A 55074-nucleotide genomic window follows, 5' to 3' on the forward strand; every position below is an offset into this window, starting at 1 on the left:
CGAGGCCGCCCAGGGCATCAAAATCAGCGACCGCATCGCGGCCCGCGAGGCAGCTCTATCCGCACAATCGCAAAGGAGCGCAGTGTGATGACAACGGTTTGTCGTAGGCGTCGCCGACCGAGCCGATCGAGGCCGCGATGCCGGCCGTGTCCAGGTGCTCGGCCAGCTTGAAACTGGTGTACTGGCTGCCCGCATCGCTGTGATGTATCAACTCACCTCGGACGTGGGGGTGTTCATCACGGTCGCGCTGCCACAGCGCCATCTCCAAAGCGTCCAGGACGAGCCGGGTCTCCTTTGATGTGGCGGCGGACCAGCCGACGATCCGGCGGGAGAAGGTGTCCACGACGAAGGCGACGTAGACCACTGCGGACCAGGTCGCCACGTGCGTGAAATCCGCAACCCAGCAGCGGTTCGGCGCGCTGGCGACGAAATCGCGCTCGACGCGGTCGGGCGCCCGCTCGGCTTGCTGGTCGGGGATCGTGGTGATGACCTTCTTGCCACGGACGGCGCCGGCGATGCCCAGCTCGCGCATCAGCCGTTCGACCGTGCAGCGGGCCACCGTGTGGCCCCGCCGGTTCAGCTCCCGCCAGATCTTCCGGGCCCCGTAGACACGGTAGTTGTCGGTGTGGACCTGCCGGATCAGCTCCTTGAGTTCCGTGTCCCGCACGGTACGGGCGGACGGAGCGGCCAGTCGTTTCTTGTGGGCGTAGTAGGTGGAAGGGGCGATCTTGCAGTCGTGCTCGGTGAGTGTCCTGCAGATCGGCTCGACCCCGCCGAAGCGGTCCCGGTGCTCGTCGATGAACGCTACGAGCGCGTGTGTGGCCGGTCGAGCTCGGCCGCGAAGAAACTCGCTGCGGCCTTGAGGATTTCGTTGGCCCGCTTCAGCTCGGCGTTCTCCTTCTTCAGCGCCTTGAGCTGGGCGGACTCCTCCGTCGTCGTCCCCGGACGCGTCCCCGCGTCGATCTCGTGCTGCTTCACCCAGTTCCGCAGCGTCTCCCGCGAGCCGATGCCGAGCTTGTCGGACACCGCCTGCAAGGCGGCCGTCTCGTTCGGGTAATCGTCGCGGACCTCAGCGACCATGCGCACCGCACGGCGGCGCAGCTCAAGCGGGTAACGGGAGGGTCGTGCCATGACTCAATCCTTTCACGGAATCGAGTCTCTACCTGACACGGGGCGGTTCAGCGACGAGCGCGTACCGCTCGGCAGCCTGCTTGTTCGTCATCGGCCGCCCATCGTCAGAGCGATGGTCCCGGTGGGTGGGTGTGGAGAGGGTGGTCAAGCGGGGTTCTCCTGGGGTGGTGGCGTGGTCCGTCTTGGCCGTCTTGGCCGTTGCAAGCGCAGGTCAGGGCCGGTAGGGCAAGGGGATCGGTGTTCCGTCCTGGCGGCGCGTCTTGGGGCACGCACGGGCGGTGGGGCTGCGGTTCGATGGCAGTGGACGGATCGCATCCGTCTTGCCGTCCCGGCCGCATGCACTGTGACCTGCGGCGATACGGCGAGGACGCCCGGGACGGCACAAGACGGATCAGGGCAGCGTTCTGCCGGTGGCAGCGCGATCGTCATGATCGCGTTGCCGTCTTGCCCCCGGTTTCCGTCCCGGCCGCATGCCGTTTGACCTGCGAGATCACGGCAGGGACGGCAGGGACGGTCACCGGGGGATGCGGGGCTCAGCCCGACGCAGGGGCGGCGGGATCGGCGTTCACTGAGTGAACGGTGGGGCAGTAGCGCCGCCACGCGTCGAGGGGGGCTTCCCCCAAGGCCGGGAAGTTAGCGTTCTCGCAGGTCCTGCAAGCACATTGAGGGTTCGAAGCGATAGCACAACGGAGCTCGTTTGTACAGGCAGTCGATCGAGACAGCTTGTACGTGAGGAGCTCCGTTGCAGGTTCATTTTGCCCTGCCGTCCACGCTGACTGCCATCACCCGTAAGGTGACCGTGGCCGCGGGCCGGTTCGCCCCGGGCCACCTGGGAGAGCTGACCGCCGTGGTGCCGTTCGAGCTCGTGGACGCGGTGCTGGCGGAGACGCGGACGGTGCAGCGGCGGCTGCGTGATCTGCCGTCTCGGGTCGGAATGTACTTCCTGCTCGCAATGTGCCTGTTCCCTGAGGTCGGCTACCGGCTGGTCTGGGACAAGCTCACCAGCGGTCTGGCCGGCATACCGGTGGCCTCACCGAGCACGAAGGCCCTGCGGGACCTTCGCCGACGGCTGGGGGCCGCGCCGATGCGGTCACCGTTCGAGGTGCTCGCCGGGCCGCTGGCACGCCCGACCACGCCGGGGGTGCGCTTCGGTGCCTACCGGACCGTGTCCTTCGATGGCTGCAGCTCGCTTCGGGTGCCCGATTCACCCCGCAACCGGGCCTGGCTCGGGCGGACAGCCCATCACGGCTATCCCACGCTGGAGTTGATGACGCTGGTCGAGACCGGGACGAGGGCGTTGATCGGCGCAGTGTTCGGCCCCACCGACGATGGCGAGACCGCCTATGCCCGCCGACTGCTGCATCTGCTGAGGCCGGACATGCTGGTGCTGTGGGACAAGGGCTTCGACGCCAACGACTTCCTCGCCCAGGCGAGCGCGACCGGCGCGAAGGTGCTGGGCCGGCTCCGCAGCAACCGGCGCACCCCGCTCCTGGCCCGTCTCGACGACGGCTCCTACCTGTCGGTGATCGGCACCGTGGGCGTCCGGGTCATCGACGCCGAGATCACGGTGACCTGCGCTGACGGCACCGTCTTCACCGGCTTCTACCGGCTGATCACCACCTTGACGGACGCCCGCCGGCACCCCGCGGCGGCACTGATCAAGCTCTACCACGAGCGCTGGGAACACGAGAGCGCGTACTACGCACTCCGCCACACGATCATGGCCGGACGGAAGCTCCGCTCGAACGACCGGGCCGGCCTCGAGCAGGAGATGTGGGCCCTGCTCACGCTCTACCAGGCCCTACGGACCGTGATGGTCGAGGCCGCCGAGTCCGTCCCCGGCACCGACCCCGACCGCTGCTGCTTCACCGTGGCACTCCAGACCGCCCGTGACCAGGTCGTCCAGGCCGCCGGGATCGTTCCCGACGAGCAAGGCTCCCTCGGACTGATCGGCCGCCGGGTGCTGTCCCGCCTCCTTGCGCCCCGCCGCCACCGGACCAGCACCCGCAAGGTCAAGTCGCCGATGTCCCGCTACAGCGAACGACGCGACGACGGCCGCCCAGATCACAGCCGCATCATGACCGACCTCGCCGTCACCGTCCTCGAACCCGGCCCCGAACAGCCGCCTCTGCCCACCGTCTCCCGAGACGACCGCTACACCGCCCCGGCCCAGCGCCGACGGCATCGCATCCTCGCCCTGCTGCAGAACGACCCGAACCGGCTGTGGAGACCCGCGGAGATCGCCGCCCACTTCGGCGACGTCACCCTGCACACCATGTATCGGCAACTGTCCCGATGGGCCAACACCGGGCTCATCCACAAGCTCGGACCCGGCCTCTACGCAGCCACAACCTGGACCTCAACCCCCTTGCCACCAGCACAAACAGGCTAACTTCCCGGCCTTGGGGGAAGCCCCGCCCGCTCATGCTCGCCGCTGGCATCGACGTCAAGATCGTGTCGGACACACTCGGGCACAGCGACACCCGCATTACGCGGGACATTTACCAGAGCGTCCTGCCGCAGGTCGGCAAGAACGCGGCCGAGGCCTCCGCCAAGCTGGTCCCGCTTCAGCGGAAGACCGAGGCGGAGGAGGCCGCCCGTAAGGCCGCCAAGAAGGCCAAGGACAAGGCGAAAGCCGAGGCCAGGACCAAGAGGAAGGGCAAGCGGAAGAAGCCCAAGAAGTAGGGCACCGGACCGCTCCGCTCACGCATCGCTCACGCAAGCCATCTCGCGGCACCCCGACCGCGTGACGCGCCATGCCCCGAGCAACACAAAAGGCCAGGTCACGGGCTATGTGACCTGGCCTTTGCCGGAGCCGCCTTCGGGATTCGAACCCGAGACCTACGCATTACGAGTGCGTTGCTCTGGCCAACTGAGCTAAGGCGGCAGGCCGCGGATAGACCTGGTCCGGCGGGAGCCGGCTGGCATCAGCAGCGGCGCCAAGTCTACAGGGTTGTTCGGGATGCCCCTGACCAGCCCGGCGATCAGGCGGCCCGGGCCGGTCATACGGGACGTGAGCCCCCTGCCGTCAGTGGCAGCGGGTGCCGTCCGCCGGGGGCGTTCCGGTCAGCAGGTACGTGTTGACCGCTGTGTCGACGCAGTCGCTGCCGCGGCCGTATGCGGTGTGTCCGTCACCGTCGTACGTCAGCAGTGTCCCCGAGTCGAGCTGGCGGGCCAGGGCCTGCGCCCATTTGTAGGGGGTGGCCGGGTCGCGGGTGGTGCCCACGACCAGGATCGGGGCGGTGCCCTCGGCCTCGATGCGGTGGGGGGAGCCGGTGGCGGGCGTGGGCCAGTAGGCGCAGCTCAGGGACGCCCAGGCGAAGGTCCTGCCGAAGACGGGGGACGCCTTCTCGAAGTCGGCCGCGGCGGCGGTCACCTCGTCCGGGGCGGCGAAGGCGGGCGGCAGGTCGAGACAGCTGACCGCGGAGTAGGCGGACATCAGATTGGAGTAGGAGCCGTCGCTCTCGCGCTCGTAGTAGCTGTCGGAGAGGGCCAGCAGCCCCGCGCCGTCGCCGTTCACCGCCTCGGTGAGCCCGCTGCGCAGCCGCGGCCAGGCGCCCTCGTCGTACATCGCGGCGATCACTCCGGTGGTGGCGAGCGACTCGGTGAGGTCGCGGCTCTCCCCGGTGGGCAGCGGCTGGGCGTCCAGCTTGGCGAAGAAGGCCTTCATCCGGGCCGCCGCATCCGCGGTGGACTTGGTGCCGAGCGGACAGCCCGGGCGCTGCGTGCAGTCGGCGGCGAACGACATGAAGGCCGTCTCGAAGCCCTCGGTCTGGTCGCGGTTCATCTGGCGGGCCGAGAGGGAGGGGTCCATCGCCCCGTCGAGCACCAGCCGGCCGACCCGGTCCGGGAAGAGCTCGGCGTAGGTCGCGCCGAGGAAGGTGCCGTAGGAGGCCCCGACGTACGTCAGCTTCTCGTCACCCAGCGCGGACCGGAAGATGTCCATGTCCCGCGCCGCCTCGACCGTGGAGACATGCGGAAGGACCGTGGACGACCGCTTCTCGCAGCCCGCCGCGAAGCCCTTGAACGCCGTGCTCAGCTCGTCGATCTCGGCCGGGTCGTCGGGGGTCTGGTCGCTCTGGGTGAACGCGTCCATCTCCTTGCCGTCGAGGCAGGTGACGGGCTCGCTGCGGGCCACTCCGCGCGGGTCGATGGCCACCATGTCGTACCTGGCCCGCACCGGGGCGGGATAGCCGACACCCGCATAGGCCTGGAGGTACCCGACGGCCGATCCTCCCGGGCCTCCCGGGTTCACCTGGAGTGATCCGATCCGCTTGCCCGGACCGGTGGCCTTCACCCGGGCGACGGCCAGCTCGACCGAAGGGCCGTCGGGCTGAGAGTAGTCGAGCGGCGCCTTGAGCGTGGCGCACTGGAAGCCGGGTGCTCCGCAGTTGCGCCAGTCCGGTTTCTGGCCGTAGTACGGCTTGAGGGCGGCGGCCGACACCTGGGAGGGTGCTGCCGCTCCCGGCACCGAACCCGAGGGTTCGGGCGCCTGTGGGCCCGAGCCGCCGCTGCAGCCAGAGACCAGCAGCCCCAGGGCTGTGGTGAACGCGATGCCGGAGGTCCTGAGGAACTGCCTGGTGTCCATCCTGGGAGCCTATCGACACAAAGAGGAATCACACCCCTTTCCCTTCGGATGGGTGATTCACCCGGAAACTCCCATGTGCTCACGGGTCATGGGCGCCCGCACAGGACCCATACTCCGGTGAAGACCCACGGCGCCGCCGCCCGGCCGACGCCGGAGGGGGCGCTCGACAGGCCGCGGTTCCCCCGCCGGACACCTCCGCACCGGTGGCCCCGAAACCTCCGGGAAGATCACCGGCGGCGTGTCCGGCAGCGGTCCGCGCGCCCCCTGGGCCGGGAACCTCCGGGAAGTTCACCCCGCACGCAGGGACACCGTCATCGCCTCCACCGCCAGCAACGGCGCTGCATTGGTGTCCAGGGCCTCACGACAGGCGAGCACCGCCTCCATCCGGCGCAGGGTCCCCTCCGGGCTGGAGCCGCGCGCCACCCGGTCGAGCGCCTCCCGCACGTCCTCGTTGGCGAGGGCGACCCTCGAACCGAGCTGGAGCGCGAGAACATCCCGGTAGAAGCCCGTGAGGTCGGTGAGGGCGAGATCGAGGCTGTCCCGCTGAGTGCGGGTGCGACGGCGCTTCTGCCTGTCCTCCAGCTCCTTCATGGCCCCCGCGGTGCCCCGCGGCATCCGGCCGCCCGCCGCCGCGCCCAGGGCCGCCCTCAGATCCTCGGTCTCCCTGGCGTCGATCTCCTCCGAGACCTGCCGCGCGTCCTCCGCCGCCGCGTCGATCAGCTCCTGTGCCGCCCTCAGGCAGCCGCCGATGTCCGACACCCTCAGCGGGAGTTCCAGCACGGTCGCCCGGCGGGCGCGCGAAGCCTCGTCGGTGGCCAGCCGGCGGGCCCGGCCGATGTGCCCCTGGGCCGCCCGGGCGGCGGACCTGGCGGCCTGGGGCTCGATACCGTCCCGTGCGACCAGCATGTCCGCCACCGCCCCGACGGACGGGGTACGGAGCGACAGATGACGGCAGCGAGACCGGATCGTGGGCAGCACGTCCTCCAGGGACGGCGCGCACAGCAGCCAGACCGTGCGCGGGGCGGGCTCCTCCACGGCCTTCAGCAGGACATTGCCCGCGCCTTCGGTGAGACGGTCGGCGTCCTCCAGGACGATGACCTGCCAGCGGCCGACCGCGGGCGACAGCTGGGCACGGCGGACGAGGGCACGGGTCTCCTTCACCCCGATGGACAGCAGGTCCGTCCGGACCACCTCCACGTCGGAATGCGTGCCGACCAGGGTGGTGTGGCAGCCGTCGCAGAATCCGCAGCCCGGTGCGCCGCCCAGCGCCCGGTCGGGGCCGGTGCACTGCAGCGCTGCCGCGAAGGCGCGAGCCGCGGTGGAACGGCCCGAACCGGGCGGGCCGGTGAACAGCCAGGCATGCGTCATCCGCGACGCGGCGGGCGACGCCTCCCCAGCCGCCTCCCCCGCCGACTCCGCCGTGACGAGCGCGTCGGCATCCCGCGCCGCGGCGTCGAGTTGCTCCCGTACTCGTTCCTGGCCGACCAGGTCGTCCCACACGGCCATGCCGCCACCGCCTTCCGCCGTCGTATCAGCCACACACCACCGGCCATGGGTCGCGGGCCGCGCGCCACAAGACCCGCACCGGGTTCCCATTGTGGAGCAGGGGTCGGACACTTCCCGCCGCCTGTGGACAACCGGTGCTCCCGCACCCGCCGGGTCGGCGGGCGCACCGCCGCCGACCGGCCCGCTCACGGCCGCCGACCGGCCCGCTCACGGCAGCGCGGTCCCGGCCCGCCCGGCTCCGCCCGGGAGAGCGCCGAAGCTCTCGCCTCGATCACCCGGTTCACGCCGGACCACCGGTCAGCCGGTATGAGCTGATGCGCAGCGGGCGCCGCTTCGAGGTGCTCGGGACAGACCCAGGCGCGCCGCGAGCATGGGGCCGAGCACCCCGGCGCGTGGCCGGCGGCGCCTCCTGCTCGCAGCCAGCGCGGTCGGCGTCCGGTGCGTGCGATCGCACGGCGGAAGGATCGTCCTCGTACCGGACACGCTCCCCCGGAGCCGACGCCTTTGCGCGCCTCATATGTCCGAAGGACCACGGGGGAGTGCGTTCCCGATGCCGCCGCCGGGTGGGACTCTCACTACCGCCCTAACGCCCCCTGGGCCCGTCGTCCTCGTCGCGCGAACCTAGCAGCTCGTCCGCCAGCGTCGGCAGGTCGTCGAGCGGTGTCTCCTCCGCCCAGTCCGAGCGGCGGCGCGTACGCCCCTCGTCGACCCGGGGCAGCTCGCGGGTGCGCTGCTCCTCCGCCCGGGCGGAGGACTCGTCACGGAACAGGCCCGGCGGCACCCGGTCCGCGGGGCTCCGGCCCCGGACCGGGGGCAGCACCGCGGTCTCGTCGGCTCCGGAGGTCCCCGGCCGCTCGCCCCGCACCGGCGGAAGCACCGCCGTCTCGTCGGCCTGTCCCGCGAAGGCCTGCGCGCTCCCCGGTTCCGCTCCGGGGGCGCCCCGCCCGCTTCCGTCGGGAGACCGCGGCACCTGCGGGAGGACCGCCGTCTCCGCGTCGTCCTGCGTCATGCCGATACGCGGGCGCGGCGTCTCGACCGTCCGCGTCGTGTCGTCCGTTCCCGCCGCAGGAGGGGAAACCGCCGTCTTGGCAGCCGAGGGCTCAGCGGCCGCGGCCTCCGCGGCCCGGCGCGCCTCCTCGGCCCGCAGCAGGGCCTCCTCGGCCTTGCGCTGCTTCTCCCGGCGGCGCTCCTCGGCCTCGGCCCTGAGCCGGGCCTCCTCCTCGGCCTGACGGCGGCGGCGCTCCGCCTCCTCCCGGACCGTCCTCTCCTCGGCCTCGCGCCGCCGCCGCTCCTCCTCGGCCAGCCGCCTCGCCTCCTCGGCGCGCTGCCTGGCCTCCTCCGCCTGGCGCTCGGCCTCCCGCCGGCGCGCTTCTTCCAGTTCGCGCCGCTTGCGCTCCTCCTCCTCGGCGCGCAGCTTCGCGAGCTGCGCCTGGCGCTCGCGCTCCAGACGCTCCTCCTCCGCCCTTCGGGCGGCCTCCTCCTCGGCCCTGCGGCGGATCTCCTCCTCGGCGGCCTTGCGCGCCTCCTCACGCGCCCTCACCTCGGCCTCGGAGAGCGGGAGCATCCGGTCGAGCCGGTGCCGCACGACCGCGGTGACGGCCTCGGGTTCCTGGCCCGCGTCGACGACGAGGTAGCGGCCCGGGTCGGCGGCGGCCAGGGTGAGGAACCCGGCGCGTACCCGCCCGTGGAACTCGGCCGGCTCGGACTCCAACCGGTCCGGTGCCTCCGTGAAGCGCTCGCGCGCAGTCTCCGGGGAGACGTCGAGCAGCACGGTCAGATGCGGTACGAGCCCGTCCGTCGCCCAGCGGGAGATCCGGGCGATCTCGGTCGGTGAGAGGTCGCGACCCGCGCCCTGGTACGCCACGGACGAGTCGATGTAGCGGTCCGAGATGACGACGGCACCGCGTTCCAGCGCCGGGCGGACGACGGTGTCGACGTGCTCGGCCCGGTCGGCGGCGTACAGGAGGGCCTCGGCGCGGTGGGACAGCCCGGCCGAGGAGACGTCGAGCAGGATGGACCGCAGCCGCTTCCCCACGGGGGTGGCGCCGGGCTCCCGGGTGACGACCACCTCGTGGCCCTTGGCTCTGATCCACGCCGCGAGCGCCTCGACCTGGGTGGACTTGCCCGCTCCGTCGCCGCCCTCGACGGCGAGGAAGAAACCGGTGGCCGCGGGTGCCTGGGCGGGGTCCGCACCGCGGCGGACCGCGTCTGCCAGGTCGCGGCGCAGCGGCACCCCGGACCGGTCGTCGGTCCTGGCGAGGACGATCACGGACACGGGCAGCAGCAGCGCGCCGACCAGCATCAGGGTGAAGGCGGCACCGCCGTGGGCGAAGACGAAGTCGCCGCTTGCCAGGCGGTGCGGCCCGATGGCGGCGGCGAGCAGCGGGGCGCCGACGGCGGCGAGCCCGATGGCGACCCGGACCACGGCCTGCAGATGCTCGGTGACCCGCGGGCGCCGGAACTCCTCGGTCTCCAGATCGATCAGCGTGTGGCCGGTGTGCGCGGCGACTCCGGCCGACCCCCCCGCGAGAAGCGCGAGGAACAGCACCGTCGCCGTGTCCGGGACGAGCCCCATCGCCAGCAGCGACACGCCGGTGACGGCGACCACCAGCGCGAGCAGCCTGCGGCGGGACAGTGCCGGCAGCACCTTCGGGGCGCCCCGGACACCGAGGGCCGTGCCCCCGGTCAGGGCGAGGACGAGCAGGGCGAAGGCGACCGGGCCGCCGCCCAGGTCCCGCGAGTGCAGGACGGACACGGCCGCGGCGGAGGCGATGGCCCCGGTGATCGCGGCGCAGGCCACGACCAGCAGCGGGACGGCGCCCGTACGGCCCTTGTCCAGAGTGCCGCCGGTGGAAGGCCGGCGCAGGCCCTCCAGCGGGGACCGGGGGCGCGGCGTCCGGGCGTCCGGGAGGGTGGCGGCGGCCAGGACGGACAGCGAAGCGGCGAAGAGACCCGCCGCCACATACGACCCGAGCGCGGCCTGGTGCACTGAGAACCACTCGACACCGGTGCCGAGCAGCTTGGCGATCAGCGTCGCCACCAGCAGAGCGGCGGCGGCGGCCGGGATGACCGCGAAGGAGGTGCGGAGGGACAGCCTCCGAAGGGCGTCCTGGCGGTCGGGCAGCGGGCGGACTGCCGCGCCCTCCGGTGGTGGCGGGGGGAGCAGCGCGGGAGCGGCGCCCTCTCGGGCGACGGTCCAGAAGCGTTCGGCGACACCGGCGGCGAAGGCCGTGGCGAGCACGTAGGCCACCGCGCTGCCCGGGATCCAGCCGATCCACAGCGGGGCGACGACGAGGAGGGCGATGCGGAGGCCGTCGGCGCCGATCATCGTCCAGCGCCGGTCCAGGGGTCCGCTCGGTGCGGTCAGCGCGGTGAGCGGACCGAGGAGCACGGCCCCGAAGAGCAGCGTGGCGAGGAGGCGGACCCCGAAGACGGCGGCGACGGCGAAGGCGGCGCCCCGGTATCCGCCGCCGAAGGCCCCTTGGCCGATCGCCGTCTGGAGCGCGAGGAGGACCAGCACCAGGAGGGCGAGGGCGTCACCGGTTCCGCCGGCGGCCTGCGCACCCCACAGCCGCCGCAGCGCGGGTACCCGGAGGAGCGACCGGACGGCGCGCTCGCGTGAGTCCGCGGCCAGTGCGTCGGCGGCACGGGCTTCGGGTTCAGAGGTGGGGCTCTGGGCCGTTGGCTGCTCGGCTCGCGTCATTCGCCCAGCCTATCCGGAGGAAGTCGCTCCTCGGAGGTGCCGCCCGAACAAACAGGCGGCGGGTACCCGTCCGAGACGACCGAGGGGCCCGCGCCGTCTGCGGGGCCCTCCTCGCCGGGCGCGAGTGCCGCGTGCGCCGCGCTACGTGTCCGAGGGCGCCGCCTTCGCCGCACCCTTCCCGGCCGTCTTCGCCGCGGCCGTGTTCTTCGCCGCCGCCTTCCTCGCCGTGGTCTTCTTGGCGGCCGTCTTCTTGGCGGCCGTCTTCTTCGTCGCGGTCTTCTTGGCCGCGGTCTTCTTCGCGGGGGCCTTCCTGGCGGTCTTCTTCGCCGGACCCTTGGCCCGTTTCTCGGCGAGCAGCTCGTAACCGCGCTCCGGCGTGATGGCCTCGACGCTGTCAGCGGTCCGCAGGGTGGCGTTGGTCTCGCCGTCGGTGACGTACGGGCCGAAGCGGCCGTCCTTCACCACGACGGGACGCTCGCTCACCGGATCCGTGCCGAGTTCCCTCAGCGGCGGCTTGGCGGCCGCACGGCCGCGCTGCTTGGGCTGCGCGTAGATGGCCAGGGCCTGGTCCAGGGTGATGCCGAAGATCTGGTCCTCGGTCTCCAGGGAGCGGGAGTCCGTGCCCTTCTTCAGGTACGGGCCGTAGCGGCCGTTCTGCGCGGTGATCTCGACGCCCTCGGCGTCCGTGCCGACGACGCGCGGCAGCGACATCAGCCTGAGCGCGTCCTCGAGGGTCACCGTGTCGAGGGCCATCGACTTGAAGAGGGACGCGGTCCGCGGCTTCACCGCGTTCTTGCCGGTCTTCGGCGTGCCCTCGGGCAGGATCTCGGTGACGTACGGGCCGTAGCGGCCGTCCTTCGCGACGATCTCGTGGCCGGTCTCGGGGTCCCTGCCCAGCTCGAAGTCGCCGCTCGGCTTGGCCAGCAGCTCCTCCGCGAGCTCGACGGTCAACTCGTCGGGCGTGAGGTCGGCCGGCACATCGGCGCGCTGGTGGCCCTCAGCGTCCTTCTCGCCGCGCTCGACGTAGGGCCCGTACCGGCCGACCCGCAGCACGATGCCGCTGCCGACCGGGAAGGACGAGATCTCCCGGGCGTCGATCGCGCCGAGGTCGGTGACGAGCTCCTTGAGTCCGCCGAGGTGGTCACCGTCGCCGTTGCCCGCCTCGGCGGCACCTCCCTCCGCCCCCGTGGCGAAACCGCCGCCGGGCACGGTCTCGCCGAAGTAGAAGCGCCTCAGCCACGGCACCGCCTGGGCCTCGCCCCGGGCGATGCGGTCGAGGTCGTCCTCCATCCTGGCGGTGAAGTCGTAGTCGACGAGTCGGCCGAAGTGCTTCTCCAGCAGGTTGACCACGGCGAAGGAGAGGAAGGACGGCACGAGTGCCGTGCCCTTCTTGAAGACGTAGCCGCGGTCGAGGATGGTGCCGATGATCGACGCGTAGGTCGACGGCCGGCCGATCTCGCGTTCCTCCAGCTCCTTGACCAGGCTGGCCTCGGTGTAGCGGGCCGGGGGCTTCGTGGCGTGCCCGTCCACCGTGATCTTCTCGGCGGTGAGCCGGTCGCCTTCGGCGACCTGCGGCAGCCGGCGCTCGCGGTCGTCCGGTTCGGCGTTCGGATCGTCGGCGCCCTCGACGTATGCCTTCATAAAGCCGTGGAACGTGATCGTCTTGCCGGAGGCGGAGAACTCGGCGTCCCGGCCGTCGGAACCGGTTGCGCCGATTCTGACGGTGACGGAGTTGCCGACGGCGTCCTTCATCTGGGAGGCGACGGTCCGCTTCCAGATCAGCTCGTAGAGACGGAACTGGTCGCCGCTCAGGCCGGTCTCGGCCGGGGTGCGGAAACGGTCGCCCGAGGGGCGGATCGCCTCGTGCGCCTCCTGGGCGTTCTTGACCTTCCCGGCGTAGGTGCGCGGCCTCTCGGGCAGGTAGTCACCGCCGTACAGCTGGGTGACCTGCGCCCGGGCCGCCGCGACCGCCGTGTCGGAGAGCGTGGTCGAGTCCGTGCGCATATAGGTGATGAAGCCGTTCTCGTACAGCTTCTGCGCGATCTGCATCGTCGCCTTCGCCCCGAAGCCGAGCTTGCGCGAGGCCTCCTGCTGGAGCGTGGTCGTACGGAACGGGGCGTACGGCGAGCGGCGGTACGGCTTGGACTCGACGGAACGGACCGAGAACGCCGCGTTCTCGAGCGCCGCCCTCAGAGCGCGCGCCTGCGCCTCGTCGAGGTGGAGCGCCTGGTCCGACTTGAGCCTCCCGTCCGGGCCGAAGTCGCGGCCCTGGGCGACGCGCCGCCCGTCGACGGCGGCCAGCCGGGCGGTGAAGGCAGCCGGGTCCACGGCCCCGCCGGCCGCCGGCCGGGAGGACCCCCATCCGGCCTGGCCGGCGGAGAACGTGCCGGTCAGGTCCCAGTACTCGGCGGAGCTGAAGGCGATGCGCTCGCGCTCGCGCTCGACGACCAGACGGGTGGCCACGGACTGGACACGGCCCGCCGACAACCGCGGCATGACCTTCTTCCAGAGGACCGGGGAGACCTCGTAGCCGTAGAGGCGGTCGAGGATGCGGCGGGTCTCCTGGGCGTCGACCATGCGCTTGTTGAGGTCGCGCGGGTTGGCGACGGCCTCCTGGATGGCGGCCTTGGTGATCTCGTGGAAGACCATCCGCTTGACAGGGACCTTGGGCTTGAGGACCTCCAGCAGATGCCAGGCGATGGCCTCGCCCTCGCGGTCCTCATCGGTGGCGAGGTAGAGCTCGTCCGAGCCGGCGAGCTGCTCCTTGAGCTTTTTGACCTGTGCCTTCTTGTCCGCGTTGACGACGTAGACGGGCTGGAAGTCGTGCTCGACGTCGACACCGAGGCGCCGCACCTCGCCGGTGTACTTCTCGGGGACCTCGGCGGCACCGTTCGGGAGGTCGCGGATGTGCCCGACGCTTGCCTCGACGACATAGCCGGGGCCCAGGTAGCCCTTGATCGTCTTCGCCTTGGCAGGCGACTCGACGATGACGAGTCGGCGGCCGCCCTGTGCGGTCTCGCTGGTCGGGGACAACTTCGCTCTTCTCTCCGGTCGACGCTCGGTGGGCTCATACGGCGTACAACGTACGGCGTACGGCCGTACTGCACTTTGCTGTCGCTGCGGAGTGTGACGGTACAACCCGCCCCCGTGTCAAACGGCGAAAGCTCGCAACGGCCACTCGAACGGTAACCCGACTCCGGGCATTCCCGCCGCCCGGACTCCCCCGGCGGACAACGGGAGCAGAAGGGCGGGCGGGAGCCGCGAGGCGTTCAGACGCGGCTGAGGCACCAGACGCCGGCGAGCAGGGAAGCGGTGCCGAAGATCGCGGTCAGGGCCGCGGCCGTGGCGGGATTCACGCCGTGCGCGACCGGGGCCCGGTGCCGTGCACGTGTCCCCGTCCATACCAGAAGTGCGGCTCCGAACAGCGCGAACACCGTTCCCGCGAAGATCGCCGGACCGCTCTCCATGCCCGTCTCCCCTTGCTCGGCCTGCACCGGAAAGCCACGTGGCCGAGGCTGGCACCTTCCGGTGTCGGCCTCGTGGATTCCGGGTGAACGCGACCTGGGTTCACGTGGGGCGGCGCCGGTGCAGACAATGCACCGGATGCACCGGATGCACCGGATGCACCGGAGAAGGGGGAGCAGGGAGGGCAAAGGGAGCAAGGGGAGCAAGGGGAGGTACGGGACGATCGTCCCCGCCATGCCCAGCTCGGCGCACATCCGCAGCCACGACCGGCCGGGCACACGTCAGCCAGGTGGAACGGCGGGCTCCAGAAAGCCCTCACGCACCAGCAGTCTGATCGCCTCCGGCGTGCGGTCGCGCAGCAGTACCGGATCCTCGCCGATCAGTTGGGCGATGGCGTCGAGGATCCGCCCCGCGCTCAGCGTGCCGTCGCAGACGCCGGCGAAGCCGGCACCGACCGTGTCCACCTTGGTGGCACGGCGCATTCCGCGACTCTGGCGCAGCACGACATGCTCCGGGTCCTCTGCGCCGGGCGGCCCGACCTGCTCCTGCACCACTCCGTCGACGAGTGCGAAGCGGTCGGCCAGCAGCGCCGCGTCGTCGTGCGTGCGCAGATAGTCCCCCCGGTCGAAGTGGGCCCGTACAGCGTCGCCGAGCGGCTGCTCGACCGGGTGGGGCCACTCCTCGACGAGGATCGACGGTCGATCCGATTCCGTCTTCCGCAGCACGATCCAGCCGAAGCCGACCGCAGTGGTGCCGCGCGCCTCGAACTCGTCGAGCCACGCGTCGTAGCGTGCCGCGTACTCCTCGGGAGCCGCGCGGTGGTCACCGCTGTCCCGGAGCCAGAGCTCGGCGTACTGCGTCACGTCCTGGACCTCGCGCTGAACGATCCAGGCGTCGCAGCCGCGCGGCACCCAGGAGCGCACCCGCTCGTGCCAGTCCTCCCCGGCCTTGTGCTGCCAGTTCGCGAGGAACTGCGCGAACCCCCCTTCGTTGAGCCGTTCCCCGGCCTGCTGAACGAGCGAGCGGCACAGATCGTCCCCGCCCATTCCGCCGTCCCGGTACGTGAGCCGCGCATCCGGCGAGATGACGAACGGCGGGTTCGACACGATCAGGTCGTATGTATCCGATCCGACCGGCGCGTAGAGCGAACCTTCGCGGAGATCCGCCGCGGGCGCGCCCGACAGGGCCAGGGTGAGCCGGGTGAACGCCAGGGCGCGCGGGTTGAGGTCGGTGGCCGTGACCCGGGAGGCGTGCCGGGTCGCATGGAGTGCCTGGATGCCGGAGCCGGTGCCGAGGTCGAGGGCGGAGGCCGCCGGATCGCGGACCGTGATGCCGGCGAGAGTGGTGGAGGCTCCGCCGACTCCCAGGACGACGTGCTCGCCACGGCCCCTCGCACCGCCGGCCCCGCCCACCGAGCAGCCGAGGTCGGAGACGATGTACCAGTCCTGCCCTTCCGGCCCGCCGTACGGGCGGACGTCCACCGTCGCCCGGACGCCGTCGGAGGACCTGGCCACCCAGCCGTCGGCGAGCGCCACGTCAAGGGGCAGGGCGTCCCGGGCGCGTTCGGCCGCCACCGGCCGCTGCAGCAGGAAGAGCCGGACCAGCGTCTCCAGCGGGGAGTCGCCCCGCGTGGCCCGCAGTGCGGGAACCGTCTCGCTGCGGGCGAGAGCGCTGTAGGCGGGCGCACCGAGCAGCTCCAGCAGCCCGTCGGCGGTGAAGTCGGCGGCGATCAGGGCGTCACGGAGCCGGGCGGACCGGTCGGGATCGGGAAGGCCTGCGGCGAGGCTGGTCGTACTCACGAAACCATTCTGACGCGCGGCATTCGGCCCGCACCGCCACCTCCACGACGCTGTATGCACCGCGGCGGGTACATGGCCGGTCCGCCGCAGGGTCCCGATCGGCGGAGTCCGGCATTCCGGTGGAGCCCGGTTTCGGGTCCCGTTTCCGGTACGGGAAGTCCTGTCCGGGGAGTCCGAAGAATCCGGTGCGGAAGAGTTCCGCCTCCAGGGTCCCGTTTCGGGAAGTCCCTTCCGAGTCCGGTCTCGGCGAGCCCGCTTCCGGGAAGCCGATCCCGGCAGGGGAAGGCGGCACGGGAAGGCGGCGGGGCCCGCGGTGCTCCGTCCGCGACCGGTACGCGTGGTGCCTGGGCCGGCCAGTCGCGGACGGCAGGTGGACCCGGGCCCGCCGGGCGGCAACGGGGGCGCGGCCGGGCGCAGCGGCCTGTCCACGGGTGCCGCCAGGCGCCTGTCGCGCCCGTCCGCCCGTCCGCCTGCCGCCCGTCCGTCCTGCCCGTGCGGACGACCGGCTCGCTACTCCGACGCCTCGGGCTCCGACGCCTCGGGCTCCGCCGATCCGGCCGACTTCGACGGGCCGGCAGCATTCGACGGCTTGCTGCTCGGTTCGCTGCTCGGTTCGCTGCTCGGCTCGGCGGAGCCGTCGCTCGCGCCTGCGGAAGCGGTGACCGAGGGCTTGACCCGCTGGCATCCCTTCTGCTGCCCCATCGCCTTGCCCAGATCGCCGGACTGCAGTTCACCGAGGGCGACCTGGTCCGTCTGCTGGATCTTCTTCAGCCCGTTCACGACGTCCTGCAGGCCGTCAGCGAACTTCTGCCGGTCCTTGGTGTCGAGCTCGTCGACCTTCTTCTTCAGATCGAGATACGCGGTGGCGGTGGCGTTGAGCTCCTTGACCGCGTCCTGCCGGAGCTGCTCCTGCCCCTCGCCGGGCGGCGTGCCTGCGGCCTGCACCGCCGAGGCCATCGCCTTGTTGGCGTCGGCGATGTCCTCGAACGCCTTGGAGTCGGCTGCCTGTATGTCGGCGGGATTGCCGTCGGCAGAGGTCGAGACGATGGCCTGCTGGGCGGCGGCACGCTTCTGGATCTGCGACTGCGCCCTTTCGCAGACACTCTTCGCCCAGGCCTCCACCTTTGCACTGTCGTCTTCGCCACCGCAGCCCGTCAGCGCGAGCACCAGCACGGCACCGCCGGACACGGCGGCCCCGGCCTTCTTGTTCACCTTCACCGGATCGGTCCCTTCCAAGGCTCTGGGCCCCGGAAGATACACGGCCTTCGCACAACAATCCCGGGCCGAATGCCGGGATTGTGCACAGAAAAGACTCTTTGCCCTATGAGAGACAAGGGTCACCGCCCGTATCCCTCCCGAACTGCCGGGGGGACCCGCGTACGGGTGGATGGTGCGGTCGACCGCACCCTCCACCCGCACGGTGAGCAGGCGTTTCGTCCGACTGATACGTCTACCGCGAAACGGCCGCCGGGTCCGGAGACTTCGACGACCGGTCGGCGGCGTTGTCTTCGTCACCCACCGCGACCGAACGCCTCTTCGAGAGGTACACCGCGACGACGATGACCAGGATCGCCAGAGTCGCGATCGCCGCGCGGACACCCGCGTTGGCGTCGTCGCCATAGCTGAACTGCACGACCGCGGGCGCGATGAGCAGCGCCACGAGGTTCATCACCTTCAGCAGCGGGTTGATCGCCGGGCCCGCGGTGTCCTTGAACGGGTCGCCGACGGTGTCGCCGATCACCGTCGCCGCATGCGCCTCACTTCCCTTTCCGCCGTGATGCCCGTCCTCGACGAGCTTCTTGGCGTTGTCCCACGCACCACCGGAGTTGGCGAGGAAGACGGCCATGAGGGTGCCCGTGCCGATCGCGCCGGCGAGGTACGAGCCGAGGGCGCCGACACCGAGCGTGAAGCCGACCGCGATCGGAGCCATGACCGCGAGCAGACCCGGTGTGGCCAGTTCGCGCAGGGCGTCCTTGGTGCAGATGTCGACGACGCGTCCGTACTCCGGCTTCTCGCTGTAGTCCATGATCCCGGGGCGCTCCCGGAACTGCCGCCGCACCTCGAAGACCACGGAGCCGGCCGACCGGGAAACGGCGTTGATCGCCAGTCCGGAGAAGAGGAAGACCACAGCGGCGCCCAGGACCAGGCCCACCAGGTTGTTGGGCTGGGAGATGTCCAGACTCAGGTTCATCTCCCCGGCCCTCGCACTCACCTCGGTGACGGCCGTGGCGATCGCGTCACGGTACGAGCCGAAGAGCGCGGCCGCGGCGAGGACGGCCGTCGCGATGGCGATGCCCTTGGTGATCGCCTTCGTGGTGTTGCCGACGGCGTCCAGGTCGGTGAGGACCTGCGCGCCCGCACCCTCGACGTCACCGGACATCTCCGCGATGCCCTGGGCGTTGTCGGACACCGGGCCGAAGGTGTCCATGGCGACGATGACACCGACCGTGGTGAGGAGTCCGGTGCCGGCGAGGGCCACGGCGAACAGTGCGAGCATGATCGACGTGCCGCCGAGCAGAAACGCCCCGTAGACGCCGAGGCCGATCAGCAGCGCGGTGTAGACGGCGGATTCCAGGCCGATGGAGATACCGGCGAGCACGACGGTGGCCGGGCCGGTGAGCGAGGACTTGCCGATGTCGCGGACCGGGCGCCGGTTCGTCTCGGTGAAGTACCCGGTCAGCTGCTGGATCAGGGCAGCCAGCACGATGCCGATCGCCACGGCGACCAGCGCAAGGACCCGCGGATCTCCCTCGTGCCCCCTGATCGCGGGCTCGGTGACGCCGCTCAGCTCGGCGTACGACGACGGCAGGTAGGCGAACACCGCCGCGGCCACCAGGGCCAGTGAGATCACCGCGGAGATGAAGAAGCCCCGGTTGATGGCGGTCATCCCGCTGCGGTCGGCGCGCCGCGGGGAAACCGCGAAGATGCCGATCATCGCGGTGACCACGCCGATCGCCGGGACGATCAGCGGGAAGGCCAGTCCCAGATCGCCGAAGGCGGCCTTGCCCAGGATGAGGGCGGCGACGAGCGTGACGGCGTAGGACTCGAACAGGTCGGCGGCCATACCGGCACAGTCGCCGACGTTGTCGCCCACGTTGTCCGCGATGGTCGCCGCATTGCGCGGGTCGTCCTCGGGGATGCCCTTCTCGACCTTGCCCACGAGGTCGGCCCCGACGTCCGCGGCCTTGGTGAAGATGCCGCCGCCGACCCGCATGAACATGGCGATCAGTGCGGCGCCGAGGCCGAAGCCCTCCAGGACCTTGGGAGCATCCGCGGCGTAGACGAGAACCACACAGGCGGCGCCGAGCAGACCGAGGCCCACCGTGAACATGCCCACCACACCGCCGGTGCGGAAAGCGATCTTCATTGCCTTGTGCGCGACGGTCGTCAGATCCTTCGCGGGCTCCCCTTCCGCCGGGGTCGCCTCACGCGCGGCCGCGGCCACGCGCACATTGGCGCGCACCGCCAGACGCATTCCGATGTATCCGGTGGCGGCCGAGAACAGCGCACCCACCAGGAAGAAGACCGAACGCCCCAGTCTCTGCGACCAGTCGTCCGCCGGCAGCAGCATCAGCAGGAAGAAAACGATCACGGCGAAAGTGCCGAGAGTGCGCAGCTGCCGGGCCAGATAGGCGTTTGCCCCCTCCTGTACGGCTGCCGCGATCTTCTTCATGGATTCGGTGCCCTCACCGGCCGCCAGCACTTGACGCACCAGCAGCTGGGCGACGACGAGCGCCGCGATCGCGATGACCGCAATGATGATTACGATCATTCTATTGCCGTCAGTGAGTACCGCAGCCGCGAGGGAAGTGGGTTCGGTCAGAGTCGGGTTGAAGAGCCCCGCCATTCGTCCTCCTTGACGTTCAGAGCTCAAGATGTGGACGGATTGTAGGGAGCGGAACCTGATCAAAACAGTGCGCGACCATGGGAATTGACCTTCGTACGCCCCTCACCAAACGATCGTGGTTCAGGATTGCCCCTGAAAGCGGTAATGGGGCAAAAGCATTGACGGTTGACCAATGATCGACAGAAAAGGAAAAAGCCCTGCTCGGCAGGGCCTCTCGCAAGGGTGACCACACATACCGAATATGCCGCCGTCAGCGCGGCACACCCGGAAAGATCATCGGGTCATGACACGATCGTGGCCGGATTCGTCGGCCAGCTCATCCGGATGACGCCTCCCTGCCCACCCGTCGTCACCTCGACGTCGTCGACGAGCCCACTGATCACCGCGAGCCCCATCTGGTCGCGGCCGTCGGCGTCCTCACGGTCGCCCTCGGGGCCGGCACCGTGCTGCCCGGCGCCGGAGCCCCCGGAACCGCCCGACGCGGGCACCTCGTCGCCGACCTCGATCGAGAAGGACTTCTCCTCCTCGGTGAGCAGGACACGCACGGGAGCGGTCACGCCGTGACTGCGGTGCAGCCCCACCGCACGGCTGCACGCCTCGCCGACGGCGAGCCTGACCTCGTCCAGCACCGCGTCGTCCACCCCCGCCCGCCGCGCCACGGCGGCCGCCACCAGGCGTGCCGTCCTGACATGCTCGGGCTGAGCACTGAAGCGGAGTTCAACGGTGGCCATGCGGTCCCCCTCGGACGTACGAGCGTGCGAGCGTGCTTCTCAGGGGCACCGGGCCGATGCCCGGCACCCTGGCCTTCCTTCCGGACTCCCCGGAGTCTCCGGACGGACCGGAGCCCCGGGGAACCCCTGGCGACTCAGTCGGTCGCCGCGACGGCCTCGTCGACCGTGGTGTGGATGGGGAACACCTTGGTCAGACCAGTGATCCGGAAGATCTTGAGAATGCGCTCCTGGTTGCAGACCAGGCGCAGCGAGCCTTCATGCGCACGTACGCGCTTCAGACCGCCCACGAGCACGCCGAGACCGGTCGAGTCGAGGAAGTCCACGCCCTCCATGTCGACGACCAGGTGGTAGCTGCCGTCGTTCACCAACTCGACCAACTGCTCGCGCAGCTTGGGCGCGGTATACACATCAATCTCGCCACCGACCTCGACGACCGTGCGGTCGCCGCCTGGGCCGGACACATTGCGAGTCGACAGGGACAGGTCCACGGATCCTCCAGCACCTTGCTATCGAGCGGTCGCCCCTCGGTCTCCGCGGCGGAGCGAGGGGACGGATCGCCAGCCGCCATGGCATTCAATCACTTACCCGCAGCCATGCACGACGCCTTGGGACCATTGTCCGTCACGCCGGTGACACACTCGGAGCCGATGGCCATGAATCACCGACCCAGACGACCCTCCGAGAGCGGGGAAGCCCGCCCCTGCCCCGGTACGGTCCTCGACCGGCTCGCCGCGGGGGCGGGCCGGGCTGCGCGCATCACTCATACGGAGCACTTGCCCCCAAGGCCGGGTCGCCATGCAGTCTGGCCGCACCGCATCCGCCCGGAAGTGATCAACGCCATCCAGCGGGCGGGAATCGAGGCCCCCTGGGCCCACCAGGCAGCGGCCGCCGGGCACGCCCTGGACGGCGAGTCGGTCGTGATCGCCACCGGCACCGCGTCCGGTAAGTCGCTCGCCTACCTCGCACCGGTACTCAGCACTCTGCTGGACGGCTCCGAGGCACCCGAAGGACGCGGCACCACCGCCCTGTACCTGGCCCCGACGAAGGCCCTGGCCGCCGACCAGTGCCGCGCCGTGCGGGAGCTCGCCTCGCCGCTCGGCAAGCGGGTACGACCGGCCGTGTACGACGGAGACACCCCCGTCGAGGAACGCGAGTGGATCCGCCACCACGCGAACCTCGTCCTCACCAACCCCGACATGCTGCACCGCGGCATACTCCCGTCGCACTCCCGCTGGTCCTCCTTCCTGCGCTCAGTGCGCTACATCGTGATCGACGAGTGCCACAGCTACCGGGGCGTCTTCGGGTCCCACGTCGCCCAGGTGCTCCGCCGGCTGCGTCGCGTATGCGCCCGATACGGCGCCCATCCGGTGTTCCTGCTGGCCTCGGCGACATCGGCCGGCCCCGCCGCCGCGGCCGCCCGTCTGACCGGACTGCCGGTGACCGCGGTCTCGGACGACGCCTCGCCACGCGGTGAACTCGTCTTCGCCCTCTGGGAACCGCCGCTCACCGAGTTGCACGGGGAGAAGGGGGCCCCGGTGCGCCGCACCGCCACCGCGGAAACCGCGGACCTGCTGACCGACCTGGCCGTACAGGGCGTCCGCACGGTCGCCTTCGTACGCTCGCGCCGGAGCGCCGAGTTGGTCTCGGTCATCAGCCAGGAGCGGCTGGCCGAGGTCGACCGGAACCTCGCACGGCGTGTCGCCGCATACCGGGGCGGCTACCTCCCGGAGGAGCGGCGCGTGCTGGAGCGTGCGCTGCACTCGGGCGAACTGCTCGGCCTGGCAGCCACCACGGCCCTGGAACTGGGCGTCGACGTCTCGGGCCTGGACGCCGTCCTCATCGCCGGCTACCCCGGTACCCGCGCCTCGCTCTGGCAGCAGGCGGGCCGAGCCGGCCGCTCCGGGCAGGGCGCCCTCGCGATCCTGGTCGCCCGTGACGACCCGCTGGACACGTTTCTCGTCCACCACCCCGAGGCCCTGTTCCAGCAGCCCGTCGAGTGCACCGTGCTCGACCCGGACAACCCCTACGTCCTGGCGCCGCATCTCTGCGCTGCCGCGGCGGAGCTGCCCCTGACCGAACAGGACCTGGAACTGTTCGGTCCGGCCGCCCCCGGACTACTGCCCCAGCTGGAGAGCGCCGGGCTGCTGCGCAGACGCACCGCCGGCTGGTACTGGACACGCCGGGAGCGGGCCGCCGACCTCGCCGACATCCGCGGCGGAGGTACCAGACCCGTGCAGATCGTCGAGGCCACCACCGGCCGGCTGCTCGGCACGGTCGACGAGCCCGCCGCCCACACCGCCGTACACGAGGGCGCCGTACACCTTCACCAGGGCCGTACGTACCTGGTGAAGCGGCTGGACCTGGAGGACTCGGTCGCCTTGGTGGAGGAGGCCGAACCGCCCTACTCCACCACCGCCCGGGACACCACCTCCATCTCCGTACTCGAGACCGACACCGAGGTTCCCTGGGGCGCCGGCCGCCTCTGCTACGGCTCCGTCGAGGTCACCAACCAGGTCGTCTCCTTTCTGCGCCGAAAGCTGATCACCGGAGAGGTCCTGGGCGAGACCACACTGGATCTGCCGCCGCGCACCCTGCGCACCCGCGCCGTGTGGTGGACCGTGACCGAGGACCAGCTGGACACCGCCCGGGTCCTCCCGGAGCAACTGGGCGGGGCACTGCACGCCGCCGAGCACGCATCGATCGGACTGCTCCCGCTCTTCGCCACCTGCGACCGCTGGGACATCGGGGGGGTCTCCGTGCCACTGCACCCGGACACCCTGCTGCCCACGGTCTTCGTGTACGACGGCCACCCCGGAGGTGCGGGCTTCGCCGAACGGGCCTTCCACACGGCCCGTGACTGGCTCGGCGCAACCCGAGAGGCCATCGCCTCGTGCGAGTGCGAGGCGGGCTGTCCGTCCTGCATCCAGTCCCCCAAGTGCGGGAACGGCAACGAACCGCTCCACAAGCGAGCCGCCGTCCGACTGCTCACCGTCCTTCTCGGTGGTGCCCCGGATGCCGCCCGCGGCCGGGCATCGGCCGCGAGTCGGCCCCCGGTCACCCAGGACGGGGGAGTGGCGACGACCGGGACGGCGGCAGGCCGTCAGGAGGATCCCGGGGCCTCATGGAGCCCTTCGCAGGGGAGCTCCGCGCAGACGGGACCAGGACGCCCCGGGGAGCCGAGGGCGGTGCACCCCGCGGAACCCCGGGAGGGGCCGGGGACCCCCGGGGGGTGATGCCGGTCTCCGGTCGGGGACGACCGGACCCGCTCCCCGCAGCGGGCGGGCCAGGCGGACCCGGCCGCCGCCCTGCCCTCGGTGGCTCCGGTGGCCTGCCCGGCCGACCGAGCGAGTCCGGTGGAACCGATGCGAACGGCAGGACCGACGAGGCTGAGAGCCCTGAGAGCCCTGAGAGCGCTGAAGGGGTCGGAAGGCCGGACGGGGCGGACGGACCTGCGCGGGCCCTGACCTCCGGTCGGTACGGGCCGAGAGCCGTGCCGGCCGTGACGTCGGCGATCTCACCCGCTACGGCGCATCGCACGACTACCGCCCCTTGCGCCTCGGCCACCCTTGCCGCCTGGGCACACGCGTCTCCGGCGCCCTCCAGCGCCCGGTCGGCCGCGGCGAGCGCCGCAAGGTCGGCTGCGGCGCCTGCGCGGTGACGGGCGACCACGGCCTGCCCCAAACCGAGCACCACGGCGAAGACCGCGCACATCGCGCAGGCCGCCATCGCCGCCCACACGGTCGCCGAGCCACTGTCCCGGTTCCTCATCGCTCACCGCTGCCCACCGCGTCCTCGGCGAGTGCGACCGCTTCGGCCGCCAGAGTGAGGGAGGGTGCCGCGGGGCCTGGGCTCGGGGCCTCGACGCGCACCCGCCAGAGGTCTCCATCCCTGCCCAGCGAGATCTTCGCCCCGGGCGGTGCGGCCGAACGGGCGGCGGCGAGCGTGGCGGCCCGGGGTTCCGAGCGGGCGGCCGCCCGAGCCCCTGCCCTGGCGGCGTCCACACACTGGATCTGCGCCGATGCCGCCATCAGTGCCCAGACCAGGGCCATCGTGAAGACCACCAGCGCGGGCACGGCCACCGCGGCTTCCGCCGTGACCGATCCCCGCTCTGCCCTGGGGCAGGGGCGCGGGCGCGTAGTCGCAGCGGTGTCAGAACTGCGCACTGAGTGCCTTGCCGATGATGGATTCAAGTGCCCCGGAGACCGTGTCGCTCGTGATCACCTGATACAGGACGGCAGCGAAAGCACACGCTGCGATCGTGCCCATCGCGTACTCCGAAGTGGTCATCCCGGCGTCGCCAAGGGTCGCCCGGCGCGCCCCGGTGATGATCCCGCCGGTCCGGGTCACCACCCGGGTGCACACGATGACGACGAGCCTCCTCGCGGTACGTTCCGCCGTCCAGGTCTTCAGGTCGTTCATGCTCATCTCGATCTCCTCGTTCACGAATGCCGCCGCCGTCTGTCGGCGCCGTTGCCCCGCCGAAGCGGCTGATGTGATGGATGTGATGGATGCGATTGATGCGGCCGATGCTCTGAGCCGACGGGATGATCCGGTGCGCCACCGGTCAGCTGCCTCCCTTCGCCTGCAGCAGCCCTGTGGCCAGGCCGATCACCACGGGAGCCACTCCGACCGCGAGAAAGGCGGGCAGAAAGCAGAGCCCCACCGGTGCGGTGATCAGCACGTGGGCGCGCTGGGCCCGGGACGCAGCGCCACGGGCCCTCTCCGCTCTGAGAGCCGCAGCGAGCCGGGCGACCGGTTCGGCGGCCGGCGCTCCCGACGCGGCTGCCCGCTCCAGACAGCGGGCGAGCCCCGCTGCGCCCGGAATCTCCCCGAACCTCCCCCATGCACCGGCCGGTTCGCTTCCCAGCAGAAGCTCCGCCGCCGTCTGCTCCAGCCGCTCTCCAACCGGCCCCCCGAGCGACTGACCGACCGCGCGCGCCGCCTCACGCGGCCCGGCTCCGGCCGAGACACAGGCCGCCAGGAGTTCAGCGGCGAGGGGGAGCTGCCCGGACACCGCGCTCGCGGAGGCTCCCGCCGCCCGGTCCCGGGCGCGGCCCCCTTGCCATCTGCGCAGGCCGTACGCCCCGGCAAGTCCCAGCAGGCACCCGGTGAGTCCCCCAGCCACGACCCATCCGGTGGCCACGGCGACGATCACGGGCGCCCATCGCCCCAGCCGGGTCGATGCGCGCACCGGGCGCCGACGGCGCAGCGTCCCGTGCCACTCAGCACTCGCCCCGGCGCGCGGCCCCAGGAGCGCGTGGAGCCGTCTACGCGCCCGCCGGCGCCGCAGCCGCCCGCTCACCGCCACGGCCACGGGCGCGCCGACCAGGAAGGTGACGCCCAGACCTCCGACGAACGTGTCGTTCATGGCTGCTCCGCTGCCCGTACGATCCGGGTCGCCCAGAACAGTCCGACTGCCTCAAGCAGTCCGCCCACCACGAGGCAGCCCAGTCCCGCGGGGCTGTGCAGAAGGATCCGCAGGGGATCCGCGCCGAGCGCCCAGCCGAGCGCCAGTCCGATCACCGGCAGCAGCGCCAGCACCACGACCGTTGACCAAGCTCCCGCCAACTGGACTCGCACGCAGTCCTGTTGCTCCCACTCCGATCTGAGGACGGCCTCCAGACGGTCGACAGCCGTCGCCAGACCTGCACCGCTGTCCACGGCGACCAGCCAGCAGGCTGCCAGCCCGGCCAGTCCCTCGGCTCCCGGCTCATGTGACGCTCGCCTCAGCTCTGCGGGCACGTCCCCGCCGAACCGGGCGGCGGACAGCACCGCTGCCTCGGCTGCGCCCAGCGCGCCGGTGGCCCGGCCCACGGCCAGCAGGGCCTGTCCCGGCTGGCCCCCGGCCCTCAGCTCGCCCACGATGCCGCCGCACAGAGCGACCACCGCGGCCGCTCGGCCGGCCGCTGCCCTGCGCCGCTCGCAGGCCCTCAGCCGCCGGGCCGTCAAGGGAACGGCCACCGCCCCCGCGAGCAGCGGAAGCACCGACTCCCCCCACACGGCCAGCAGCGCACCCGCCGGCAGGCAGAGCCACTCCCGCCGCCCCCGGCCGAGGAGTCTCCGCCAGTGTGCCGAGGAGGCCCATCGGGGCCCCTCCGGGGCCACGCCGCCGCACGCCAGCAGTCGTGCCCGCTGCAGCCCCCCGTCGCGGCCGGCCGTCAGGCAGACGGCAACCCCGGCACACACCGCCGCCCACACCGCCGCCGCCGTCATCGCGATCCCCCGATCAGGGATCGCAACCGCTCCCAGCCGCGCTCGCGGGCGAAGCCCTCCGCGCTCCACCGCAGCGCCGGTACGGTCGCCACCAGCCCCGTTGCGTCCCGCTCCAGGACATGGACCTCGGCGACCCGGCGGCCGCCGTCCCGCCCCCGTACGAGATGCACCACGACGGACAGTGCCGCCGCCAACTGGCTGTGCAGAGCGAGTCTGCCGAGACCGGCAGCCGTGCCCAGAGCCTCCAGTCGTGCGGGGACGTCCGCGGCCGTGTTCGCATGGACGGTGCCGCACCCGCCGTCGTGCCCGGTGTTCAACGCTGCCAGCAGATCGGTCACTTCAGAGCCGCGCACTTCTCCGACGACCAGCCGGTCGGGGCGCATCCGGAGTGCCTGGCGCACCAGGTCGCGAAGGGTGACCAGGCCGGCGCCCTCCTGGTTGGCCGGACGCGTTTCCAGTCGCACCACGTGCGGATGGTCGGGACGCAGTTCCGCCGAGTCCTCCGCGAGCACGATGCGCTCCTGGCCGCCCACCAACCCCAGCAGAGTGGAGAGCAGTGTCGTCTTCCCGAATCTGTGGATAAGACACCACTGTGGGTGCACACTTGGCCCATGACGCCCAGCACTACGCCCAGTAACCAGCCCACCAGGGCGGTCATCTACGTCCGCATCAGTCAGGACCGTACCGGCGCGCACCTCGGCGTGGACCGGCAACGCGAGGACTGCGAAGCCCTCGCCGCACGGAACGGCTGGGACGTCGTCGAGATCTACGTCGACAACGACATCAGTGCCTATTCGGGAAAGCCGCGGCCCCGGTACCGGCAGATGCTCAACGACCTGGAGCAGGGCGCAGCCACGGTCGTCATCGCCTGGCACACCGACCGGCTCCACCGCTCCCCCACCGAGCTGGAGGAGTACATCACCGTGTGCGAGCGGCGTGGCGTCACGACGCAGACCGTGCAGGCCGGCGCGCTCGACCTGGCCACGTCGGGCGGGCGCCTGGTCGCGCGCATGCTGGGCAACGTCGCCCGGCACGAGTCCGAGCACAAGGGCGAGCGCGTGGCACGGGCCCGGCTACAGAAGGCCAAGGCCGGCCAGTGGGCAGGCGGGATCCGCCCGTTCGGCTGGGGCCGACCCACCGGCGAGAAGCGCACGAAGGTCGACAAGGCGACCGGTGACGTGACCGAAGTCGACGTCCTCGACATGGCCAAGCTCGTGCCCGAGGAGGCGGCCGCGATCGAGACCGGCCACGACATGCTGCTGTCCGGCGGATCGCTCCGCGGCTGGGTGAAGTGGCTGAACGACAAGGGCTTCACCACCACCCGCGGCAACGAGATCGGCAGCGTCGAGGCGCGCGACATGCTGCTCCGCCCGAGGAACGCCGGCATCGCCGTCTACCGCGGCGAGGAGATCGGGAAGGGCGGCTGGGAGCCGATCGTCGACGAGGCCCGACACCGCACCGTCGTCGCGCTCCTCACCAACCCGACCCGCCGCACCACGCCCGGGGCCACGCCCAGGTGGTTCGGGTCGGGTATCTACCGGTGCGGCATCGACGGCTGCACCAAGACCATGAAGTGCACCCGGGCCGGCGGGGCGAACCGGCCAAGCTACCGGTGCCCGACCCAGCACGGCGGTGCCCGCCGGGCCGACAAGCTCGACCGGTACATCGAGGACGTCATCATCGAGCGCCTGTCACGGGACGACGCTCACGAACTGCTGCTCCCGGCCGCAGGCGGTATCGACGTAGGTGCCCTGCAGGTGGAGAGCGAGCAGATCCGCCGCCGGCTGACCGACCTGGCGGCGATGTTCGGTGCGGGGCAGATCGACATGGCCCAGTTCACCGAGGGCTCGGACACGGCCCGCGCGCAGCTGGACGGGATCACGCAGCGGATGGCCCGGGCAGCGGTGAAGGATCCGCTCGTTGACCTGGTCGGTGCGCCGGACGTCCGCAAGGCGTGGAAGGGCATGGAGCTTGACCGCCGCCGGTCCGTTCTGCGCGCGCTGCTCGACGTCACCATCCGGCCGGCCCGCCGCGGCCGCATGCCCGACGGCGGATACTTCGACTACAAGACGATCGAGCTCGACTGGAAGCGCGGGCCGCGGTAGCACTCAGTCCTCGTGCGGGGGCAGGAGTTCCGCTTTGCGCGCTGCTCCCACCCATTTCGCAGCCGTCGAGTGCGACACGGCGAAGTGAATTTGTACCGCGCGCGTCGGCGGATCGTCGTTAGCCTGTGCGTTCCGGTACACCTTGGCCACCTCTTCGAGGTGCTCGGGCGTGATCTTTCGTCGCCGCTGAATACCCGCCTCCATTACCGATGGCGGAGTGGGGGCGATGTCCATGCGTCGCAGTGGCAGCTTTCTGAACTCCTCGGCAATCGGGGCTCGCGCCTCCGGATGCTGCAGGAACTGGGCCATACGATCCTCTGCCCGCCTCTCCCATGCTGAAGGCGGGAAGCCGCCGACCACAGCCGGGAGGTGGCTGGTCCAGTCCGGCCCCATGCCGGTGATTCGGAGCACCTCGGCGCCGGCTGGTGTCGTCCTGAAGCTGACGATGATGGCGGTCGGCGTGTCCAGAGCGAGCATTTCGGGTGTCCGGATCGTCATGAAGAAGTCGCTCGGCAGCGTCATGAACCTGGCTGGGATGTGGACGCTAGGGAAGTTGAGCCGCTCGGGGGCGCTCGGATCCCAATTCAAGGGAACCGCTACGAGGCGCCAGTCGGTGGGGGGCACGTTGTCAGTCACAGTCCTCAAGATGCCCGATCGGCAAGCCAACGGCAAGGGGGACCCATCTCTTTGGCTAGGAACAGCGGTGGCTGCGCGCAGCTGTGGTTAGCCAGAGTCGGCCTGAGTAAGACAGACCCTCGGAGATCTGAAGCGATATGAACTGATGTGGGTGGTTGCCTACTGGTGCCTCCCGTTGCTCCCCGGTGCCTGGTGTTGCCTAAAAGCCTGTCAGGTACTAACCACCGGCTAGCCACCCTGCACGACGCCTTTGTCGAAGCAGTCGACCTGCAAGGCAGGCCGAGCCGGGCAACCCAGCCACCCCGAGGGGCACATAACAGCAGTTCAAGGCGCCCTTTAGGGAGACGGCACACCCCCTGGACCACCCACCTGCACGACCGGACCAGTTTGACTACGCGCCTGAACGGTTTGACTACGGGTCGGAACAGACTGCACCGGGCTGCACCCCGTCTGACCACGCTGGCAACACTTACTTAGTAGCTCTTTGCCGCATCGGTATACGCAGTTCCCTAGTTACAGGGCTTGACATCGGCAAGGGGTCGGCTAAATTTGAGCCATGGCTCAAGCAGCACAGCTCTTGCGCCTCTCCCGGATTCGTGCTGCCGCGAACAGCGGCGAAGCGCGGCGCCTGCGCGAGGCCGCACACCTGTCCATCGCCGAAGTCGCCCGAGCATGTGGGGTCGACCAATCCACCGTCTGGCGGTGGGAACGAGGCACCCGAAGACCGCGAGGCCGGCAGGCCCTGGCTTACGGAGAGCTGATCGATTCCCTCCGCTCAGCTGCCGAGAGCTCCTCGGCAACGACGACGACGCCGGGTTGCACCCCGACGTCGCCTGTCGAGCACGGCCCTCTCACCACCAGCGCTAACTAGTAAGACGGCGACGCTCAGGGTGTTGCACCACCCCACTACGCGTCGCCGCCGGAAAGAGACGTCTCTATGTCCATCTTGGCACAGACGGCAATGGCGCCGTCCACCCCGGTCGGCCAGAGCGGCGAGCCCGCCGCCCTCGCCGAGACCGTCCTCCTCGCCCTGGCCGCCGCCGGCGCCGACGAGACCACCCTCGACACCACCCGCGAGATCCTCGCGACCGGGCAGGTCTACCGCACCTTCGCGACCGCGGTGCACGACCAGAACAACCGCGACCTCCTCCCCGTCGTCGACATGCTCGACGAGATCATCGGCCGCGTCGCCGACCAGCGGCCGCTCAAGCCCCTCGTCGACATGATCAAGCGCGAGCAGGCCAAGGAACAGCAGGCCGAGCCCGGGCACCACCCGTGGTGCAAGACGGGCGCCTGCATCACCCGCCACTACGACGACGGGCAGCCGTGCACTGAGCATGTCGGTCCCCGCATCGACATGCCCATCCCCAAGGACATGGGCTGCGCCAGCAACCAGCTCCTGTCCGCCGACCTGCACGCCCTCGAAGAGTTCAGCGGCGGGCCCCAGGTCTCCTTCAACAGCGGCGGCAACGGCGTCCTCCTCGGCGGCCCCGAGCTCGACGAGGTCATCGACGACCTCGACACCTTCGTCGACGGACTGCGCCACCTGCGCCGCCTGATGGGGCAGGAGAAGGCCCAGTGATCGAGCCCACCGCCGCGGCCCGGGGCATGTCCCCGGGCCGCCCGGCCCGGCAGTGCACGCACTGGATCGGCCTCGAGTCCCGCCACTGCGGCGCGACCGACGGAGTGCGCCCCTACATCCCCGGCTACCGCTGCCCGGCCCACACCCCGAACGCCCTGCAAGGCAAGCCCGAGACCCCGCCCGGACCGGGCTGGCCCATCCACCGGGAGGCGAAGTGAGCGACGAGCGCGAAGAGCCCGACTACCGCGACGCCGCCTACTGGGCGCGCATCCGGCGGATCGTCGATGCGGCACCCCCCTTGTCAGAGGAGCAGCGACTCGTAATTCGAGCGGCATTCGCCGCGCCCGCCACGAACCGGGAGGCAGCGTGAACGCGCTGACGCACATCGAACGCGCCCAGTTCCTCGCCGCCGTCCAAGACCTGGGCCAGGACGAAGAGATCCAGGAGGCTGCGCGCCGCCTCGTCCTTGAGATCGAGGCCGAGAGCCCCGCGCCATGGGCCGAATCGGACCCGTTCGCCGCCGAGCGGTACCTGGCCTCCCGCGGGGCCACACCCAAGGCGGCCGCCTCGAACGCAGCCGAGTTCGAGCTCCAGTCCCGCGCGCTCTACGCGCTCGCTACCGGGAAGCTGGCGCAGTCCTTCCAGGACATCGCCAACTGGTTCAGGACTCACGTGGACGGTGCCGAATGACTGGCGCACCTGGCCACTGGCCCGTCACCAACCCGGTCGACCTCGACCAGGCCGACGAGCAAGGAGAGCAGCACCTCCAGCTCGTCACCGAACAGGCCCGGTTCCACGTCACCCTCGGCGCCGTCCGAGCGGACCTCGAAACCCAGCCGTCCGCGAAGTGCGTGCGCGCCGCCGCACGCCGCTGGTGCAACGCCATCACCGCCATGGCCGACGAGATCGCCGCATAGCTGCGGGGCGGGCGCCCTGGGGGTGCGCCCGCCCCGCCCCACGAACACCCTGATCCAGCTCGCAGAAGAGAGCCCGTTCGTGAACGACACCATCGCCTTCAATCGGCTTGCGGACCATCTCCGCGACCTGGGCGAACCCACCCGCTATCAAGGCAGAGCGCTGCGCACCCGGGGCCTCTGCCACGACGGCGACTCCCCCAGCACGGTCGCGATCAGCCGCATCCAGGGCGGCGTCGGCGTGTTCTGCCACAAGTGCCAGGGCAACGCCGACTTCCTCGCCGCCATCGGATGGACCGAAGCCGACCTGTTCGACGAGCCGCTGCCCGAGCGGCAGCGCGACCGCCCGGCCGACGACATGTGGATCCCGTGCAAGGAGCGAGGTCACAAGCGCGTCGCCCAGTACCTGTACCGAGGCGAGAACGGGGCCGTCGTGCACGGCGTCACCCGCTGCGACCACAAGTGCTTCGCCCAGTGGCGCCCAGAACCGACGGCCAAGTCCGGCCGACGCTGGAGCCTCAACGACCAGCAGGGCAACCGGCTCGTCCGCGTCGTCCCGTACCGACTGCCCGAGATCCTCAAGGCCAAGACCAACGACCGAGTCGTCTGGATCTGCGAGGGCGAAAAGGACGCTCATGCCCTCGTCGACCACGGGCTCGTCGCGACCTGCAACGCGGGCGGCGCGGGAAAGTGGACCGCCGAACACGCCCAGTTCCTCGAGGGCATGGACGTGACCATCGTCGCCGACCGCGACGAGCCTGGCCGCCGTCACGCCGAGCACGTCGTCGAAACCCTGATCGGTCTGGCCCGCTCGATCTACGTCGTGCAAGCCAAGGCCGGCAAGGACGCCGCCGACCACTTCGCCGCCGGCTACAAGGACCACCAGTTCCACCAGGTCGGGGCCCCGGTTCCGTACCCCGGCGACCCGGAGGCTCAGTGAGCGCGCGCATGAACTGGGCCCAGGACATCAAGGAACCGACCTGGGACCACGGCATCCACCCCGAGGACGCCGACGGCTGGGACGAGCCGATCCGGCTCGACCCGCCGCCCGCTCCGTCCCTCGACTCGACCAAGCTGCGCGGCATCGGCGTCATGGCTCAGGCCGTGTCCGACAGCCTGCAGGTCCCCGTCGACCTGCCGGCCTGGCTGGGCATGGCCGTCGCCTCCACCGCGATCGGCGGCCGCCGCACCGTCAGCCCGAAGGCCGACTGGGTCGAGCCCGTCACGCTCTACACCATGCCCGTCGCGGCGCCCGGTGAGATGAAGTCACCGGCCCTGTCCGTCATGGCCAAGCCCATCTACGACGAGCAGAAGCGGCGGCGAGAGGAGGACAAAAGCGCCGTCGTCCGCGACCAGCAGGACCGGCGGATCGCCGAGTCCATCGTCTCCGACGCCGAGTCGAAGGTCATCAAGGCCGACGGGCCCGAGAAGCGGAAAAAGGCACGCGAGAGCCTCGACGCCGCACGCGACGAGCTCGAGGCCCTCGGCGACCCGAAGGTGTACACCCAGCTGATCGCCGACGACACCACACCCGAAGCGGCCACCGACGTGATCGCCGAGCAGGGCGAGCGCCTGGCCGTGCTCTCCACCGAGAGCTCGTTCCTCGGCAACGTCGGCGGCCGGTACAGCAAGAACGCCAACCCCGAGATCGTGCTCAAGGCCTGGAGCCACGAGCCCCACGCCGTCAACCGCAAGAGCGGCCGGACGCTGCTCCTCGAACGCCCCAACCTGTCACTCGGGTTGGCCGTCCAGCCCGGCTTCCTCACCGGCATGGGCGAGACCGGCGACGTGTTCGAGGCCCGCGGCCTCATGGCCCGGTTCATCTTCTCGATGCCGGCGAGTCGGGTCGGCGAGCGCGTGTACGACACCGACCCGATCCCGGGCGGAACCCGCCAGGCGTGGGACCACGCGATCCGCGCCATGATGGCGGCGATCTGGGACGACGCCGAGTGCCGTGAGATGGACCTGGACCCGGCGGCGCGGCGGTCGTTCCGCTCCTTCTGGGAGGAGCTGGAGCCCCGGCACAAGGCGCACGGCGACCTGGCCGCGATCGAGGGCTGGGCCAAGAAGCTCCCCGGGCAGGTGCTGCGGATCGCCGCCGTCCTCACGCTCTTCGAGGATCCGTCGGCGCTCACCGTTCCGGGCGATGTCATGGACGACGCCGTCGCCCTGGTGCCGTACCTGATCGCTCATGCCCGCCTGGTGTCCGACCTCATGTCGTCGGAGCGCCAGTCGAAGCTCGGGCCGGCGCGGGCCGTACTCGACTGGCTGCGGCGGAAGTACGCCGACGGGCAGATCGAGGGCCGGTTCGCCGCGGGGGACGTGGAGAAGGGCGTCCGTGGCCAGAGCTGGTGCACGGAGATGGGTGACGTGGACGACGCGATCGACCTGCTGGTGCGGGCCGGTTGGCTGCGGCTGATCGAACCGCCGGAGCGGAAGGAAGGGCAGCGCGGTCGCCCCCAGAAGCCGCGTTTCGTCGCACATCCGGACGTGACGGGCAGGGAGAGGCGGGTTATCTCCATTAATTCCATACCTCGGGGGGTGGCTTGAGTGGCCCTGGATTACTCCCACCCTCCCTATAAAGGCCATTTTTCAACTAATACTCACTCTCTGTAATTCGATAGTCAGCGCTACGTGACGCACTGGCCCCACACCCCACACCTTCGACGCCCCGACCGCGTGGAATTAATGGACGAAAGTCCGGCGGCCGGTCCGACCGAGAGGCAGTCCGCCGTGAACGTCGACGACGTGGTCGCCGAGAAGATCGCCGCCGCCCGGGCCCGCGCCGAACGGGAGAAGCGCCGGCGCGCAGCCCTCGCCGCCGCCCGCAAGCGCGGCCTCGCCATCCGCCACGCCACCAAGCTCCGCGAAGCCAACTACCGCCGCACCTACCCCCAGAAGGAGACACCGTGACCGTCACCGCCCCCGTCGCAGCCGCCATCGATCAGCCGTCTGCGGCGCCTCGAATCCTGAACATGGTCAACGCCCAGCCTGGCTGGGTCGCCACCGTCTACTACTACGAGAAGCTCGAGGACGGCGGCAGCACGGTCACCGCCACCGAGCGGCACCGCGTCATCGCCTGGGCCCTCGTCGAGCACGACGGCGGCACAGACTTCGAGCCCGCGTTCGTCACGGCCCCCGGGTTCCCGACCTGCGCCAGCCTCTACAACAGCCACGCCCCCGACCACGTCGTGGCCTACGCGCACTACGAGCCCGACGCCACGGACCTGACGGACCCGCGCATCGACCGCTGACCGCACGCACATCGGCCGGGCCCGCGGATATCGGGCCCGGCCTCCCATCCAGCATCCCGCGACTTGCTTCCCAACAAGAAGTAAGTCGCCCACCCGAAGGAGTACCGATCATGGACCTGCAGGCTCTCGCGGCAGACCTGATTGCCCGCACTGAGAAGGCGGTGGAGCAGATCGCCGGCCTCTCGGCGCACACCGGCATCACCTTCAAGGTCGCCGATGTCGTCGACGCTGTGGAGCGCGACCTTCCCGCCGGCTACCCCGAACCCACCGCGGAGGGGGCCCTCACCCGGCGGGACGTCATCGCGTCCATGGCGGAGGACGTCCTCAGCGGCGCGATCTACGAGGACCGCGCCTGACCCGCACGACGACAGCCGGCCCGCGGGATCCGGGCCGGCCACCCATCCAGGACACCACAGGAGAGGCCCCATGGCAGGTGAGACCGTCATCACGATCGTCGGCAATTTGGTCGACGACCCCGAGCTCCGCTTCACCCCGTCCGGGGTGGCGGTCGCCAAGTTCCGCATCGCGTCGACTCCGCGCACGTTCAACCGGACCACCAACCAGTGGGAGGACGGCGAGGCGCTGTTCCTCACCTGCTCCGTGTGGCGCGCGGCCGCGGAGAACGTCGCCGAGACCCTCGGCCGCGGCATGCGCGTCATTGTCCAGGGCCGGCTGAAGCAGCGCTCCTACGAGGATCGCGAGCAGATCAAGCGCACGGTCTTCGAGGTCGACGTGGACGAGGTCGGCCCGTCCCTCACCTACGCCTCCGCCGTCGTCACCAAGAAGACCGGCAGCCAGACCTCCGCGGGGCAGGGCCCCACGCAGAACGACGGCTGGGGCGGCGCCCGCCCTGCACAGCAGCAGGGCGCGCAGCCCGCCCCCACTGGCCAGCCTGAGCCCCCTTTCTAGATCGAGGAGATCCCCATGTCCGACCGCGAGATCCAGCTCCACGCCGCCCTGCGGACCGCCCTGGCCCGGTTCATCGACCCGGACGACGACACCATGCCCGCCCCCAACCGCATCGACGGCGGATTCACGCGGGTCCCCACCGACACGGTCATCGACGAACTGATCACCGCCATCACCACGAGCAGCCGACAGAAGTTCCCCATCACCAGCCACCCCTATCAAGGGTTCGGCTACGAAGCGCCCTGCACCGCGACCGGCTACGGCACCGCGTGCGGGGAGTCCGAGTACGACCACGAGGAGCTGCCGTGAACGTGTGTGGCCTGTGTGAGGCGCCGCTGGAGGACGGCTACCTGTGCTCCGGCTGCACTCTGGCCACGGCTCGGCGGCTCGGCCGGATGCCGAAGCTCTACGCCGGGCTGGAGGCCTTCCTGCAGCCCGGCGGCAGGGCCAGCGCCCAGTACGGCCGCACGCAGGCTGTGGACGCGCCGCTGCCCGTCTTCGAGCCCGCGTTCAGTCTCCGCGGCCCCGGCGGGATCGTCGGCGTCCTGGAGGACTGGCGCTCGGCCATGCAGTCCGACCGCGGGTGGCGCGAGCCGGCTGTTGCGGGCAGCACCGAGCGGCGCGTCGCCGTCGCGGCCCGGGCCCTGTCCATGAATCTCGACTGGATCGCCGCCAGCTGGCCGCTCGCCGGGGCGTTCGCCGAGGAGATCCGTGACCTCGAGCGGGATGTCGCCTCGATCGTCAACCCGTCCGAGCCGGGCGAGCGTGGTCGTCGCCTCGGCGCGTGTCCGGCCGTCGACCCGGGCGGCGCCATCTGCGGCGCGATCCTGCGCCACTTCCCCGGGCAGTCGGCCGTCTCCTGCCGCTGGTGCGGCTGCACCTATCCACCCGCGAGCTGGCCCGACCTGAAGGTGTTCATCGACCAGGACGAGAAGGAGGAGCCGTGGCCGACCGCATCGTGACGTGCCGGTACCTGAAGGCCTTCAACACGCAGTGCACCGCGGAGGCCATCGATCCCGACGGCGAGGCCGTCATCTGCGCCCGGCCCGCCGCCGAGGTGATGCGGACCGTCAGCGACGCCCAGGCTAAGCCCCGTGAGAAGGGGCGGAGTTGAGCCTGGCAGCCTTGCCACTATCACACCCCCCTGTGATAGTCTGGTGAGCGTGACCGAGAAGCCCTGGCGGGACCGGTTCCGACAGGAAGACGAGCTGGTGGAACAGCTCCAATCCGAGCTACTGGAAGCCGCCATCCGACGCGCCCAGGCCCTCGCCGACGGCGTCGCCGAGATGGGCAGCGTCTACAAGGTCGCGAAGGAAGTCGGCAAGAGCTACACCGCCGTCAGCAACGCGATCAAGAAGCACACCCCAACCGCATAGAACGAGGGGCCGGGCAACAGCTCCCCCGGGTGGTGGAACACCCGAGGAGCGGCCGCGTCGCCCGACCCCGACGCCCCCGGCAGGCGGTGGAACGCCGAACCGGGGACTTGACCACGAGAGAGACGGAACCTCCTCATGGACCACCGGCATTTTCCCATGCCCAGGCGCGCGGACGCGCCCCCGCCGTACCCCACGGACTCCGACCCCGACATGGACGAGGCCCTGTACCGCGTCCGGGCCGGCGGTGCACGATGAGCCGCCCCATCCCCGCCACCGAGTCCCGCGCTCTCCTCGCCGCTGTGCGTGAGGCGCTCGACATCCCGCATCCGGCGACCGTCGGCGACGCCGAGGTCCACGACCGGATCCTCGAGGCGCGGGTGATGCACGCCCGGATCGCCCTGGCCGATGTCCTGGACCACGGTGGCGACCCGGGGTGGCACGCGGACTACCTTCGCTCCCGCCTCGCCGAGCACCCGCCCACCGGCTACCGGAGCGCCCCCACGGAGCGCGTCGGTGACGCCCTCCCCGCGATGCGCCCGGGCGAGACCGCCGGCGAGTACGCGGCCCGTCTCCGCTCCGCCACCGGAGCGATCTGATGCGCAACCAGCAGCCCACCGAGGCCGAACGCGTCGCCGAGCTCCACCGCGAGGCCGCGGCCGCGTATGCCGCCGCCAACTCCCCGGCCGCCCGCATCGAGGCCACCGCGCAGCGCGCAGACGCCGTCAGCAACGCCCAGGCCCACGCCGCCGCCAACCTTCGCTGACCCACCAGACCGGCCGGGCCCCGGGGACCTCCCCCGCGGGCCTGGCCTCTTGGAGCGCACCGTGAACCCCCTGACCGCGTGGGCCACCACGAACCCCTGGCCCGCCGCAGCCGCAGCCACCCTCTCCCTCCTCGCCATCCTCGGCGCAGCATGGGCCGCGACCCGCCCCCTGCGCGCCGCCGACCGCCCGCCGGCCGCCGTCATCATGGCCGCCGTCGCCGCCGCCGGGTGCACCGCGTACTCCGCAGACACCAGCTGGGCCTACGCGCGCGACCACCTCGGCATGACCAGCACGACCGAACGCGGCTTCATGTTCGCGGCCGCCGAGGTCGCCCTGTTCGCCACGGCGCTGATGGCCCGGCAGAACCTGAGCACGGCCGGAGCACCGGGCACGCCCGGGGTGCTGGTCTGGGTCATCACCAGCGTCCAGATCATCCCCGCCTACGCAGAGTCCGGCTTCTGGGGCGGCACCGTCCGCGCCGTCGTCGGCCCGGTCCTCGCCGCGCTGCTCTGGCACCTGGCCATGGGCATCGAGCTCCGCCACAGCCGCCCCGGGGCCGACTCCCAGTCGATGCCCGCACTCCTCGCCCGCGAACTCCGTGAACGCCTGCTGTCCCGTCTCGGCCTGTCGGTCCGGGACCGTACCGCGGAGCAGATCAGCCGGGACCGGGCCATGGCGCGCGCCGTGCGCCTGGCGTCCCGGCCGAAGCTGCGCGGCTGGGGCCGGCGGCGCCTGGCGGCCGCGGTCGCCCGCGCCCGGGTGGGCGCGGACAGCGAGGCGCGGCACCGGCTGCTCCGGGACCTCGCCGCGCGCCGTACCTCCGGCGAGCTGGCGACCGTACCCCTGGCGTCCCCGTGGACGGGTACGGAGGAGGACGGCGATGTCCTCAACAAGGCCCGGGCGGAAGGTCGCACCGACGCCGCAGTTACGGCCCTGCTCGGCGCGGTCGGCAGGCCGGAGGCCGTCCCGAGCAAGCCTCGTAGGCCTCAGCCTCCCTCAGCTCCGAGCGGACCAGTCGGGGAGCCAGTTGAGGACGTCCAGGCTCTCTACGGCGCCGCCCACGCGCCCATCGTCTACTTCTTGCGCAACGGCAACCGAGTCAAGATCGGCACGTCGCAGAACCTGAAGCGCCGCATCTCGTCGCTGTCGTTGCGTCCCAGCGACGTGGTTCGCGTGGAGCACGGCGACCAGCAGTACGAGCGGGCGCTCCACGGTCGATTTACCGATTTGCGGGCGGGGGGCACCGAGTGGTTCGAGCTGCGGGGGGACCTTGCCCGATACCTCGGTGAGCCGGATGAGCCCGAGGCCGATCCGGACGAGCCCGGCCCTGAGCCGGATGAGCCCACCTCGCCGGCCGTGGCAGAGCCTCAGGCTCAGCCCGATGAGCCACTGCCCGTCGACCCCGTTCCCGCGCTGGCAACTGCGCAGGCCACAGCGTGTGAGCCCCCAGCTCAGGCCCGGGACCAGGAGCCCGCGGCTTTCGGCTTCTCAGCCCACCTGACCGCACAGTCGGCTCAGCGCGCCGAGGGCATCGCGAAGGTGGCTGAGCTCGTGGCTCAGGACCCGGGGATCACCTCGGGGCAGGTGGCTGAGCTCCTGAGCGTCAGCCCCGCCACGGCCAAGCGCTACCTCCGGGAAGCACGGCAGGGCCGATCGTGACCGGCCCGGGCGCCGACGAGCGCCGTATCCGCAGCCTGCTGCGCCGCCGCGGTGTCGGCCCGGACGCCCTGCCCCCGGAGCAGCCGGAGCAGCCCGCCCGCGTGCCGATGAGTGAGCCGGACTGGCTTGACCGGCTGTACGCCGACGAGCAGCTGGTCGACGAGCCGGAGCAGCCGCAGCAGATCCCCTGGTACAGCCTCCGCAAGCACGATCAGGACAGCCAGCAGCCCGCGGGGGAGGTCCTCGAGGTGCTGGCCGCGCCCGGCGTCCAGATCACCATCACCCCCGCCCCGGGCCCGACCGTCAGCCCGTGGCGGGCCCGGATGCGCCGCTGGGTCCTGGTGCGGGGGACCGCGGCCTGCGTCGGCTACGTCGTCGGTATCGGCCCGGCCGTCGCCGACGCCCTCGCCGACGCGGGCCCCGGCGCGATCGGCGTGGCCGGGATGTTCTACGCCGTCGCCTGGTGGCTCGCCTCCCGCCTCACCCGGCTCGTCCCCGCCGAGGCGTCCCCGGAGGTCCACGCGGCCGCTGACTGGGTCGCGCATATCCCGGACTCCGCTGTCCTCCTCGCCCTTGCCCTGAACACCCCGAACGCCCTGATCTAGGAGCACCCGTTGATGTACCTCGCAGCACCCAGCGCCGGGGGAGCCGTTTTCGGAGCCGTAGGCGCCGGCGGTATCTCTCTCGTCCTCGCCGCGCTCCTGGTCCTGGGCGTGAAGGGCAAAGGCAAGGTCAAGCTCAAGGACAACCCCGCGGTCATCTTCGCCTTCCTCGCTGGCACCGCGTTCAGCGCGGCGGGCAAGATCTGGGCCAACCCCGAGCGGCTCATCAGCCAAGGCCTCACCGGCCTCGGTGTCGGCACGGGGAGCGGAGGGGCATTCGGCGATGTCGGTGTCGGGGCGGTCTGCCTACTGCTCGTCGTGATCATCCTGTGCGCGCCTCTCTCCCCGGGCCTGTCCGCAAGCCTCGGCCTCATCTCCGCCGTCGTGTTCCCCCTCGCCGGGGACAGCACGATCTGGGCCGCGCCGGTCGAGCTGGCCATGGCAATCCTCGCGATGGTGGCGGCCTGATGGACTGGTGGATGGCGTTCTGGCGCGCGGTGTGGGTCGGCTCCAGCCTGATGTCCGGCCGGATCGGCGCCTGGCTGCGCCAGGGAGTCGGTGTGCGGCTGCTCGGTGTCGGCGTCGCCTGCGGCTTCGTGAAGGGCCTGCCCCACACCACTGAGATCGCCTACACCACGGCGGCCGGATGGCTCGTGGCGGCGGTCGTCCTCGGCCTCCGGGCGAAGGCCCCCGACGAGCCCCCGGGCGAGGCCGCGCCGGCGGCCGCTGGGGAGAGCGGTCTGGCCCCCGATGTGGTGGTCCGCGCGCTGCACCAGCTGGCCTCTCCCCACGTCCACATCTCGGCCCTCGCCGAGCACCTGAAGCGGCCCGCGGAGGAGGTCCGCACGGCCCTCCAGGAGATGGGCGTCCCGCACGGCGACGGGGTGCGGATGAAGGGGGCCGGCGTATCGACCGGGGTGAGGGCGCGCGATATCCCGCCCCTCTCCCCCGACCGGTCTCCCACCCATGAGGGGGTGTTGACCAGCAACAACAACAGCAACAACGGCTCGGGAGAGGGGCCCCGGAAGGGGTTCCTTGGCGACTACACGTTCTGGGTCACCGACGACCCGGACAACCCCGCCCGCGCCCACGTCCACCACGACACCCAAGCTCAGGAAGGCACGACATGACCCCCGCTGACAGGGCCCTGCGCTGGCTCCGTATCCACGACCTCAGCCCCGCCGCCGACGTGGACTCGACCGCTCGCTACCTGAAGGAGAGCAGCGACGACGGGTGCACGTGGGACCTGCCGCGTGAGTCGACGGGTGTGCATCTTCGCCACGACATGACCGAGGCGCTTCTCGCAGGCCGTGCGGTCGAGCACGGGCCCGGCGTCACGATCGTCCAGGGCCCCTATCCCATCGGGGGTCTGATCCGGTACACGCGCACCCACTGAAGCCCCCCGGGACGGCCGGTGGCATTCTGGAGCCGTGAGCAGACTCGTGGATACCGCAGCCGCCGCGCTCGGCACCGGCGTCAAACCAGCCACCATGCGCAAGTGGCTCCAGCGCGGCAAGCTGACCAAGCACGGCCACGACTACTACGGCAGAGCCATCGTCGACCTCGACGAGATCAGGGCCATCCAGCGGACGAAAGACGCTGCTTGATCGCTCAATCGCGGCGTGTCACACTGACCCCGGACGCGTATGTCCAGACATTGACCGCGTGAAAGCCCCGACCACCCCCCCGGTCGGGGCTTTCGCCATACCCGCCCGCACACGGCGCCCCGTCCGTCAAGCTGGCCCCTCACACCACGCCAGCCCATGGGGGATCCATGAAAGCCGACGAACCCATCGCCCGCGCCGAACGCAACCGGCAGATCAACAAGAAGATCCTCACCTTCGGCTGCCTGCCCATCACGATCATCCTGGCCCTCGTCATCATCGCCGCAGTAGTCGGCAGCAACAGCACCGAAGAGGACGCCAAGAACCAGAAGGTCACCGTGGACGAGGACAAGGCACGCGAAGCAGCCGGCCTACCGCCCGAGCCCGACGCCGCAACCCGCCAGGCGTTCCTCGACGCGCTCAACACGATCGACCCACGGATCATCAAGCCCGGCAAAGAGGACCAGGCCGTAAGCCGCGGGCTCAACCAGTGCAGCAGCTCGTCCTCGAAAGGCCGTGAGCAGATAGTGCAGCAGGCCCTCGCCCGGTTCACCGTCACCACACGGCTGCCCGAGATCGCCACCCCCGAGACCGGCGAGAAGATCCTCGACGCCGTGCACGCCCACCTCTGCCCCGACCTCAAGGGCTGACCCACCCCACCCCGCCCCGAGCCCGGCCCGCACCACGCAGGCCGGGCTCACGCATGCACGGAGGACATCGTGAACAATGCCCACACCATCCATCTCCCCGCCATCCCCGACTACGTCCCCCGGAGCGCGCTGCGCACGATCTGCGAAGCGCTCGGCCTGCCTGCCAGCGACGTGCGCGCCCTGGATATCAGCTTGGACAGCGTGATGGTCGCTCTGCACGCACGCGGCGAAACGGGCCACAAGCTTGCGGCAGGAGACGACGCCGTAGTCGTCACCGTCTCCATCCCCGTGCGCTGATCACAGACTCCCGAGGAGACAGCCCATGCCCATCCCGTACCCGAGCCGTGCACGCGCTCTGCGACACGTCCACCGCACACGGGCCGCGTACCTCTACAGCCGCTTCCCCCAGCGGCACATCCTCGGCATGTCCTGCTGTGAGATCGGCTTCCCTACGCAGGGCAGGGACCACGGTGACGCCTGCCTCGCGGCCATCGAGCGACTTCAAGGCGCCCTGGTTCAGATGCACGGCAGGATGCGGATGGCGTATGAGGGGCACGGTGTTCCGCAGCAACTGCGCCCCTCACGGACACACTGACCATGCCGCGCAGGGCCAAGCAGGTCTGCCCGACGCCTGGCTGCCCGAACCTGACCCCCGCTGGACGATGCCCCCCCTGCCTCGCCCAGGCCAGGACGGACAGGGGCACCCCACACAGCAGGGGCTACGACAGACGATGGCGCGCAGCGAGCGAACGCTACCTGCAAGATCATCCGTACTGCGAGTGCGACGAGTGCGAGACGCTACCTCCCCTGCAGCGTGACCCCGCCACCGAAGTCGACCACATCGACGGCCTCGGCCCACTCGGACCGCGCGGCTACGACCCCGCGAACTGGCAGGCCATGTCCAAGCGGCATCACAGCCGCAAGACCGCGCGCGACACGTTCGGCCACTGACCAGCACCGTCACCCTCCGCGACCCGACCCCAGGGGAGTGACCCCCGGCGGCAGGGGGCGGGACAGCGCGGGGGAGGGCGCGAGGAGGTCCGCCGGGTCAGAAGGTCCCCAGCCGTCACGCAAGGTGACGGCGCTCAGTGTTGCGCAACGCAGCTGTGAGGAGTGATCGACTATGCCTCGTGGAGGGCACGCCGCCTCCGGGCCGGCGCCGGACCCGAACGCGCTGCGGCGGAACCGCCCGTCGGATGCCGCCGGGTGGAAGACGCTGCCCGCGGAGGGCCGTCAGGGCCCGCTGCCGGAGTGGCCGTTGACCGAGCCCGCCGATCGGGAGTGGGACGTCTGGTCAGACCTGTGGGCGAAGCCGCAGGCGGTCATGTGGGAGGACTTGGGCCAGGTGCTGGAGGTCGCGCTGTTCGTGCGGACGCTGGCCGAGGCCGAGCGGCCGGACGCCCGGGTCGACGTGAAGAAGATGGTCCGCGGTTATCTGGATTCGCTGGGCCTGAGCGTGGCGGGGATGCTGCGGAACCGGTGGCGGATCGCCCCGGCGACGGAGCAGCCGGCCGAGGAGGCCGCTCCGGCCGCGCCGCGGGCGCCCGTGCGTCGCCCGTCGGCGCGTGACCGGCTGAAGGTCGTGCCCAGTGGCGAAGGCGACTGACGCCGCAGCTGAGTTCGTCGTCCACTTCCCCACGCTGTGGGTCGTGCCGGACTGGATCGAGGCGCACTGTCCGGTCCCGGACGGCTTCCGCCAGGGCGAGGACATGGAGCTGTACCCGTGGCAGTTGTGGTGCACGGTCAACCACTACCGGGTGAAGCCCGCTGCGCGGGTGGGCCAGTTGGCGCCGGCGTTCCAGTACCGGCGCTCTCAGGTGGTCGCGCCGCAGAAGACGGGCAAGGGTCCGTGGTCGGCGACGATCGTCCTGGCCGAGGCTGCCGGGCCCGTGGTGTTCGCTGGCTGGGCCCGGGGCGGGGAGCGGTACCGGTGCTCGGATCACGGCTGCGGCTGCGGCTGGTGGTATGAGTATCCGGCCGGGGAGCCGATGGGCGTGCCGTGGCCGACGCCGCAGATCCAGTTGACGGCGACTTCGGAGGACCAGGTCGCCAACGTGTACCGGCCGCTGCAGTCGATGGTGAAGCTGGGCCCGCTCGGCGAGGTGATGCGCGTCGGGGAGGAGTTCACCAGGGTCGCGGACCGGGGCCGCATCGACGTGGTGACGTCGTCGGCTCTGTCTCGTCTGGGCAACCCGATCATCTTCGCCCTGCAGGACGAGACCGGCCTCTACACGGCGGCGAACAAGCTGCGCCGGGTGGCGGAGACGCAGCGCCGCGGCACGGCTGGTATGGGCGGCCGGTCGATGGAGACGACGAACGCGTGGGATCCGAGCGAGCAGTCCGTCGCGCAGACGACGAGCGAGTCGAAAGCCCGGGACATCTTCCGCTACCACCCGCAGGCGCCGCGGTCGCTCTCGTATGGGGACAAGCGGCAGCGCCGGAGGATCCACGCCATCGTGTATGCCGGGTCGGCGCACGTCGACTTGGACGCGATCGAGGCGGAGACCGCCGAGATCTTGGAGAAGGACCCGGCGCAGGCTGAGCGGTTCTTCGGTAACCGGTGCGTGGCGGGCTCGTCTGCGTGGCTGGACGTCGCGAAGTGGGCGGCGAAGGCGAAGCCGCGCAGGGTGCGGCCGATGACGCGGATCGTGCTCGGGTTCGACGGCTCGGACGTGGACGACTGGACGGCGATCCGCGCGGAGACGATGGACGGCTACCAGTTCACTCCCCTGTGGGGGCCGGACGACGAGCCGACGGTCTGGAACCCGGCCGACTTCGGCGGGCAGGTCCCGCGCGCGGAGGTGCGCGCGGCCATGGACCAGATCATGAACCGGTACGACGTGGTGAGGCTGTATGCCGATCCTCCGTACTGGGAGACCGAGGTCGACGAGTGGGTCGACAAGTACGGCGAGGAGCGGGTGATCCGCTGGCACACGCGGCGCGTGGTCCAGATGCACTCGGCTGCGGAGCGGCTGCGGACCGATGTCCTCAAGCGCAATGTGGACGGAGCGTCATTCGCGCACGACGGCTGCTCGATCACGGAGGCGCACATCGCGAACACCCGGGCGGCCGCGCGGCCGTCGGATCGGTACGTGCTCCGCAAGGCGAGCCCCGCCCAGAAGATCGACGCCACGATTCCGAGCATCCTTGCCCATGAGGCGCTCGGGGACGTGATCGCCGCCGGGCTGGCCGAGCGGCAGGTGTCCTACTACTACGGAAGTTGAGGAGGGCCCCATGGCTACGGAGGCGCAGGCCCTCCAACTGGTCGCGTTGCTGGAGAACGAGCTGGTCCGGCGGCGCAGCGACATCGACCGGCACAACGACTACTACCGCGGGAAGCACCCGCTGAAGTTCGCGTCCGACGAGTTCGCGAAGTTCCACGGCAAGCGCTACAAGGACTTCTCTGACAACTGGGTGCAGGTCGTCGCCGACTCTCCGGTGGAGCGGCTCACGGTCACCGGGTTCCTGGCGTCCGGGCAGACGCAGGCCGACAAGGACTTGTGGAAGGTGTGGCAGGTCAACGGCCTGGACGCCGACTCGCAGCTGGGGTTCCTCGGCGCGGTGACCGGGGCCCGCTGCTTCGTTCTGGTGTGGGGTGATCCGGACGACGAGGGCATGCCCGTGGTCACGTTCGAGGACGCGGCCCAGTGCGTCATCGCTTACGAGCCCGGCTCCCGTCGGCACCGGCGCGCGGCGCTGAAGCTGTGGCAGGACGGCGGCACCGACTTCGCCACGCTGTACCTGAAGGGCGAGGTGTGGAAGTTCCAGCGCCCCCACCTGTCGGGCGGCGAGGACAAGTCGGCGCAGATGGTCGACGTGGACGAGGAGCTGAAGACGTGGCGGCCGCGTGAGCTCCGCGACGAGCCGAACCCGCAGCCGAACCCGATGGGTGTTGTGCCCATGGTGGAGCTGCCGAACAAGCCGATGCTCGTGGATGACCCGATCTCGGATGTGGGTGGTGTCGTCGCGATGCAGGACGCCATCAACCTGTTGTGGGCGCAGTTGTTCACGGCGTCGGACTACGCGAGCTTCCCTCAGCGCGTCATCATGGGCGCCGAGCGGCCGGTGATCCCGAAGCTGAATGCGGCGGGGGAGGTCGTCGGGCAGCAGCCGGTCGACATTCAGCAGTTCGCCGTGGACCGCGTGATGATGTTCAACGGCAAGGACGTCCGGATCGGCGAGTGGCAGGCCGCCAACCTCGGCATGTATACGGGCCTGATCGAGGTGGCCGTGGGGCACCTCGCGGCGCAGACCCGCACGCCGCAGCACTACCTCATCGGGAAGATGGCCAACCTGGCGGAGGGCGCGCTGCTCGCCGCGGAGACCGGCCTGGTGAAGCGGTGCGACGAGAAGCAGCTGTGGTTCGGCCAAGGCCTGCGGGAGATGGCGCGGCTGATCGCCCTGGCCAGGGGTGAGACGGCGAAGGCGGAGGCGTTGCGGTCAGGCCGGGTGCTGTGGGCGGACACCGAGTCCCGCTCGCACGCGCAGATGGCCGACGCGCTGCTGAAGCTGAGGCAGCTCGGTTTCCCCTTCGAGTGGCTGGCGCTGCGGTACGGGCTCACGCCGACCGAGGTCGCCGACGTGGTGGCGATGAAGGAGCGCGAGCTCGAGGCCGACCCCGTCTCGGAGATCACCCGTGCGCTGGCCGGGGGTACGGGCGCGGCACCCGGCGGCGGGCGGCCGCCGGCCCTTGCCGAGGGCGACGACGAGGAGGAGCCCGGGGCCGAGGAGGATGCGGCGTGAGTCCGTCGCCGCAGGGCGTCGCGCACCAGGAAGCGCGGGCCCGGGTCGCGGAGGCCACCGCCCGGGCGGCCCGCGGAGCGTGGCGGCAGATCGACCGCGACCACATCTACGACTCGTGGCTGGTCCTCATGGCCCGGGTGCTGGCGATCGTCTCGGGCGGGCAGCTGGCGGCCGCCCGGGCGACGGAGCCGTGGCTTTTGGCGCTCCTCGGTGTCGACCCGGAGCAGGCCGAGTCCGACCACCTGAGCCCGTCGGCGCTGACCGGCGTGGACGGTAGTGGCCGGGCGCTGGCCGAGGTCCTCATGGCGCCGATGTGGGCGGCGCTGCGGCTGGTCACCCAGGGCAAGCCGGTCGTCCAGTCCATGGCGCACGGCCAGGTCCTCCTCGACGTCGTGGTGAAGACCGCGGTGGCGGATGCGGGCCGGGCCGCGGACCTGGTGGGCATGGCGTCCCGCCCGGGCGTCACCTCCTACATCCGGGTCGTGGAGTCCGGGGCGTGCTCGCGCTGCCTGGTCCTGGCCGGCCGGGAGTACGGGGTGAGCCGCGCGTTCCTGCGGCACCCGCGCTGTCACTGCGGCATGGAACCCGTCACACGGGACCACCAGCCCACGGCGCAGGATCCGCGGAAGGTGTTCGACGCCATGTCCGAGGCGCAGAAGCGGCGGACGTTCGGCGAGGCCGCCGTGAAGGCGATCGAGGCCGGGGCGGATATCGCCCAGGTCGTCAACGCCCGCCGCGGCATGGCTTCGGCGAGCGTGTTCGGCCGCCGCGTGCTGGCCACCAGCGAGGGCATCACCCGGCGCGGTATCGCCGGGCGGCGCCTGAAGAACTTCCAGAAGGTGCCCGGCCAGCGGTACCGCGTCGCGCGCACGCCGCGCCTGATGCCGGAGGAGATCTTCCGCCTGGCCGACGACCGCGAGCACGCCCTCCGGCTGCTGCGGCAGCACGGCTTCATCGTCTGACCCCGCCCGGCGCACAGTGCGCACGGCGCCCGACCCCGCAATGGGAGCCCCTTATGGACCGCAGCACCCTGCCCCGCCATGCCCGCGCACACGTGCCCGGGTGGGCGCACCCCTACCCGCACGGGGTGTTCTCCCCGTTCTTCTACGCCGACGGTGACGACAGCGACGACAGCGACGACGACGCCGTGGACGACAGCGACGGCCAGGACGACGGCGCCGGGGACGACGATGAGGCGGACGCTGGCGACGGCGGCCAGGACGACGAGGACGACGCCGACCCCGACGGCGCCGAGGAGCTCGGCGACAAGGGCAAGCGCGCGCTCGCGTCGATGAAGGGCAAGTGGAAGTCCGAGCGGGACAGGCGCCGCGCGCTCGAGGAGCGCCTGGCCGAGCAGGACAGCAAGGACGACGCGGACGCCGCCCGGCGCAAGGCCGAGCAGGACGCAACCGCGAAGGCGAACGGACGGATCCTCCGCTCGGAGGTCCGGGCCGCGGCCAAGGGCCGGCTCGCCGACCCCAAGGACGCTCTCACCTTCCTCGACCTCGACCAGTTCGAGGTGAACGAGGACGGCGAGGTCGACGAGGACGAGATCGCCGAGGCGATCGAGGACCTCATCAAGAACAAGCCCTACCTGGCAGCCGCAAAGGCCACGAGGTTCCAGGGCACAGGCGACGGCGGCGCAGCGCGCAAGGCGGGCCGGCCGAAGCAGCTCACTGAGCGAGACCTCAAGACCATGACGCCCGAGCAGATCGTCAAGGCCCAGGAAGCAGGGCAGCTCGACGATCTGCTGGGCGCAGGCTGACCCAGGAGGTAGCACCCCATGGCCATCACCCGTTTCCGGCCGGAGATCTGGTCGGCACGACTGCTCGTCGGCTGGCGCAAGGAACTCGTCTACGCCGGCCCGCAGGTCGTCAACCGCGACTACGAGGGCGAGATCGCCGAGGCCGGCGACACCGTCCGCATCACCTCGATCTCGGACCCGACGATCGGCACCTACGTGCCGAACGTGACCGAGGTCAACCCCGAGGAGCTGACCGACGCGCAGCGCACCCTGGTCATCGACCAGGCGAAGTACTGGGCTTTCAAGGTCGACGACGTCGACAAGCGGCAGGCCAAGGGCAACGTGATGCCCGAGGCGATGTCCCGCGCGGCGTACCGGCTCGCCGACCAGACGGACCAGTACGTCGCCGGCCTCTACACGGGCGCGGTCACCGCGAACGTGCTCGGCTCGACCGGCGCGCCGATCAACACGTACACCACGCCCACGGACTTCTACGACAAGGTCCTCGTCCCGCTGCGGACCCGGCTCACCCGGGCCGACGTGCCGAAGATGGGCCGGTACTGCGTCGTCCCGCCCGAGGGCTACGCCTCGCTGCTCCTCGACGACCGGTTCACCGACGCGTCGAAGTCGAACGACCCGATGGCGCTGCGCAACGGCTTCGTCGGCCGGGCGGCCGGGTTCGACATCTACGAGTCGAACAACACCCCAGAGCCGACCGCGGGTGTCTCGGTCGTGCAGTGCGGCGTCCAGGCCGCGATCAGCTTTGCGGAGCAGATCAACAAGACCGAGGCGTACCGCCCGGAGAAGGGCTTCGGCGACGCGGTCAAGGGACTGGCCCTGTACGGCGCGAAGCTCGTCCGCCCGGACGGTATCGCCATCGCCTACATCGACCCGGCCGCCTGATAGGGAGAGGGACTGATGGCACGCACCGCGATCACCGTCCGGCGCTTCCAGCCCAACGGTGCCCACACCGAGGACTTCGGCGACGCCATCGACGCGGCCAACGGCATGCGGGTGGCGAGGGCCGAGCCGGAGCGCACGGTCATCCGCTACACCAACGACCACGCCAGCAATGCGTTCTCCATCGTCGTGCGCGCCGGGGACAAGCCCGCCGCGCAGGCCGCCGGGCAGGGGGACCTCACGGTCTCCGTCCCGGCGCAGGGGACGCGCTGGCTGGGCCCGTTCGACTCCGGCCGGTTCATGCAGTCCGACGGCTCCATGGAGATCGACTTCACCGGCACCAGCCCGCAGGGCGGCATCACCGTCTTCCACCTGCCGAAGAACACGTAAGGAGGCGCGACCCATGGCACGCACCGCTGTCGCGTACAGCAACCTCGTCCCCAACGGCGACCTGGCCGACCCGGCCGGTACCGCCACCAACGCGGGCACCGGCAACGGGCACACGATCCCGACCGCGGGCCCGAGCGGCAAGGCGGTCCCCGAGCTCACGCTGCTGCGGGTCACGGCCGGGTCGACCGGCGGGAACGTCACCGTCCTCGCCGGGGACAACCCGCCCGCGCTCGCGTCCGGGCTGGGCAACCTCGTCGTGAACGTCGGCAACAACGCCACCCGCTGGATCGGCCCGTTCGAGAGCGGGCGGTTCCTGCAGAACGACGGCACGATCCTCGTCGACATCGCGACCGGCTTCGTCGCCGGCACGATCACGGCCTTCAAGATCCCGAGGAACACGTGATGCCCGAGACCATCCACGTCCGCGGCGAGGGCGGACAGGTCATCGCCATGGACCTGCCGCTGCCGGAGCCGATCCAGCAGCGCCTCACCTCCGGATACCTCCGGCGGGTCCACGCCGACGGCAGCCCGTACCGGGGCGACGACGAACTCCCGGCACCGGCTGAGGCCACCCCGGACGCCGGCGGTTCCGAGAAGCCCAGCACGCCGCCGTCTGGGGGCCGGGCCAAGCCCGCGGCCAGCGCGCCGAAGTCCGAATGGATCGGCTACGTCGTCTCTCAGGGGCAGATGTCCGCCGACGACGCGGCCAACTACACCAAGGCCGACCTGATGGACATGACCGGCTGAGAGGGGGCCACCGTGGCACTGGACCCGCTGGCGGCGGTGGCCGACCTCGAGGCCCGCGGCCTGACGGTCGAAGCGTCGGAGACGGCGCTCGTCGAGACCTATCTCGACGTCGCCTCCACCGCGGTGCGCGAGGCCGCGGGCGTGCCGATCTCCCAGACCACGTCGACCATCACCCTTGAGGGCGAGGAAGGGCAGCGCCTGACGCTACCCGGCCTGCCCGTCGTCTCGGTCGCATCGGTCGAGCTCGACGGTGAGCCGCTCACGGACTGGCGGCTGCGTACCGGCAGGCTCTGGCGCGCGGCCGGCTGGACCGCGTGTGACGGGCCCTCTGAGGTGGAGGTGACCTACACCCACGGTATGGCGGTCGTCCCCGCGGACATCGTCGACCTGGTGTGCCGGATGGTCGCGGCCGCGCTGAAGTCGGCCCGGGCCGAGGAGGACGGCACCGGCATCGCCGCCGACAGGGTCGTCACCTCCGAGCGTCTCGGGGACTGGGCCGTCACCTACGCCAGCGATGGCCGGCTCACCGAGATGGACCTGCCGCAGCACTGGCGGGAGCGTCTGGCGGCCCGCTTCGGCGGCGGCGTGAGCTCGCTGAGGTCGCGGTGAGCCGCGTCGGCCGGTACCTGACCCGGCGGCTTGAGGTCTGGCGTATCGTCGCCGTCCCGGACGGGGCGGGCGGCGAGGAGACCGGCCTGGTGCTGCAGGGCACCGTGCGGGCGAAGGTCGACCAGCCCTCCCCCGCGGAGCGGCTGGTGGCCGCGCAGTCGGGCTCCCGGCACTCGCACGACATCTGGCTCCTGCCGACCGCGGACGTGCGGCGCGGCGACGAGCTGCGCGGCACCGACCGCCTCGGCCAGGCCCAGGTCTTTCGCGTCCAGTCCGTGGTGCAGCCCTCACGGCCCGTCTACAGCAAAGCATTCGTCGAACTCACCCAGCAGGAAGGGGCCTGATATGGCCGCACTGACCGTCACCTCGGCGCCCGTCGACGGGGGCCTGGCAGATCTCTCCGGCGCGGCTGTGGCGGCCGCTTCCGGCGGCGACACCGCCCCGTGCGGTCCGGGCCGCTTCCTCGTCGTCATCAACGGCGACGCGTCCCCGCACACCGCCACGGTCGCCACTCCGGGCACGGTATCCGGGCTGGACATCGAGAACGCCGCGCTCGTCGTGGCTGCGGGCGACACCGGCATCCTGCCGCTGCCCCGGCTGTTCGCCGGGACGAACGGCCGCGCGTCGATCACCTACGACGCCGTCACCTCCGTCACTGTCGCTGTCGTCGAGTTGGGCTCCTGATGGAACGGCCAAGGCTGCCGCAGACGGAGACGAGCGAGTGCCGCGCCCGGGCCGAGGACTTCCTCGGCCTCGGGGACACAGACGTCGACGAACCCCGCGCCGTGGCGTGGGCCCTGCTGGCGGTGGCAGGGGAACTCGCGTCCATCCGCCGCCTGCTGGAGCGGCGCCGCTGAGAAAGGGGGGGGCTGCCGTGGCAGCACGCAGGGGCCGTCGCTCGAGCGCGCGCGGGCGCGTGCGGCGCAGCGGGCCGGTCACCGTCGAGCTGGTCGGCATGGACGAGCTGCGGCAGAGGCTGCAGGAGCTCGGGCCAGACGTGCAGTCGGCGTGTGTCCGGGCTCTGAAGGAGTCCGCGGCCGCGGTCGTCGACCACACCAAGGCGGCCGTCCGCAAGGACACCGGGAACTTGCAGCAGTCCGTCAGGGCCCGGTTCCGCAACAACGGGCTGCGGGCCGAGATCGGCTGGTGGGACCGCGATGACGACTACGCGGTCTACCACGAGCTCGGGACCCGCCGGTTCCCGCCCAAGCCCGCGCTCGGCCCCGCGCTCGAGGTCGAGCGGAACAAGATCGGCGGGCGGATCGCCGCCGAGATCCGCAAGGAGCTGTCATGACGACCGCCCCGTCCGCGATGGGCCCCATCCAGACCGCCATCTACGGCCGTCTCACCGGCGACGCTCCGCTCATGGACCTCATCACGGGCGTGTACGACTACGTGTCCGAGGACGCGGAGTACGCCTACGTCGTGATCGGCGAGGCGATCGAGACGCCGGACAACCGGCACGGCGGCTTCGGCCGGCAGACAGTCGTCACCTTGCACGTGTGGACCCAGCACCGCGGGCACAGCAAGGGCCTGGCGATCGCCCGGCGCGTCACCGAGCTGCTGGACCACCAGCCGCTCACCATCGAGGACCAGGAGCACGTCGTCACCCGCTTCGAGTTCTCCCAGACGCTCACCGACCCCGAGCCGCCGGGCGACATCCGGCACGTGGTGCTGCGCTACCGGGTCGTCACCGAGCAGCACTGACCCGCGTCAATCCCATCCGCCCCCGAGCCCGCTGCGGCCGGGGGCTTCGTCACGCCATAGGAGGAACAGCCATGGGCGGTATGGACGGCTTCGGAGTACAGCTCAAGCGCGGCGACGGGGAGGTCTCGGAGACCTTCACCGCGATCGCCGACGTCACCAACCTGTCCGGTCCGGGCCTGTCCCGGGAGACGCTGGACGTCACCTCGCACGGGTCCCCGGACGCGTACATGGAGTTCCTCGGCGGTCTGAAGGACGCCGGCGAAGTGTCGGCGGATATCAACTACCAGCCGGCCGTGCACGACGTCCTGGTCGACGACTTCGACGACCCCGCCCCGCGGAACTACCAGATCGTCTTCCCCGACAGCGGCGCCACGACCTGGACCGTCAAGGCCATCCTCACCGGCTTCGAGCCGGAGATGCCCTACGACGACAAGGCCACCGCGAGCCTCACGTTCAAGATCTCCGGCAAGCCGACCCTCTCCTGAACGGAACCACCATGACGCTTCTCAGCAAGGACGCCATCCTCGCCGCCGACGACCGGCAGTGGGAGGACGTCCCGGTGCCCGAGTGGGGTGGCACCGTCCGGGTGCTGGGCCTGTCCGGCACCGAGCGCAACGCCTACCAGTCCTCCCTCATCGTCATCGGCTCCAACGGCAAGCCGCAGCGGGTGAACCTCGAGGACCAGCTCGCCAAGCTCGCCTCGCGCACCCTGGTCGGCGAGGACTTCGAGCGCCTGTTCACCGACAAGGAAGTGAAGGCCCTCGGGAAGAAGAACGGCCGGGTCCTCGAGCGTGTCGCGAAGGTCGCGCAGCGCCTGTCGGGCCTGTCCGAGGGCGCGGTGGAGGACGCGGCGGGAAACTCCGCGGCCGCCCAGAGCGGCGCTTCTACTTCCGCCTAGCGCTGGAGAAGGGTGTCTCCGTCGCGGAGCTGCTGCGCACGCACAGCTCGGCCGAGCTGACGGAGTGGATGGCCTACGAGAAGATCTCCGGCCCGCTCGGCCCGGAACGCATGGACGGGCTGCTGGCGATGCTCTGCGCGACCGTCTCCAACACCGCCCGGGGCAAGGGCCGCAAGGCCACTCCGAAGGACTTCCTGCCCCAGTGGGACCGCGGGCCGAAGGAGGCCATGGACTGGCAGTCGATGCTCGCCGCGGCCAAGGCCATGAACCGCCGCCTCGGCGGCACGGACCTCACGGA

The 55074-nt window shown here is 71.1% G+C and carries 65 protein-coding genes, 1 tRNA gene and 3 pseudogenes (1 of these 69 only partly in view); 49 read left to right on the forward strand and 20 right to left on the reverse strand.

Translation table 11 applies throughout. The features are described from left to right. Positions 1-55: 55 nt before the first annotated feature. A complete protein-coding gene (locus SCWH03_RS24475) occupies positions 56-799 on the reverse strand; it encodes an IS3 family transposase (RefSeq protein ID WP_254077008.1) in 744 nt (247 codons plus the stop codon). A gap of 5 nt (positions 800-804) precedes the next feature. After that, positions 805-1131: a transposase gene (locus SCWH03_RS24480; protein WP_173266491.1), complete on the reverse strand. Its 327-nt coding sequence runs from the start codon at positions 1129-1131 to the stop codon at positions 805-807. Positions 1132-1873: 742 nt separating this feature from the next. On the opposite strand from SCWH03_RS24480, the gene SCWH03_RS24485 reads away from it, so the two are divergent. Then, a complete protein-coding gene (locus SCWH03_RS24485) occupies positions 1874-3523 on the forward strand; it encodes an IS4 family transposase (protein ID WP_173266493.1) in 1650 nt (549 codons plus the stop codon). 29 nt (positions 3524-3552) lie between these two features. Continuing rightward, positions 3553-3816 (forward strand): annotated as a pseudogene (locus tag SCWH03_RS24490) (site-specific integrase); the annotation flags it as partial. Positions 3817-3944: 128 nt separating this feature from the next. On the opposite strand, the gene SCWH03_RS24495 reads toward SCWH03_RS24490, so the two are convergent. The 11 genes from SCWH03_RS24495 to SCWH03_RS24545 form a co-directional block, all read right to left on the reverse strand. Further along, positions 3945-4018, reverse strand: a tRNA-Thr gene (locus SCWH03_RS24495). Between the two features lie 141 nt (positions 4019-4159). Then, positions 4160-5719 carry an alpha/beta hydrolase gene (locus SCWH03_RS24500; protein ID WP_173266495.1) on the reverse strand — a complete coding sequence of 520 codons (1560 nt, stop codon included), beginning with the start codon at positions 5717-5719 and terminating at the stop codon, positions 4160-4162. Positions 5720-6007: 288 nt separating this feature from the next. Continuing rightward, positions 6008-7225 carry a DNA polymerase III subunit delta' gene (locus tag SCWH03_RS24505; RefSeq protein WP_173266497.1) on the reverse strand — a complete coding sequence of 406 codons (1218 nt, stop codon included), beginning with the start codon at positions 7223-7225 and terminating at the stop codon, positions 6008-6010. Between the two features lie 583 nt (positions 7226-7808). Beyond that, positions 7809-10928, reverse strand: coding sequence for a dTMP kinase (gene tmk, locus SCWH03_RS24510; RefSeq protein WP_173266499.1), 3120 nt, complete (start codon positions 10926-10928; stop codon positions 7809-7811). Between the two features lie 141 nt (positions 10929-11069). Further along, positions 11070-13961 (reverse strand): type I DNA topoisomerase, encoded by a 2892-nt coding sequence (gene topA / locus SCWH03_RS24515; RefSeq protein WP_173266501.1) that lies wholly within the window; start codon positions 13959-13961, stop codon positions 11070-11072. A gap of 236 nt (positions 13962-14197) precedes the next feature. Beyond that, the gene (locus SCWH03_RS24520) at positions 14198-14395 is read right to left on the reverse strand and encodes a hypothetical protein (protein WP_173266503.1); all 198 of its coding nucleotides are present in this window, start codon (positions 14393-14395) and stop codon (positions 14198-14200) included. A 279-nt stretch (positions 14396-14674) separates the two neighbouring features. After that, positions 14675-16192: a DUF7059 domain-containing protein gene (locus SCWH03_RS24525; protein WP_173266505.1), complete on the reverse strand. Its 1518-nt coding sequence runs from the start codon at positions 16190-16192 to the stop codon at positions 14675-14677. 510 nt (positions 16193-16702) lie between these two features. After that, on the reverse strand, positions 16703-17410 hold the full coding sequence (locus SCWH03_RS24530; protein ID WP_254076991.1) for a small secreted protein: 708 nt from the start codon (positions 17408-17410) through the stop codon (positions 16703-16705). Between the two features lie 232 nt (positions 17411-17642). Beyond that, positions 17643-20039 carry a sodium-translocating pyrophosphatase gene (locus tag SCWH03_RS24535; RefSeq protein ID WP_173266507.1) on the reverse strand — a complete coding sequence of 799 codons (2397 nt, stop codon included), beginning with the start codon at positions 20037-20039 and terminating at the stop codon, positions 17643-17645. A gap of 281 nt (positions 20040-20320) precedes the next feature. Next, on the reverse strand, positions 20321-20770 hold the full coding sequence (locus SCWH03_RS24540; RefSeq protein ID WP_173266509.1) for an ATP-binding protein: 450 nt from the start codon (positions 20768-20770) through the stop codon (positions 20321-20323). A 134-nt stretch (positions 20771-20904) separates the two neighbouring features. Further along, positions 20905-21258, reverse strand: a complete 354-nt coding sequence (locus tag SCWH03_RS24545; RefSeq protein ID WP_003967428.1) for an STAS domain-containing protein — start codon at positions 21256-21258, stop codon at positions 20905-20907. Between the two features lie 78 nt (positions 21259-21336). On the opposite strand from SCWH03_RS24545, the gene SCWH03_RS24550 reads away from it, so the two are divergent. Next, the gene (locus tag SCWH03_RS24550) at positions 21337-24003 is read left to right on the forward strand and encodes a DEAD/DEAH box helicase (protein WP_173266511.1); all 2667 of its coding nucleotides are present in this window, start codon (positions 21337-21339) and stop codon (positions 24001-24003) included. A gap of 223 nt (positions 24004-24226) precedes the next feature. Here SCWH03_RS24550 and SCWH03_RS29395 read toward each other — a convergent pair. From SCWH03_RS29395 to SCWH03_RS24580, 6 genes and pseudogenes are all read right to left on the reverse strand, one after another. After that, positions 24227-24538, reverse strand: a pseudogene (locus SCWH03_RS29395) (Rv3654c family TadE-like protein); the annotation flags it as partial. Then, positions 24535-24933: a TadE family type IV pilus minor pilin gene (locus SCWH03_RS24560; RefSeq protein ID WP_173266513.1), complete on the reverse strand. Its 399-nt coding sequence runs from the start codon at positions 24931-24933 to the stop codon at positions 24535-24537. The pseudogene SCWH03_RS29395 and the gene SCWH03_RS24560, both read right to left, overlap by 4 nt. Next, positions 24920-25195, reverse strand: coding sequence for a DUF4244 domain-containing protein (locus tag SCWH03_RS29690; protein WP_173266651.1), 276 nt, complete (start codon positions 25193-25195; stop codon positions 24920-24922). The genes SCWH03_RS24560 and SCWH03_RS29690 overlap by 14 nt, the downstream gene beginning before the upstream one ends. Positions 25196-25334: 139 nt before the next feature. Further along, positions 25335-26138 carry a type II secretion system F family protein gene (locus SCWH03_RS24570; protein ID WP_173266515.1) on the reverse strand — a complete coding sequence of 268 codons (804 nt, stop codon included), beginning with the start codon at positions 26136-26138 and terminating at the stop codon, positions 25335-25337. Continuing rightward, on the reverse strand, positions 26135-26983 hold the full coding sequence (locus tag SCWH03_RS24575; RefSeq protein WP_173266516.1) for a type II secretion system F family protein: 849 nt from the start codon (positions 26981-26983) through the stop codon (positions 26135-26137). The genes SCWH03_RS24570 and SCWH03_RS24575 overlap by 4 nt, the downstream gene beginning before the upstream one ends. Next, positions 26980-27552 (reverse strand): annotated as a pseudogene (locus tag SCWH03_RS24580) (ATPase, T2SS/T4P/T4SS family); the annotation flags it as partial. The gene SCWH03_RS24575 and the pseudogene SCWH03_RS24580, both read right to left, overlap by 4 nt. Before the next feature lie 42 nt (positions 27553-27594). Here SCWH03_RS24580 and SCWH03_RS24585 point away from each other — a divergent pair. Beyond that, complete coding sequence (locus SCWH03_RS24585) at positions 27595-29088, forward strand: recombinase family protein (RefSeq protein WP_173266518.1); 1494 nt, start codon at positions 27595-27597, stop codon at positions 29086-29088. A 3-nt stretch (positions 29089-29091) separates the two neighbouring features. Here SCWH03_RS24585 and SCWH03_RS24590 read toward each other — a convergent pair whose 3' ends face one another. Continuing rightward, the gene (locus tag SCWH03_RS24590) at positions 29092-29724 is read right to left on the reverse strand and encodes a hypothetical protein (protein ID WP_173266519.1); all 633 of its coding nucleotides are present in this window, start codon (positions 29722-29724) and stop codon (positions 29092-29094) included. A gap of 556 nt (positions 29725-30280) precedes the next feature. Here SCWH03_RS24590 and SCWH03_RS29985 point away from each other — a divergent pair. From SCWH03_RS29985 to SCWH03_RS24815, 45 genes are all read left to right on the forward strand, one after another. Next, entirely contained in the window at positions 30281-30595 is a 315-nt protein-coding gene (locus tag SCWH03_RS29985; protein WP_173266521.1) for a helix-turn-helix domain-containing protein, read from the forward strand. Between the two features lie 66 nt (positions 30596-30661). Further along, entirely contained in the window at positions 30662-31306 is a 645-nt protein-coding gene (locus SCWH03_RS24600; protein ID WP_173266523.1) for a DUF6907 domain-containing protein, read from the forward strand. Beyond that, the gene (locus SCWH03_RS24605; RefSeq protein WP_254076992.1) at positions 31303-31524 is read left to right on the forward strand and encodes a hypothetical protein; all 222 of its coding nucleotides are present in this window, start codon (positions 31303-31305) and stop codon (positions 31522-31524) included. Before SCWH03_RS24600 ends, SCWH03_RS24605 begins: the two co-directional genes overlap by 4 nt. Beyond that, positions 31521-31676 carry a hypothetical protein gene (locus SCWH03_RS24610; protein ID WP_173266525.1) on the forward strand — a complete coding sequence of 52 codons (156 nt, stop codon included), beginning with the start codon at positions 31521-31523 and terminating at the stop codon, positions 31674-31676. Before SCWH03_RS24605 ends, SCWH03_RS24610 begins: the two co-directional genes overlap by 4 nt. Further along, positions 31673-31996: a hypothetical protein gene (locus tag SCWH03_RS24615; protein ID WP_173266527.1), complete on the forward strand. Its 324-nt coding sequence runs from the start codon at positions 31673-31675 to the stop codon at positions 31994-31996. Before SCWH03_RS24610 ends, SCWH03_RS24615 begins: the two co-directional genes overlap by 4 nt. Beyond that, positions 31993-32223, forward strand: a complete 231-nt coding sequence (locus tag SCWH03_RS24620; protein ID WP_173266529.1) for a hypothetical protein — start codon at positions 31993-31995, stop codon at positions 32221-32223. Before SCWH03_RS24615 ends, SCWH03_RS24620 begins: the two co-directional genes overlap by 4 nt. 79 nt (positions 32224-32302) lie before the next feature. Continuing rightward, entirely contained in the window at positions 32303-33160 is an 858-nt protein-coding gene (locus SCWH03_RS24625; RefSeq protein ID WP_173266530.1) for a toprim domain-containing protein, read from the forward strand. A gap of 8 nt (positions 33161-33168) precedes the next feature. After that, the gene (locus tag SCWH03_RS24630; RefSeq protein WP_173266532.1) at positions 33169-34770 is read left to right on the forward strand and encodes a YfjI family protein; all 1602 of its coding nucleotides are present in this window, start codon (positions 33169-33171) and stop codon (positions 34768-34770) included. Between the two features lie 138 nt (positions 34771-34908). After that, entirely contained in the window at positions 34909-35133 is a 225-nt protein-coding gene (locus SCWH03_RS24635; RefSeq protein ID WP_254076993.1) for a hypothetical protein, read from the forward strand. Next, the gene (locus tag SCWH03_RS24640) at positions 35130-35474 is read left to right on the forward strand and encodes a hypothetical protein (RefSeq protein ID WP_173266534.1); all 345 of its coding nucleotides are present in this window, start codon (positions 35130-35132) and stop codon (positions 35472-35474) included. The genes SCWH03_RS24635 and SCWH03_RS24640 overlap by 4 nt, the downstream gene beginning before the upstream one ends. Positions 35475-35584: 110 nt before the next feature. Next, the gene (locus tag SCWH03_RS24645; protein ID WP_173266536.1) at positions 35585-35830 is read left to right on the forward strand and encodes a hypothetical protein; all 246 of its coding nucleotides are present in this window, start codon (positions 35585-35587) and stop codon (positions 35828-35830) included. Between the two features lie 70 nt (positions 35831-35900). Continuing rightward, a complete protein-coding gene (locus tag SCWH03_RS24650) occupies positions 35901-36383 on the forward strand; it encodes a single-stranded DNA-binding protein (protein WP_173266538.1) in 483 nt (160 codons plus the stop codon). 15 nt (positions 36384-36398) lie between these two features. Beyond that, positions 36399-36692, forward strand: a complete 294-nt coding sequence (locus tag SCWH03_RS24655; protein WP_173266540.1) for a hypothetical protein — start codon at positions 36399-36401, stop codon at positions 36690-36692. After that, a complete protein-coding gene (locus SCWH03_RS24660) occupies positions 36689-37345 on the forward strand; it encodes a hypothetical protein (RefSeq protein ID WP_173266542.1) in 657 nt (218 codons plus the stop codon). Before SCWH03_RS24655 ends, SCWH03_RS24660 begins: the two co-directional genes overlap by 4 nt. Continuing rightward, the gene (locus tag SCWH03_RS24665) at positions 37327-37497 is read left to right on the forward strand and encodes a hypothetical protein (RefSeq protein ID WP_173266543.1); all 171 of its coding nucleotides are present in this window, start codon (positions 37327-37329) and stop codon (positions 37495-37497) included. Before SCWH03_RS24660 ends, SCWH03_RS24665 begins: the two co-directional genes overlap by 19 nt. A gap of 97 nt (positions 37498-37594) precedes the next feature. Next, on the forward strand, positions 37595-37759 hold the full coding sequence (locus SCWH03_RS24670; RefSeq protein WP_254076994.1) for a hypothetical protein: 165 nt from the start codon (positions 37595-37597) through the stop codon (positions 37757-37759). Between the two features lie 251 nt (positions 37760-38010). Further along, positions 38011-38355, forward strand: a complete 345-nt coding sequence (locus SCWH03_RS24675) for a hypothetical protein (protein WP_173266547.1) — start codon at positions 38011-38013, stop codon at positions 38353-38355. Continuing rightward, positions 38355-38522 (forward strand): hypothetical protein, encoded by a 168-nt coding sequence (locus SCWH03_RS24680; protein WP_173266549.1) that lies wholly within the window; start codon positions 38355-38357, stop codon positions 38520-38522. The genes SCWH03_RS24675 and SCWH03_RS24680 overlap by 1 nt, the downstream gene beginning before the upstream one ends. Before the next feature lie 61 nt (positions 38523-38583). Next, complete coding sequence (locus SCWH03_RS24685; RefSeq protein WP_173266551.1) at positions 38584-40182, forward strand: GIY-YIG nuclease family protein; 1599 nt, start codon at positions 38584-38586, stop codon at positions 40180-40182. Beyond that, the gene (locus SCWH03_RS24690; protein ID WP_173266553.1) at positions 40179-40787 is read left to right on the forward strand and encodes a hypothetical protein; all 609 of its coding nucleotides are present in this window, start codon (positions 40179-40181) and stop codon (positions 40785-40787) included. Before SCWH03_RS24685 ends, SCWH03_RS24690 begins: the two co-directional genes overlap by 4 nt. Positions 40788-40799: 12 nt before the next feature. Beyond that, on the forward strand, positions 40800-41252 hold the full coding sequence (locus tag SCWH03_RS24695; protein ID WP_173264452.1) for a hypothetical protein: 453 nt from the start codon (positions 40800-40802) through the stop codon (positions 41250-41252). Then, positions 41252-41914: a hypothetical protein gene (locus SCWH03_RS24700; protein WP_173266555.1), complete on the forward strand. Its 663-nt coding sequence runs from the start codon at positions 41252-41254 to the stop codon at positions 41912-41914. The genes SCWH03_RS24695 and SCWH03_RS24700 overlap by 1 nt, the downstream gene beginning before the upstream one ends. Next, positions 41911-42180 (forward strand): hypothetical protein, encoded by a 270-nt coding sequence (locus tag SCWH03_RS24705; RefSeq protein ID WP_173266557.1) that lies wholly within the window; start codon positions 41911-41913, stop codon positions 42178-42180. Before SCWH03_RS24700 ends, SCWH03_RS24705 begins: the two co-directional genes overlap by 4 nt. Positions 42181-42214: 34 nt before the next feature. Then, a complete protein-coding gene (locus SCWH03_RS24710) occupies positions 42215-42391 on the forward strand; it encodes a hypothetical protein (protein ID WP_173266559.1) in 177 nt (58 codons plus the stop codon). 167 nt (positions 42392-42558) lie between these two features. After that, the gene (locus tag SCWH03_RS24715) at positions 42559-43038 is read left to right on the forward strand and encodes a hypothetical protein (protein WP_173266561.1); all 480 of its coding nucleotides are present in this window, start codon (positions 42559-42561) and stop codon (positions 43036-43038) included. Positions 43039-43107: 69 nt separating this feature from the next. After that, positions 43108-43335, forward strand: a complete 228-nt coding sequence (locus tag SCWH03_RS24720; RefSeq protein ID WP_173266563.1) for a hypothetical protein — start codon at positions 43108-43110, stop codon at positions 43333-43335. A gap of 25 nt (positions 43336-43360) precedes the next feature. Then, positions 43361-43633 (forward strand): hypothetical protein, encoded by a 273-nt coding sequence (locus SCWH03_RS24725; protein WP_173266565.1) that lies wholly within the window; start codon positions 43361-43363, stop codon positions 43631-43633. Positions 43634-44161: 528 nt separating this feature from the next. Next, positions 44162-44644: a hypothetical protein gene (locus SCWH03_RS24730; protein WP_254076995.1), complete on the forward strand. Its 483-nt coding sequence runs from the start codon at positions 44162-44164 to the stop codon at positions 44642-44644. Next, entirely contained in the window at positions 44628-46262 is a 1635-nt protein-coding gene (locus SCWH03_RS24735; RefSeq protein WP_173266567.1) for a hypothetical protein, read from the forward strand. Before SCWH03_RS24730 ends, SCWH03_RS24735 begins: the two co-directional genes overlap by 17 nt. 10 nt (positions 46263-46272) lie before the next feature. Continuing rightward, the gene (locus SCWH03_RS24740) at positions 46273-47781 is read left to right on the forward strand and encodes a phage portal protein (protein WP_173266569.1); all 1509 of its coding nucleotides are present in this window, start codon (positions 46273-46275) and stop codon (positions 47779-47781) included. Further along, positions 47778-48743 (forward strand): VG15 protein, encoded by a 966-nt coding sequence (locus SCWH03_RS24745; protein ID WP_173266570.1) that lies wholly within the window; start codon positions 47778-47780, stop codon positions 48741-48743. Before SCWH03_RS24740 ends, SCWH03_RS24745 begins: the two co-directional genes overlap by 4 nt. A 53-nt stretch (positions 48744-48796) precedes the next feature. Beyond that, entirely contained in the window at positions 48797-49546 is a 750-nt protein-coding gene (locus SCWH03_RS24750; RefSeq protein WP_173266572.1) for a hypothetical protein, read from the forward strand. A gap of 18 nt (positions 49547-49564) precedes the next feature. Beyond that, positions 49565-50428 (forward strand): phage capsid protein, encoded by an 864-nt coding sequence (locus tag SCWH03_RS24755; RefSeq protein ID WP_173266574.1) that lies wholly within the window; start codon positions 49565-49567, stop codon positions 50426-50428. Positions 50429-50443: 15 nt separating this feature from the next. Continuing rightward, a complete protein-coding gene (locus tag SCWH03_RS24760; protein WP_173266576.1) occupies positions 50444-50815 on the forward strand; it encodes a hypothetical protein in 372 nt (123 codons plus the stop codon). A gap of 13 nt (positions 50816-50828) precedes the next feature. After that, positions 50829-51218 (forward strand): hypothetical protein, encoded by a 390-nt coding sequence (locus SCWH03_RS24765; protein ID WP_173266578.1) that lies wholly within the window; start codon positions 50829-50831, stop codon positions 51216-51218. Next, positions 51218-51562 (forward strand): hypothetical protein, encoded by a 345-nt coding sequence (locus tag SCWH03_RS24770; protein WP_173266580.1) that lies wholly within the window; start codon positions 51218-51220, stop codon positions 51560-51562. Before SCWH03_RS24765 ends, SCWH03_RS24770 begins: the two co-directional genes overlap by 1 nt. Positions 51563-51574: 12 nt before the next feature. After that, positions 51575-52171 carry a hypothetical protein gene (locus SCWH03_RS24775; protein ID WP_173266582.1) on the forward strand — a complete coding sequence of 199 codons (597 nt, stop codon included), beginning with the start codon at positions 51575-51577 and terminating at the stop codon, positions 52169-52171. After that, positions 52168-52515 (forward strand): head-tail adaptor protein, encoded by a 348-nt coding sequence (locus tag SCWH03_RS24780; RefSeq protein WP_173266584.1) that lies wholly within the window; start codon positions 52168-52170, stop codon positions 52513-52515. Before SCWH03_RS24775 ends, SCWH03_RS24780 begins: the two co-directional genes overlap by 4 nt. Before the next feature lies 1 nt (position 52516). Next, a complete protein-coding gene (locus SCWH03_RS24785) occupies positions 52517-52855 on the forward strand; it encodes a hypothetical protein (protein ID WP_173266586.1) in 339 nt (112 codons plus the stop codon). Beyond that, entirely contained in the window at positions 52855-53028 is a 174-nt protein-coding gene (locus SCWH03_RS24790; protein ID WP_173266588.1) for a hypothetical protein, read from the forward strand. The genes SCWH03_RS24785 and SCWH03_RS24790 overlap by 1 nt, the downstream gene beginning before the upstream one ends. 17 nt (positions 53029-53045) lie before the next feature. After that, complete coding sequence (locus SCWH03_RS24795) at positions 53046-53465, forward strand: HK97-gp10 family putative phage morphogenesis protein (protein WP_254076996.1); 420 nt, start codon at positions 53046-53048, stop codon at positions 53463-53465. After that, a complete protein-coding gene (locus SCWH03_RS24800) occupies positions 53462-53878 on the forward strand; it encodes a DUF3168 domain-containing protein (protein ID WP_254076997.1) in 417 nt (138 codons plus the stop codon). Before SCWH03_RS24795 ends, SCWH03_RS24800 begins: the two co-directional genes overlap by 4 nt. A 71-nt stretch (positions 53879-53949) precedes the next feature. After that, on the forward strand, positions 53950-54363 hold the full coding sequence (locus SCWH03_RS24805) for a phage tail tube protein (protein WP_173266590.1): 414 nt from the start codon (positions 53950-53952) through the stop codon (positions 54361-54363). Positions 54364-54374: 11 nt separating this feature from the next. Then, complete coding sequence (locus SCWH03_RS24810; protein ID WP_173266592.1) at positions 54375-54776, forward strand: phage tail assembly chaperone; 402 nt, start codon at positions 54375-54377, stop codon at positions 54774-54776. 56 nt (positions 54777-54832) lie between these two features. Beyond that, positions 54833-55074 carry the 5' portion of a phage tail assembly protein T gene (locus tag SCWH03_RS24815; protein WP_443098667.1) on the forward strand. 64 nt of this gene lie beyond the right edge of the window, so the window shows 242 of its 306 coding nt (coding positions 1-242); its start codon is at positions 54833-54835; its stop codon lies off the right edge, out of view.

It is taken from the genome of Streptomyces pacificus, assembly GCF_011766325.1.
GTDB classification, from domain to species: domain Bacteria; phylum Actinomycetota; class Actinomycetes; order Streptomycetales; family Streptomycetaceae; genus Streptomyces; species Streptomyces pacificus.

Bases quoted from the DNA above. Each gene is read 5' to 3' on its own strand.
- SCWH03_RS24480 (WP_173266491.1), bottom strand. From the start codon at position 1,131: ATGGCACGACCCTCCCGTTACCCGCTTGAGCTGCGCCGCCGTGCGGTG.
- SCWH03_RS24500 (WP_173266495.1), bottom strand. From the start codon at position 5,719: ATGGACACCAGGCAGTTCCTCAGGACCTCCGGCATCGCGTTCACCACA.
- SCWH03_RS24505 (WP_173266497.1), bottom strand. From the start codon at position 7,225: ATGGCCGTGTGGGACGACCTGGTCGGCCAGGAACGAGTACGGGAGCAA.
- tmk (WP_173266499.1), bottom strand. From the start codon at position 10,928: ATGACGCGAGCCGAGCAGCCAACGGCCCAGAGCCCCACCTCTGAACCC.
- SCWH03_RS24520 (WP_173266503.1), bottom strand. From the start codon at position 14,395: ATGGAGAGCGGTCCGGCGATCTTCGCGGGAACGGTGTTCGCGCTGTTC.
- SCWH03_RS24535 (WP_173266507.1), bottom strand. From the start codon at position 20,039: ATGGCGGGGCTCTTCAACCCGACTCTGACCGAACCCACTTCCCTCGCG.
- SCWH03_RS24540 (WP_173266509.1), bottom strand. From the start codon at position 20,770: ATGGCCACCGTTGAACTCCGCTTCAGTGCTCAGCCCGAGCATGTCAGG.
- SCWH03_RS24550 (WP_173266511.1), top strand. From the start codon at position 21,337: ATGGCATTCAATCACTTACCCGCAGCCATGCACGACGCCTTGGGACCA.
- SCWH03_RS29690 (WP_173266651.1), bottom strand. From the start codon at position 25,195: ATGAGCATGAACGACCTGAAGACCTGGACGGCGGAACGTACCGCGAGG.
- SCWH03_RS24570 (WP_173266515.1), bottom strand. From the start codon at position 26,138: ATGAACGACACGTTCGTCGGAGGTCTGGGCGTCACCTTCCTGGTCGGC.
- SCWH03_RS24575 (WP_173266516.1), bottom strand. From the start codon at position 26,983: ATGACGGCGGCGGCGGTGTGGGCGGCGGTGTGTGCCGGGGTTGCCGTC.
- SCWH03_RS24585 (WP_173266518.1), top strand. From the start codon at position 27,595: ATGACGCCCAGCACTACGCCCAGTAACCAGCCCACCAGGGCGGTCATC.
- SCWH03_RS29985 (WP_173266521.1), top strand. From the start codon at position 30,281: ATGGCTCAAGCAGCACAGCTCTTGCGCCTCTCCCGGATTCGTGCTGCC.
- SCWH03_RS24600 (WP_173266523.1), top strand. From the start codon at position 30,662: ATGTCCATCTTGGCACAGACGGCAATGGCGCCGTCCACCCCGGTCGGC.
- SCWH03_RS24620 (WP_173266529.1), top strand. From the start codon at position 31,993: ATGACTGGCGCACCTGGCCACTGGCCCGTCACCAACCCGGTCGACCTC.
- SCWH03_RS24630 (WP_173266532.1), top strand. From the start codon at position 33,169: ATGAACTGGGCCCAGGACATCAAGGAACCGACCTGGGACCACGGCATC.
- SCWH03_RS24635 (WP_254076993.1), top strand. From the start codon at position 34,909: ATGGACGAAAGTCCGGCGGCCGGTCCGACCGAGAGGCAGTCCGCCGTG.
- SCWH03_RS24645 (WP_173266536.1), top strand. From the start codon at position 35,585: ATGGACCTGCAGGCTCTCGCGGCAGACCTGATTGCCCGCACTGAGAAG.
- SCWH03_RS24650 (WP_173266538.1), top strand. From the start codon at position 35,901: ATGGCAGGTGAGACCGTCATCACGATCGTCGGCAATTTGGTCGACGAC.
- SCWH03_RS24655 (WP_173266540.1), top strand. From the start codon at position 36,399: ATGTCCGACCGCGAGATCCAGCTCCACGCCGCCCTGCGGACCGCCCTG.
- SCWH03_RS24675 (WP_173266547.1), top strand. From the start codon at position 38,011: ATGAGCCGCCCCATCCCCGCCACCGAGTCCCGCGCTCTCCTCGCCGCT.
- SCWH03_RS24680 (WP_173266549.1), top strand. From the start codon at position 38,355: ATGCGCAACCAGCAGCCCACCGAGGCCGAACGCGTCGCCGAGCTCCAC.
- SCWH03_RS24695 (WP_173264452.1), top strand. From the start codon at position 40,800: ATGTACCTCGCAGCACCCAGCGCCGGGGGAGCCGTTTTCGGAGCCGTA.
- SCWH03_RS24700 (WP_173266555.1), top strand. From the start codon at position 41,252: ATGGACTGGTGGATGGCGTTCTGGCGCGCGGTGTGGGTCGGCTCCAGC.
- SCWH03_RS24705 (WP_173266557.1), top strand. From the start codon at position 41,911: ATGACCCCCGCTGACAGGGCCCTGCGCTGGCTCCGTATCCACGACCTC.
- SCWH03_RS24715 (WP_173266561.1), top strand. From the start codon at position 42,559: ATGAAAGCCGACGAACCCATCGCCCGCGCCGAACGCAACCGGCAGATC.
- SCWH03_RS24725 (WP_173266565.1), top strand. From the start codon at position 43,361: ATGCCCATCCCGTACCCGAGCCGTGCACGCGCTCTGCGACACGTCCAC.
- SCWH03_RS24730 (WP_254076995.1), top strand. From the start codon at position 44,162: ATGCCTCGTGGAGGGCACGCCGCCTCCGGGCCGGCGCCGGACCCGAAC.
- SCWH03_RS24740 (WP_173266569.1), top strand. From the start codon at position 46,273: ATGGCTACGGAGGCGCAGGCCCTCCAACTGGTCGCGTTGCTGGAGAAC.
- SCWH03_RS24750 (WP_173266572.1), top strand. From the start codon at position 48,797: ATGGACCGCAGCACCCTGCCCCGCCATGCCCGCGCACACGTGCCCGGG.
- SCWH03_RS24755 (WP_173266574.1), top strand. From the start codon at position 49,565: ATGGCCATCACCCGTTTCCGGCCGGAGATCTGGTCGGCACGACTGCTC.
- SCWH03_RS24760 (WP_173266576.1), top strand. From the start codon at position 50,444: ATGGCACGCACCGCGATCACCGTCCGGCGCTTCCAGCCCAACGGTGCC.
- SCWH03_RS24765 (WP_173266578.1), top strand. From the start codon at position 50,829: ATGGCACGCACCGCTGTCGCGTACAGCAACCTCGTCCCCAACGGCGAC.
- SCWH03_RS24770 (WP_173266580.1), top strand. From the start codon at position 51,218: ATGCCCGAGACCATCCACGTCCGCGGCGAGGGCGGACAGGTCATCGCC.
- SCWH03_RS24785 (WP_173266586.1), top strand. From the start codon at position 52,517: ATGGCCGCACTGACCGTCACCTCGGCGCCCGTCGACGGGGGCCTGGCA.
- SCWH03_RS24790 (WP_173266588.1), top strand. From the start codon at position 52,855: ATGGAACGGCCAAGGCTGCCGCAGACGGAGACGAGCGAGTGCCGCGCC.
- SCWH03_RS24800 (WP_254076997.1), top strand. From the start codon at position 53,462: ATGACGACCGCCCCGTCCGCGATGGGCCCCATCCAGACCGCCATCTAC.
- SCWH03_RS24805 (WP_173266590.1), top strand. From the start codon at position 53,950: ATGGGCGGTATGGACGGCTTCGGAGTACAGCTCAAGCGCGGCGACGGG.
- SCWH03_RS24810 (WP_173266592.1), top strand. From the start codon at position 54,375: ATGACGCTTCTCAGCAAGGACGCCATCCTCGCCGCCGACGACCGGCAG.